Here is a 57,671-nt window from a genome sequence, read left to right as displayed (position 1 = left end):
ACGGCCTGGCGAAAGTCTTCTGGTCGGTGGCGCTGCCCGACCCAGGTGGCTCCCGAGTTCGACGGCGGCGCTTACGACGTCCGTCCCTTCGCGGGACCTTCCTTACGCCGGCGCCGTCGCGGCGGCAGTGGCGGCGGCCGGTTGCGGCTCGGTCGCTACTGCCTCGCGGTCGGGCGCGAGCGGGTCGGTCACCGTGCCGGTCTCTTCATCGAGCAGCCCCTGCGCCAGCCTGGTCACCGCTGCGGGGACCGGCGGCGCCAGGTCGGCCACGGCGCGGAGACCGGACAGGACGTCGTCGGGTCGCACGGCAGGCGTCACGTGCCGAACAACCAGCCGCAGTATCGCACAGGGCTGGTCACTCGGCCTATCAGCCTGCGAAGCGTGCGTCTCGTCGCTTGCCGGAGACGTCTCCAGGTGCACGACGGCGGAGCGGGCGTCGAAGGTGCGGACGCCGTTCTTCGTCCGGCGCTGGACCTCCACGGTCCCGGCCCCGTCGAAGGCCTCGACCGCGCGGCGCGCGTCGGCCGGCTCCACGCCGTCCAGCCGCAGCTCCCACACGGAAGCCGTGAGCCGATCGGCGAGCCCGGAGGTACGGGCCTCGACCGCCTCGACGATGTCGAGCCCGGTGGGCAGCGACGCGTCGAGGAGGATTCTCAGCTGCTCCGGGTCGCGCGTCGCGGTGAGCGCGATCTCCAGGTACTCCGCCTCACTGCCCGTGCCGGTGGGTGCGGCATTGGCGTACGACACCTTCGGGTGCGGGGTGAACCCCGCCGAGTACGCCATGGGCACCTCGGCGCGGCGCAGCGCACGCTCGAAGGCGCGCTGGAAATCACGGTGGCTGGTGAACCGGAGGCGGCCGCGCTTGGTGTAGCGCAGTCGGATGCGCTGCACCGCGGGTACCGGCGGCGGGCCTTCGGGCTGTCGCTTGCCCAGTGTCGTTCAGTCCTTCGTGAGAGCGGTCGTACTGCTACCAAGAGTACGTGCCCCGTCGCCGGAAGGTTCCCGCCGGTCCACCGGTACCGCCGGCCGCGGTGCGCCGAACAGGGCCCGCCGCACGTCCGCCCTGGCCTGCCGCACCGACGCGCGGGCGGCGGCGAACGCCTGCCGCACGGCCTGTCCGGCACCGCGGGCGGTCTCGGCGACGGGCCGCAGGACGTGGTCCCGCAGCACGTGCCCCACCGGCGTCAGCAGGGTCCGGTACACCCACCGCACCGGGTCGACGAAGAGCCACCGGAAGAGCGTGGCGAGGAACCGGCCGACCGCCAGGGAGACACGTCCCGCGATCCGCCAGGCGTGGCCGACGGCGTCCGCGATCTCCCGGCCGAGCACGGCGAGGAAGCGGCCGACGGGGGCCAGGACCCAGCGCCACAGGGCGAGGGCGGGCAGCACCAGCAGCACCCGGCCGGTCCGGTACAGGGCGGTCCCGATGCCGACGACGACCGTCCGCACGCACCACGCCACTCCCCCGGCGCACCAGGCAAGGCCGCGGCCGCACCGGGCGAGCACGTGTCCGACGGGGGTGAGGACCCACCGGTAGAACCACCCCGCCGGGAGGGCGACCAGTACGCGCGCGAGCCAGGCCACGGCCGCCCCGACCGCGGCGCCGGCCGGCAGCACCAGCCGCGTGCACACCCACAGCAGGGCGTGCCCGGCAGGGGTCAGCACCCATCGGTACAGCCACCGCGCCGGCCGGACGAGCAGGACCGTCCCGAGCCACCCGACGGCCCTGGCCAGGGGGACGACGACGTACCGCCACAGCCCCACCAGGGGCAGGACGAACAGGGCCCGCGCCAGCCACCCGACGGCCCGCCCGAGCGGCCGGAACACCGTGCGCCCGAGGAACCTCCCGGTGACCACCAGCGCGTCCCACACCATCCGTACCGGCACGACCAGGACGAGCATCACGATCCGCAGCGGTACGCGGATCGCGACAGTGAGACATCCTTCGGCCGCCGCCGGTGACGGCTCCGCCACGGACACCGGACGGGCGTCCCCCGGCGGTTTCTCCAGTTCCATACCGGGACAGACGCCCGGACCGGCCGTACGGATGCGGCGTACGGGCGGGTTTCCGCTCTCTCACGGGATCGCCGGTCCCGCACGGACGATCTCCACGGCCGGGGAGAGCAGGTCGGCGCCGACCGTCCGTGCCCCCTCCGGCAGCCGGAGCGTACGCAGCGACGGCACCGCGCGCAGCGAACCGACGTCGATCTCGGGGAGAGCGGTCTCCAGGGTGAGTTCGGTGAGGCGGGAGAACCCGGCGAGCCAGGACCACGACCACCCCGGGTCCACCGCGACGCAGAGTCCCGTCAGGCGTTCCTTGACGCAGTGGGCCTTCATCTCCTCGACGGTGAGCGGGGCGGTGATCTTAAGCAGCGACCGGCCTCCCAAACGTCTGAGGGCCATGAGTTCCCGGCCGCTGGACACCGCGAAGTACAGCTCGTCCTGGCCGAGGTGGGCGATGACCTCCTCCGCGTAGCGGTCGGTGTCGAACCGGCTCCAGGCCAGGGCCAGCTCGGTCCGTATCCGCAGGTCGTCCACGGTCCGGAACCGGGACAGGACCGGGATCGCCGCGTCGGTCCCGATCCGGACGGCGGTGAGCACGGTGTGGTACGCCTCGTCGGGGGTGAGGTGCGCCGGGCCGCGCAGCAGTTCCAGGACGACCGGGCCGACGTCGGCGAGCGCGCGGGCCTCGGCGACCGAGTGCGGCGGGATCAGTGTCGCGGCGCGCCGCTGCACCTCGGCGCGTGCCGCCGGGCTGAGTTCGGTGGCGTCCTCCAGACACGCAGCGGCCAGCAGGTGGAGCCGGTGACGGGTGTCCTCGCAGGCGTCGCCGCGTTCGATGAGGCCGGTGAGCAGCCGGGTGCGCTCGGCCGGGCGGGCGTGGGCGACGGCCATGCGCAGTACGTCCTCCCACTGGTCGAGGTGGGCGTTGTCGCCGAGGAAGTCGAAGTCGAGGCTCTCCACCGCCGCCCGCGCGCCGAGATAGTCCTGGAAGGTGCGGTGGATGAACTGCATGCTGCCCTCGACCGGTTCCAGCAGCAGTCCGCTGCGCACCAGCAGGTGGCGGTAGATCTGCTCGACCGAGCCCAGCGCGGCGACGCGCGGCATCGCCGTCAGCGCCTGGGCCAGCAGGCCCAGCACGTCGGTGGTGGCCATCTCCGAGCGGCCGTTGCGGATCAGCCAGTACGCCAGTTTCTGGATCAGCTGCACCTGGTGGGTCTCGCCGATCCGCAGGTCGCCCGTCCGGTACACGCCGCGTTCGCGGTCCCGGCGGGAGAGCAGCATGGACAGGGCCGCGTCGTACAGCTCCTTGCGGCCGTCGGGGAGGTAGCCCCTGCGGTCGCGGTGCAGGGCGCAGATCAGCGCGCACATCAGCGGGTTGGTGGCGAGCCGGGCGAGTTCCTGTTTGGCCCGGATCGCGTAGAGCAGTTCCTTGCGGTAGCTGTCGGCGCTGCCGGCCGCCTTGTGCCAGCGCCGGATGAAGGAGGCGACGTCGTCGCGGCTCATGGGGGCCAGGTCCAGTTCCCGGAACCGTTCGGCCGCCAGCCAGTGTTCGCGCACCGCCGACGGCCGTGACGTGACGAGCCAGTGGTTCCTCGGGTACGCGTCGACGAGGTCGCGCAGCCAGGTACGGGCCTCCTCGCGCTCCGCCTCCGGCATCTCGTCGATCCCGTCGACCAGCAGCAGTCCGCGCCCCGCGGTCAGGACGCGGTCGTACCAGCCGGTGGGCTGGGCGTGGGCGATGGGGCAGCCGACCGCCGAGAGGAACTCGTCGGGGCCGGGCAGGCGGGCCCCGGCGCGGGTCAGGGACCGCATGGGCAGGACGAACGGTACGAGGCCGTGCAGGTAGAGCAGCCGTTCGTCCAAGCCGTCGGGGCCGGCGCTCACCGCGAGCCACTGCACGAGCGTGGTCTTGCCTGACCCCGCCACGCCGCGCAGCAGCACCCGGTCGTGCCGGGCGAGGACCTGCTCGGCCGGGAGCATCGACGTGAGGTCACCGGTGCTGCTCTCGGTGGCCTCCAGGCTCAGGTAGGCGGCGTCGAGGGACCAGGTGCCGGAGGACTCGGACAGGTCCAGTCCGAAGATGGTCAGCCGTCCGTACTTGCCCGAGATGTAGCCGGCGTAGCGCTGCTCGAAGCCTCCGTCGGCCGGGGAGGGCGTCCGCAGGAGCAGTACGTCGATCTTCGAGGACAGTTCCTCGATCCGGCGGCTCTGCTCGGCCAGCGTACGCGGGACGAAGGTGGACCTGGTCGTGAAGAAGTGCAGGATGTGCAGGCAGGCGGTGTCCATCACGCGCGCGTGCAGCAGTACCGCGTCGCTCGACAGTCCGCGGGTGGCGGCCTGGTTGGCCGCCCGCAGGTTCCGGGACAGCTCCAGGTGGCCGAGCCGGACGACCTGGACGTCGTCCATGTCGATGTGGCCCAGGGAGCCCAGGGAGTGGGCGACGGCGTTGACCACCGCGCGCTGTTCGAAGCCCGGCAGACGCTCCGTCATGCCGGTCGACTGCGTCGCGCGGTCCACCAGCTCCTCGGCGATCTTGTGCAGATCGGCGTCGGACAGGGTGCGCTTCTCCCCGCGGAACGACACCAGGGAGGAGACCCGCACGGGCCGGTCCACCAGTCCCGCGCCCGGTCCGTCCACCACGAAGAGTCGCTTCACCAACGGGACGACGATGCTCGACGCGAGCCGGGCCCCGATGCTGACGGGTTCCATGACATTCCAGCGTAGGCGCCCGAACCGGGCCGTGAGGGGCGAACCGGAGCAATCGACGCACCGGGCCCGGCCTCCGCGGGCTCCCGCCGGCTCTCGCGGGTTCTCACGGGCGTCAGCCGGACCCGGAGGGTCCCGTCCCCCCTGACGGTCCCGTCCCGGAGGGTCCCGTCCCGGAGGGTCCCGTCGGCCGCAGCGCCAGCAGGGCGATGTCGTCCGCCGAGTCGGCGCCGAAGCGGATCAGCAGTTCGTCGCAGAACGCGTCGAGCGGGTCGCGCGCGTGGGCCGCGGTGTACCGGCGCAGCCGGCCCATGGCGACGTCGAGGTCCTCGCCGCGGCGCTCGATCAGGCCGTCGGTGAAGAGGAGCAGCGTGGCGCGGGGCGGCAGCGCGTCGCAGGCGGTGGGGCGGGGCAGGTCGGGGTCCATACCGATCAGCAGGCCGCGGCCGGTCTCCAGGTAGCGGGTGTCGCCGTCCTCGGTGGTCAGCAGGGGCGGCAGGTGCCCGGCCGAGGAGTGGTGCAGGACGCCCGCGCCGCCGTCGTCCTTGAGCAGGCCGTAGGCGCAGGTGGCGGTGGTCTGCGAGGAGAGGGTGCGGCAGGCCAGGTCGAGGCGGCGCAGCACCTCCCCCGGTGGTTCCCGCCGGTCGACGGCGATGCCCCGCAGCATGTTGCGCAGGGTGCCCATGGCGACGGCGGCCTGGAGGTCGTGGCCCGACACGTCCCCGATGACCAGCGCGGTGTCGCCGTCGGGCAGCACGAAGGCGTCGTACCAGTCCCCGCCCACCTCGGCGGTGGTGCTGGAGGGGATGTAACGGGCCGTCAGCTCCAGGTGCGGGACGCGGGGCAGCTCGGGCAGCAGGGCACGCTGGAGCTGCTCGGCGTTGGAGTGGGTGTGCTGGTGCAGGCGGGCGTTGTCCACTCCGAGGGCGATGCCGTGCACCAGCTCCGCGATGAGCAGGATGTCGTTCCTGGTGAACGGGTGCTCCTTGCCCACCCGGACCAGGGTCAGCGCGCCGATGACGCCCCGCGCGGCCCTGAGCGGCGCGACGACCGCGCTGTCCCCGCCGAACTGTTCGACCAGCTCCAGCTGCCGCGCGTCCAGCGGACTGCGCGCCTGCGCGAACTGGGCCATGTCGGTGACCAGCAGCGGACCGGCGCCGCGCAGCACCCGGGGCAGCAGCCCGCGGGTGCCCTCGGAGACCGGCGGGAGCGAGCCGAGCCGCTCCTCGGAGAGGGGGGTCGGGCGGTCCCGGTGGACGACACAGACCCGTTTCACCCGGCCCTCCTCGTCGACGATGTCCGCCGCGCACCAGTCGGCCAGGTGCCGGGTCAGGATCTGGCAGACCCGGCGCAGCCGTTCGTCCAGGGGGAGGGTGCCGGTCAGCGCCCGGCCGGTGTCGGCGAACAGCGGCAGCCACGCCGCCGCCCGCTCCGGACCCACCGTCCGCGCGGTCGCCGCGGTGGTGGGCAGGCGCACCGGTCCGGGCACCGGCCGCGTCGTGTACGGGCTCTCGTCCCGCGGCGCGACCGGCGGGGCGGGCGGCGCCGCCGTCGCGGTCAGCTGGGCGACGAACACAGTCCTCCCGTCGACCGCCTCCTGCGTCTCGATGGCCAGGCGTACGGGGATCACCCGGCCGTCCCGGTGCAGCGCGGGCACCGGGACGGAGCGCCCCAGGATGTGGGACTCGCCGGTGAGCAGCAGCTCCCTGAACGCCTTGATGTGGCGGCCGCGCAGGTGCTCGGGCATCAGGACGGTCAGGGGCTGTCCGACGAGTTCGTACGTCTCCCGGCCCAGCAGGGCCGCCGCGGACTGGTTGACCGCGATGATCCGGTTGCCGTCGTCGGCGGCGACGGTCGGGACGTCGGCGGCCGCCACCTCGCTCGCGTCCCAGGGGGCGGTGTTGGCGGGGGTGGCGCCCGGCTCGCCCGGGACCTGCGTCCAGGCGGTACCGGGCCCGCCGGAGAGCTGCCCGGCGATCTGGTCGAGCAGCCAGTGCCGGAAGGCACGGATCTGCGGCAGGGCGGGCAGGGCGAGCAGGTCACCGCGGAGCGCCGCCGCGTCGGCCCGGTCGAGGACCCGGCGCAGGGTCGCCACACCGGGTGCGGCGTCCGCCGGGAACCCCACCAGCAGGGAGAACGTCGAGCTGTCCGGGGTCTCCTGCTCCACCTCCGCCGTCATGCTCGCGGAGACCGTGTGAATCATGTCCCGCGCGACGAGCAGTTCCTCGTCGCTCACCCCGGTCCGGCCGCCGGTCTCGCAGCCGGCCAGCAGCAGTTCGCGCAGCAGCCCCTCACTGTGCTGCCGGGCCGCTCCGTACAGGGCGTACGGGATGTCGCTCAGCGTCACGGTCAGGGACGGGCCGGGCGGCACCACCGTCTCCCGCACGGACGGCGGCGGTGTGGGCGCCTCGGGCCACACCTCGAAGCAGACGGTCTTGCGGCCGGCCTCGGTGTGCACACCGAGGCCGGTGGCCAGTTCCTCGACCAGCCCCAGCCCCCAGCCGGTGCAGGCGTAGGGGCGCGGTGCGTGCGGGAGGAGACCGCGCTCCGGGCAGGCGTCGCTGACCCGCACGTGCGCCTGCCCGTCGACGGCCCACGCCCGTACCTCGATCTCGGTACGGGCGTGGATCACCGCGTTGGTCACCAGCTCACCGGTCAGCAGCTCGGCCGTGTCGGCCGTCCCCGCGGCGACGTCACCGAGGACCGACCGCACGAAACGCCTGGCCAGCGCGGCACTCACCGGCTCTGGAGCCAGCAGCCGCGACGGCACACCGGGCGGAACGGGACGGACCATAGGAGCAGGGTGCCCCGACTCACCGCCCCGAAAAGACCCCTACGCCCGCTTTGTCACCACGCACCGCCACACCCGGCTCGCCGACTCACCAGCTCACCGGCCCACCGGCTCACCGGCTCAGTGCGTGTGCCCGCCGCCCACCGCCGCGGCCCCCGCGTTCTTCACGGTCAGCGGCAGCAGCTTCTTGCCGGTGGGGCCGATCTGGATGGAGGTGTCCATCTGCGGGCACACCCCGCAGTCGAAGCAGGGCGTCCACCGGCAGTCGTCCACCTCCGTCTCGTCGAGGGCGTCCTGCCAGTCCTCCCAGAGCCAGTCCTTGTCCAGGCCGGAGTCCAGGTGGTCCCAGGGCAGGACCTCCTCGTAGGAGCGCTCGCGGGTGGTGTACCAGTCGACGTCCACGCCGAAGGGGGCCAGGGCCTTGTCGGCGCAGGCCATCCAGCGGTCGTAGGAGAAGTGCTCGCGCCAGCCGTCGAAGCGGCCGCCGTCCTCGTAGACGGCGCGGATGATCGCGCCGGTGCGGCGGTCGCCGCGGGAGAGCAGGCCCTCGACGATGCCGGGCTTGCCGTCGTGGTAGCGGAAGCCGATGGAGCGGCCGTACTTCTTGTCGCCGCGGATCTTGTCGCGCAGCTTCTGCAGCCGGGCGTCGGTCTCCTCGGCGGAGAGCTGGGGCGCCCACTGGAAGGGGGTGTGCGGCTTGGGGACGAAACCGCCGATGGAGACCGTGCAACGGATGTCGTTCGCGCCGGAGACCTCGCGGCCCTTGGCGATGACGCGGGTGGCCATGTCGGCGATCTGGAGGACGTCGTCGTCGGTCTCGGTCGGCAGGCCGCACATGAAGTAGAGCTTCACCTGGCGCCAGCCGTTGCCGTAGGCGGTCGCGACGGTCCGGATCAGGTCGTCCTCGGAGACCATCTTGTTGATGACCTTGCGGATGCGCTCCGAGCCGCCCTCGGGGGCGAAGGTGAGGCCGGAGCGGCGGCCGTTGCGGGTCAGCTCGTTGGCGAGGTCGATGTTGAAGGCGTCGACCCGGGTGGAGGGGAGGGAGAGGCCGATCTTGTCCTCGGTGTAGCGGTCGGCCAGGCCCTTGGCGATGTCGCCGATCTCGGAGTGGTCCGCCGAGGACAGCGACAGGAGGCCGACCTCCTCGAAGCCCGTCGCCTTGAGGCCCTTCTCCACCATCTCGCCGATGCCGGTGATGGAGCGCTCGCGGACCGGGCGGGTGATCATGCCGGCCTGGCAGAAGCGGCAGCCGCGGGTGCAGCCGCGGAAGATCTCGACCGACATGCGCTCGTGGACGGTCTCGGCGAGCGGGACGAGGGGCTGCTTGGGGTAGGGCCACTCGTCGAGGTCCATCACCGTGTGCTTGGAGACGCGCCACGGGACGCCGGAGCGGTTGGGGACGACTCGGGCGATACGGCCGTCCGCGAGGTACTCGACGTCGTAGAAGCCGGGGACGTAGACGCCACCCGTGCGGGCCAGGCGGAAGAGGAGTTCCTCGCGGCCGCCGGGGCGGCCCTCCGCCTTCCAGGCGCGGACGATCGCGGTGATCTCCAGGACCGCCTGCTCGCCGTCGCCGATCACGGCGCAGTCGATGAAGTCCGCGATCGGCTCGGGGTTGAACGCGGCGTGGCCGCCGGCCAGGACGACCGGGTCGTCGATACCGCGGTCCTTGGCCTCCAGCGGGATGCCCGCGAGGTCGAGGGCGGCGAGCATGTTGGTGTAGCCCAGCTCGGTGGAGAAGGACAGACCGAAGACGTCGAAGGCCTTCACCGGGCGGTGGCTGTCCACGGTGAACTGCGGGACCCGGTGCTCCCGCATCAGTGCCTCCAGGTCCGGCCACACGCTGTAGGTGCGCTCGGCGAGGACGCCCTGCTGTTCGTTGAGCACCTCGTAGAGGATCATGACGCCCTGGTTGGGCAGGCCGACCTCGTAGGCGTCCGGGTACATCAGCGCCCAGTGGACGTCGCACTCGTCCCAGTTCTTGACCGTGGAGTTGAGTTCTCCGCCGACGTACTGGATCGGCTTCTGCACGTGCGGGAGCAGAGCTTCGAGCTGCGGGAACACGGATTCCGCGGCCGCGGCGACTTCGGCAGACATGTCGCGCACCTTCGTGAGCTGGACGGAACTGACAAGAACCGGACCGTCGGCACCGCGCCGCCAGAGCTGGTCTGGCGGAGCCGGGCCGACAGGGGTGACCATCTAGCCTAACGCGCCCGGGACGGGCCGCCCGCACGCGGTGACGTCCCGGGCCGGCTCAGAGGTCCGCCGCCGCGTCCTTGACCTCGTCCCAGTGGCCGGGCAGCCGGGCCTCCACATCGGCCGCCCGGCCGTCCTCGCGGCCGAACAGCACACCGTAGGTGAAGGCGCTCTCCCCCGCCGCGTGGGCGACCGCGGCCAGCTCGCGCAGGGTCTCGCGCGCCATCACGCTGTCCTGGTGTTCGCCGAGCAGGTTCTGCAGCGCCTTCATGGTCTTGACCATGCTCTTGGCGGGCTTGCCGAGCGCCGGTTCGGCGGCCTCCGCCGCGTACCGGGTGCGCTTGGTCTTCTTGCGCGCGTCGTGCAGGGCGAGGTCGCGCTCCGCACCGGGGTCCGTGCCGAGTGCCTGCTCGACCAGGGCGGTGACCTTGGCGAAGTCCTTCTCGACGGCCCCGGCGACGACCGGGCCCGGGTCCTTCCCGGCGGCTTTGAGCAGCGGCGGGTCGGCGATCAGCGCGTCCAGGGTGTCGAGCAGGTCGAGGTAGCGGCGGGAGTCCAGGACGCCGGTGAGCCGGCCGCGGGCGCCGCCGTGCTCGGCGCCGGACCAGTTCCGCAGGCGTTCGCCGACCGGGCCGTGGACGAGGCCGGGGTCCACCGCGTCGAGCCCGGCCGTCAGCCGCTCGGTCAGCACCTCGCGGTCCCGGTCCTCGCCGAGGACGCCGGCGAGCCACTTCAGCTCGTCGCCGACCGGGTCGGTGACGGACCGGTCGAGGACCGCGCGGAACGACTTGAAGGTGGAGCGGAGCCTGCGCGTCGCGACCCGCATGCTGTGCACCGAGTCCTCGGCGTCCCGGCGGACGGCCGGGTCGAGCTCGACGATCGCGTCCCGCTGGGCGCGCGCGTACGCCAGGACGTGGTCGCCGGCGGTGACCGGCTTCCCGGCCGGAGCGGGCCCGCGGGTCCGGTCGGGGGCGGTCTCCGCCAGGGCGCGGCCCAGTTTGGAGGAGGCGGCGGACGGGCGGACGCCCGCCTTGCGCAGTCGTTTCTCCACCTTGTCGAGGAAGGCCGGGTCGCCGTCGTCGGCCAGCTCCACCTCGATCTCGGTCCAGCGGACGTCGCCGACGCCGCCGCTGAGCCGCTCGGCGTGCACGGCGTCCACGCTGGCCTCGGCGAGCATCCGCCCCTCCGCGTCGAGGAGGTGGTGTACGTCGCGGTCGGAGCGCAGCCGGATCACGGGGAGCAGCTCGTGGCCGCGGACTCGGGAGCGGACCAGTGCGAGGAGTTCCTCGGGGACGGTGTCGGACAGGGGTGCCCGGATCTCGTCGCGGGTCCCGGGGGCGACGGGCAGTTTCAGGTGCCAGCCGGCGTCGGAGCCCCCGGTGCGGCGCCGCAGGGTGACGCCGCGGGCCGCGAGGCGCTCGTCGGCGGTGTCGTAGTAGGTGGCGTCGAGGTGGGTCACGCCCTTGTCGTGGACCGCCGCGACGCCGGCCGCGCCGGTCAGGTCGGGGAGTCCGTCGTCAGCCTCGTACTTCCGCTCGATCTCACGCTTGATGTCCGCCATGGGGCCTACGTACCCGGCGGGGGGCGCCGGTCACCCCCTCGTGGGGATGACCGCCGCCCTCACGCCGACATGGGCCGTTGGACGGTGATCGACTGCAGCAGTCCCACCGCCATCCATACGGAGAACATCGACGAGCCGCCGTAGGAGACGAACGGGAGCGGCAGGCCGGTCACCGGCATGATGCCCAAGGTCATCCCGATGTTCTCGAACGCCTGGAACGCGAACCAGGCGACGATCCCCGCGGCGACGACCGTGCCGTAGAGGTCGGGGGTGTCGCGGGCGATGCGGCAGGCCCGCCACAGGACCACGCCGAGGAGCAGGATGATCAGTCCGGCGCCGACGAAGCCCAGTTCCTCGCCGGCGACGGTGAAGACGAAGTCGGTCTGCTGCTCGGGCACGAACTGGCCGGTGGTCTGCGAGCCGTGGAAGAGACCGGAGCCGGTGAGGCCGCCGGAGCCGATGGCGATGCGGGCCTGGTTGGTGTTGTAGCCGACACCCGCGGGGTCCAGCTCGGGGTTGGCGAAGGCGGCGAACCGGTTGATCTGGTAGTCGTCCAGGATGCCGAGCTGCCAGACCGCGAGGGCGCCGATGGTGCCCGCGCCGAGCAGTCCGAAGATCCAGCGGTTGGAGGCGCCGGAGGCGAGCAGCACGCCGAGCACGATGACCACCATGACCATGACCGAGCCGAGGTCGGGCATGAGCATCACGATGAGCATGGGCACGACGGCGAGGCCGAGCGCCTGGAGGACCGTGCGGTGGTCGGGGTGCTGTTTGTCGCCCGCGTCGACGCGGGTGGCCAGCAGCATCGCCATGCCGAGGATGATGGTGAGCTTGACGAACTCCGACGGCTGGAGGGAGAAGCCGCCGGGGAGCTTGATCCAGGAGTGGGCACCGTTGATGGTCGAGCCGAGCGGCGTGAGGACCAGCAGGATCAGGAAGAGGGACGCGCCGTAGAGGATCGGCACGGCCGTGCGCAGCGCGCGGTGGCCGACCCACACTATGGCGATCATCAGCGTCAGGCCGATGCCGGTGTTGAGCAGGTGGCGCAGGAGGAAGTAGTACTGGTCGCCCTGGTTCAGCTCGGTGCGGTTGCGGGTGGCCGAGTAGACGAGCAGGGTGCCCATCAAGGACAGGGCGCCCGCGGCCAGCAGTATCGGCCAGTCGAGCCTGCGGGCCACCGAGTCGCGGGCGAAGACGCGGGTCCAGCCCGCGCGCTCGGGGCCGTAGCCGGAGACCTGGAAGCCGTTCGCCCCGGTCATGTGCGCACCCTTCGACGGTTGCGGTCCCGGCAGCCGCCGCGCCGTCGGCGGCGGGTCTCGCGGCCCGCGTTCTGCTGGTTGCCGACGGTCGCGCCCTGGTCCTGGCCGTCGATCGGGGCGTACTCGTCCTTCTCGGTGGCCTGCTGGTCCTTGACCGGGTCCTCGGAGACCTTCGGCGAGGCGATGGTCCCGTCGGTCTTGACCTTCGGCAGGCTCTTCTGCGGGGTGGAGAGCAGCGCCTTCTTCTTGTCGACGGCGCCGTCGTCGGAGACGCCGTACAGCGCGTCGTAGATGTTGCGGACGGCCGGACCGGAGGCGCCGGAGCCGGTGCCGCCCTGGGAGATCGTCATGACGATCGCGTAGTCCTCGGTGTACGTGGCGAACCAGGACGTCGTCTGCTTGCCGTGGACCTCCGCGGTACCGGTCTTGGCGTGCATCGGGATCTCGTCCTGCGGCCAGCCCTGGAACCGCCAGGCGGCCGTTCCGTTGGTGGCGACGCCCGCGAGGGCGGCGTCCATCTTGCCCAGCGTGGTCTTGTCTATCGGCAGCTTGCCGTGCGACTCGGGCTCGATCTCCTCGGTGTTCTTGCCGTCGGCGCTGATGACGGCCTTGCCGATGGAGGGGGTGTAGAGGGTGCCGCCGTTGGAGATGGCGGAGTAGATCGTCGCCATCTGTATCGGCGTCACGAGGGTGTCGCCCTGGCCGATGGAGTAGTTGATGGCGTCACCGGCGCGCATCTTGTTGCCTTCGAGGCAGTTCTCGTACGCGATCTTCTCCACGTACGAGCCGTCCTTCTTGCCGGTCTTGCACCAGGCGTCCTTGTTGGCCTTCCAGTAGTCCTGCTTCCACTGGCGGTCGGGGACGCGGCCGGTGACCTCGTTGGGGAGGTCGATGCCGGTCTCCTCGCCGAGGCCGAACTGGTGAGCGGCCTTGTAGAAGTAGTCGTTGGCCTTCTTGCCGTCCATGCCGCCGTCCTTCTTCCACTCCTCGTGCGCGAGGCGGTAGAAGACGGTGTCGCAGGAGACCTCCAGGGCGCGGCCGAGGCTGATGGAGCCGTAGTTCGCGGACTCGAAGTTCTTGAAGACCTGGCCGCCGACGCTGTAGGAGCTGGAGCAGTCGTAGCCGCCGTCGAAGTCGTAGCCGGCTTCCACGGCGGCGGAGGTGGAGACCACCTTGAAGATCGAGCCGGGGGCGGCCTGGCCCTGGATGGCGCGGTTGAGCAGCGGGTAGTTGCTGCTCTTGCCGGTGAGCTTCTTGTAGTCGGCGGCGGAGATGCCGCCCACCCACGCGTTGGGGTCGTAGCTGGGGTTGGACGCCATGGCGACGACGCGGCCGGTCTTGGCCTCCATCACGACGACCGCGCCGGAGTCGGCCTTGTAGTTCTCGTTGGTGTTGCGGTCGAACTCCTTGCGGGCGGCCTTCATCGCCTCGTTCAGCTCGTACTCGGCGATGCGCTGGACTCGGGAGTCGATGCTGGTGACGAGGTTGTCGCCGGGCTGGGCGGCGTCGGACTCGGCCTCGCCGATGACGCGGCCGAGGTTGTCGACCTCGTAGCGGGTGACGCCGGCCTTGCCGCGCAGCGCCTTGTCGTACTGGCGCTCCAGGCCGCTGCGGCCGACCTGGTCGGAGCGGAGGTAGGGCGAGTCGGTGTCCTGGGCCTGCTGGATCTCGTCGTCGGTGACCGGGGAGAGGTAGCCGAGGACCTGGGCGGTGTTGGCCTGGCCGGGGGCGGCGTAGCGGCGGACGGCCTCGGGTTCGGCGGTGATGCCGGGGAAGTCCTCGGCGCGCTCGCGGATCTGCAGGGCCTGCTTGGCGGTGGCCTCGTCGGTGATGGGGATGGGCTGGTAAGGCGAGCCGTTCCAGCAGGGCTGGGGGGTCTCGGCGTCGCAGAGGCGGACCTTCTCCTTGACTTCCTGCGGCTTCATGCCGAGGACCCCGGCGAGCTTGGTGAGGACGGCGTCGCCGTCGTCCTTCATCTTCAGCAGGTCGGTGCGGGAGGCGGAGACGACGAGACGGGTCTCGTTGTCCGCGAGGGCCACGCCGCGGGCGTCCAGGATGGAGCCGCGGACGGCGGGCTGGACGACCTGCTGGACGTGGTTCCCGGAGGCTTTTGCCGCGTACTCGTCGCCCTGGCGGATCTGGAGGTACCAGAGGCGGCCGCCGAGGGTGCCGAGGAGGGAGAGCACGAGAACCTGGATGACGACGAGGCGGATCTGGACGCGGGTGCTCCGCCCGGTCTCGGGAATGTTGGTCACTGCGGCTGCCTCCCCCTCTCGGAAACCGAAAACGTGTGCGTGTGCGGGTGCGTGAGATGCGTGTGCGTGTGACGCGTGTGCGTGTGCGTGTGGCCCGTGAGCGGGTGACGCGCGAGCGTGTACGAGTGCCTCGTGAGCCTGTACGAGTGTTGAACGCCCGGCCGCCGAGGAGGGGTTCCTCTCCGGCCCTCCCCCGTCCGGGTGAATCCTCCTGCCGTCACAGCCGCTTGACCCCCTTGATCCGTCCGGCCCGTGCGGTGCGGGCGCGGATCGTCTTCATCCGCAGGCCGCCGCGGAGTCCGTCGCGCTGGCCGCCGATGCGCAGCCCGGTGCCGCCGGAGAGCCAGCCGGAGGAGATGTCGGTGGTCTGGGCGGCGGAGCTGGTCTCGGCGAGCGGGTCGTTCTCCGCGCGGCGGGCCAGGGCCATGATCCCGGGGACCACGAAGGGGGCGAGCAGCAGGTCGTAGAGGGCGGCGGTGAACAGCAGGCCGCCGAGGCCGACGTGGCGGGCGGCGGTGTCGCCGACCAGGGCGCCGACGCCCGCGTAGAGCAGGGTGGAGCCGAGGGCGGCGCCGACCACGACGACCATGGGGCCGGTCGCGGACTTCAGCCGGCCGTTGTCGGGCTTGGCGAGACCGGCCAGGTAGCCGATGACGCACAGCACCAGGGCGTAGCGGCCGGCGGCGTGGTCGGCGGGTGGCGCGAGGTCGGCGAGGAGGCCGGCGCCGAAGCCGACGAGGGCGCCGCCGGTGTGGCCGTAGACCAGGGCGAGGCCGAGGACGACGAGGAGCATCAGATCGGGGACGGCGCCGGGCAGGTGGAGCCGGGCCAGCACACTGACCTGGAGCACCAGGGCGACGACGACCAGGGCGGCGGACAGCAGGATCCGGTTGACGCGCATGGGGTTCAGGCTCCTACTGCTCGGGCTCGGGCTGGAACTGGCCGTCCCCGGCCGCCTCGCCGGGCGGCGTCGCGGTCACCGTCACGGTGGGCACGGGGGTCGGCTTCGGCTTGTCCGGGAGCACCGTGTCGCGCGGGTCCTTCTCGGGTGCCTGGACGACGACGCCGACGATGTCGAGCTTGGTGAAGCCGACGTACGGCGTGACGTAGAGGGTGCGGGTGAGGTCGCCGCCGGAGGGGTCGACGCGGGAGACGACACCGACCGGGACGCCGGGCACGAACGGCTTGTCGGCCTGGGAGCCGAAGGTGACGAGCCGGTCTCCCTTCTTCACCTCGGCCTTGCCGTTGAGCAGTTCGACGCGGAGCGGGCGGTCGCCCTGCCCGGAGGCGAAGCCGAGTTCGTCGCCGGACTCCATACGGGTGCCGACGGTGAAGTCGGGGTCGCTGGCGAGCAGCACGGTGGAGGAGTCGGGGCCGACGGTGGTGACGCGGCCGACGAGCCCGTCGCCGTTGAGGACGGTCATGTCGCGCTTGATGCCGTCGTTGCTGCCGATGTCCACGGTGACGGTCCAGGAGAAGCCCTGGGCCGCTCCTATACCGATGACCTGGGCGCCCTTGATGCCGTACTGGCCCTCGCCGGCGAGCTTGAGCATCTTGTCGAGCTGGGCGAGGCGGCTGCGGCCGCGTTCGTCGCTGCCGAGCTTCGCCTTCAGGGCCGCGTTCTCCTCCTCCAGCCGCGCGAGCCGGTCGTGGCGGTCACCGGAGGCCCGGATCGCGGAGATCGCGTTGCCGACGGGGTCGACGGCGGACGACACCCCGTTCTCGATCGGACCGAACACGGTGGCCGCTGCCTGCCGGGCACCGTCGACCGGGGAGTCCTCCCCGCCACGGATGTCCACCGTGATCAGCGCGAACGCCACGGCGATCAGCAGCACCAGGAGCAGCCGGCTCTCTTTCGTGTCCCTCACGTGCGGCGGCCGTGCCTTCCTCGTCGGAATTCGGGAAACATGTGAAATTCGGGGAACTGGGAGAAATCAGGGAGGCGGAGGCGTCGGAAAGACTTCCGGACCCTGACGTTCGGACCCTGACGTTCCTCTGGTGTCTCTATATCAACGATCCGCCGCACGAGAGGAGATCGTCTCGTACGGCGGAACCGAAGCGTTACGTCATCTGCGCGGCTGGGCGTCCAGCACCTGCTGGAGCGCCTCGAACTCCTCGACGCACTTGCCGGAGCCGAGCGCGACGCTGTCCAGCGGGTCCTCGGCGATGTGGATCGGCATTCCGGTCTCCCGGCGCAGCCGCTCGTCGAGGCCGCGCAGCAGCGCTCCGCCGCCGGTCAGAACGATTCCTCGGTCCATGATGTCGCCGGACAGCTCCGGCGGACACTTGTCGAGGGTCGTCTTGACGGCGTCGACGATGGCGTTGACCGGTTCCTCGATCGCCTTGCGCACTTCGCCGGCGGAGATGACGACGGTCTTGGGCAGCCCGGACACCAGGTCCCGGCCGCGGATTTCGGTGTGCTCGTCAGAGTCGAGGTCGTACGCCGAACCGATCGTGATCTTGATCTGTTCGGCCGTCCGCTCACCCAGGAGGAGGGAGTACTCCTTCTTGATGTGCTGGATGATCGCGTTGTCCAGTTCGTCGCCCGCGACGCGGATGGACTGGGCGGTGACGATGCCGCCGAGGGAGATGACCGCGACCTCCGTGGTGCCGCCGCCGATGTCGACCACCATGTTGCCCGTGGCCTCGTGGACCGGCAGGCCGGAGCCGATGGCCGCGGCCATGGGCTCCTCGATGATGTGCACCTGGCGGGCGCCGGCCTGGGACGACGCCTCGATGACGGCACGGCGCTCGACACCGGTGATGCCGGAGGGCACACAGACGACGACGCGCGGACGGGCCAGATACCTCCGCTTGTGGATCTTCAGGATGAAGTAGCGGAGCATCCGCTCGGTGATCTCGAAGTCGGCGATGACACCGTCCTTCAGCGGCCGCACGGCAACGATGTTGCCGGGCGTGCGCCCGATCATCTTCTTCGCTTCGGCACCGACCGCGAGGATGCCACCGGTGTTGGTGTTGATCGCGACGACGGACGGCTCGTTGAGTACGATCCCACGACCCCTGACGTACACCAGCGTGTTGGCGGTCCCGAGGTCGACAGCCATGTCACGGCCGATGAACGACATTGAGTTCCCCATCAGGATTCGACTGGCCTTCCCGCGAGCTTTTGAGGGCTTTTCAGGTCGGCGAGGTGGGTGCAGTGACGTGAAGGCTTCCATCGTAGACGCGCTTTCGCGAACACTGCGCGAGGGTCTTCGCCATTGTCAGCAGATGACGTCCCGCCTCGCTTGTGGAGACGGGCCGATGGAGGCAAACGTTCCCCCGATCGGCACGCATATGCCGCAGGGCGGCCGTTATGACACGGCCGCCCTGGTCAGAGGGTACGTCCGACTGACGTGCCGTCAGAAAAAATTTACTGGGCCTTTCGCCGGGCCCGGCCGTCAGACCCGGCCCGGGAAGAAGATCTTCAGCTCGCGCTCGGCGGACTCCTCGGAGTCGGAGGCGTGGATCAGGTTCTCCCGGACGATGACGCCGTAGTCGCCGCGGATGGAGCCGGGCGCGGCGGCGATCGGGTCGGTGGGACCGGCGAGCGCGCGCACTCCCTCGATGACCCGCTCACCTTCGACGACCAGGGCCACGACCGGGCCGGAGAGCATGAACTCCACCAGTGGCTCGTAGAAGGGGCGTCCGACGTGCTCGGCGTAATGCTGTTCGAGCGTGGCGCGGTCCAGGTGCCGCAGTTCGAGCGCCTTAATCTTCCAATCGGCCTTGCGTTCGATACGCCCGATGACTTCACCCACCAGCGAACGACGGACAGTGTCCGGCTTCAGAAGGATGAGAGTGCGCTGGGTGGTCATGGAATACGGCTCCTTGCAGGCCAGAGGGACGCTTGGCCCGAGGCTACCGGGTCACGGAAGAGGGGTGGCGCCCGGACCGGTCGAACGGAGCCCCGCGACCGCGGGGAGCACGATCAGCAATACGCTGAGCACAAGGGAAAGCCGGGACCATCTCCGCGGACGCGGAGTCGACCGGGCGCCGCAAGCGTCAACGCGCGACCCAGGCCACAGGTCACACCTCCGCCTGTGCCGCGAACCTCGCCTTCGCCTCGTCGATCTTGCCGCCGTAGTGCACCGACGCCCACCACAGGCCGCCGAAGACGACACCGAGGACGAACATCGTCGGGACGACGAAGCCGGACGCGACCAGGGCGATCTGCAGGGCCCAGCCCAGCGCGACCCCGGCCGGACGGGTGACCATCCCGCACAGCGCCACGCACAGGAACATCGCGATGCCGCAGACCGTCCACACCGTCCCCATGGAGAGGTCCGACTGTTTCATCGCGACCAGACCGGCGAAGCCGATGACGAAGAACTCGCCGATCAGGGTCGAGGAACAGAGCGTACGCACGGGCTGGTCAACCCCTTCCCAGCAGCAGTCGGGCCTCGCCGACCGTGATGACGGAACCGGTGACGAGGACACCGCCGCCGGTGAACTCGCCCTCTTCCTCGGCCAGCGTGATGGCCGCCTCCAGCGCGTCCGGGAGCCGTGGCTCCACCTGGACGCGCTCGTCGCCGAAGATTTCGACGGCGATCGCCGCCAGCGCGTCGGCGTCCATCGCGCGGTGGCTGGAGTTCTGGGTGACGACGACCTCGGCGAAGACCGGCTCGAAGGCTTCGAGGAGCCCCCGTACGTTCTTGTCGGCGCTCGCCCCGACGACACCGATGAGGCGGCTGAACTGGAACGCCTCCCCCACCGCCGCCGCTGTCGCCCGCGCGCCGGCCGGGTTGTGCGCGGCGTCCAGCACGACCGTCGGGGAGCGCCGTACGACCTCGAGGCGGCCCGGCGAGGCGACCGCGGCGAACGCCTTGCGCACGGCGTCGGCGTCCAGCGGGTCGGGCCGCTGGGAGCCGACGCCGAAGAACGCCTCGACGGCGGCGAGCGCCACGGCCGCGTTGTGCGCCTGGTACGCGCCGTGCAGCGGCAGGTACACGTCGGTGTACTCGCCGCCCAGGCCGCGCAGGGTGAGAAGCTGTCCGCCGACGGCGACCTCCCGGGCGACGACGCCGAACTCCAGGCCCTCGCGGGCGACGGTGGCGTCCACGTCGACGGCCCTTTTCAGCAGCACCTGGGCGGCGTCCACCGGCTGCTGCGCCAGGATCACCGTGGCGTCCTGCTTGACGATGCCGGCCTTCTCCGCGGCGATCTCGGCCGTGGTGTCGCCGAGCCGGTCGGTGTGGTCCAGGTCGATGGGGGTGACGACGGCGACATCCCCGTCGATGACGTTGGTGGCGTCCCAGCTGCCGCCCATGCCGACCTCGACGACGGCGACGTCCACGGGCGCGTCCGCGAAGGCGGCGTACGCCATGCCGGTGAGCACCTCGAAGAAGGAGAGCCGGTACTCCTGCTGTCCGTCGACCATCTCGACGTACGGCTGGATGTCCCGGTAGGTCTCGATGAACCGCTCGGCGGCGATCGGCGCGCCGTCCAGGCTGATCCGCTCGGTGATCGACTGCACGTGCGGCGAGGTGTACCGGCCGGTGCGCAGATCGAAGGCGCCGAGCAGCGCCTCGATCATGCGGGCCGTGGAGGTCTTGCCGTTGGTGCCGGTGATGTGGATCGACGGGTACGAGCGCTGGGGCTCGCCGAGGACGTCCATCAGGGCGGCGATGCGGGCGACGCTGGGCTCCAGCTTGGTCTCGCCCCAGCGGGTGGCGAGGTCCGCCTCGACCTCGCGCAGGGCCGCGTCGACCTCGGGGTCCTCGGGGCGGGCCGGGATGTCGGACTGCGGCGGGCCGCCCTGGGTACGGAGGGTGCGGCTGCCGGCCTCGATGACCGCGAGGTCGGGGTCGCGGGTGGTCTCCGCGTCGATGATCTCGTCGAAGGAGTCGAGGGGGTCGGCGGGGTCTGGCTGGTCGTTCTCGCCCGGGATGTCGCTCACGCGCCCAGTCTACGGAGTGCGGCTCCCGGGGAGGGGGCTGGCCTCCGCGGGCGGGTACGGGTCGTGCGGGTGGCTGCTGTCGCGCCGACGCGGCGCAGCCGCAGACCGGCACGGCCCCGCGCCCGTTCCTCAGGGACGCGGGGCCGTGCCGGTCTACGGCTCCGCGCCCGTTTCTCAGGGTCGCGGGGAACCGCGCGGAACGCCTACGCCTGCGGCAGGCGCTCCAGCTGGCCCTGGATGCGGGTGATGTCCTCCTTCGCCTTGGCCAGCCGGCCGCGGATCTTGTCGACCACCTGGTCGGGGGCCTTCGCCAGGAACGCCTCGTTGCCCAGCTTGGCCGTGGCCTGGGCCTTCTCCTTCTCCGCGGCGGCGAGGTCCTTCGCCAGCCGCTTGCGCTCGGCGGTGACGTCGATGGTGCCGGAGAGGTCCAGCGCCACCTCCACGCCGGCGATCGGCAGCGTCGCCGTGGCAGTGAACTCCTCGCCCTCCGGCTGGAGCCGCAGGAGCTGGCGGATCGCCGCCTCGTGCGTGGCGAGGGCCGTGCCGTCCAGCGACAGCCGGGCCGGGACCCGCTGGCCGGGCTGGAGGCCCTGGTCGTGGCGGAAGCGGCGGACCTCGGTGATGCAGGACTGGAGCGACTCGATCTCCCGCTCGGCGCCGGCGTCACGGAAGCCGCCCGGGGCGTCAGCCCCAGGAACGGACACAGCGGCCGGCCAGTCGGCGATGACGACCGACTCGCCGCCGGTCAGCGTGGTCCACAGGACCTCGGTGACGAACGGCACGACCGGGTGCAGCAGCCGCAGCGTGACGTCGAGGACCTCGCCGAGGACGCGCTTGCTGACCTCGGCCGGCTCGCCGCCCGCCTGGAACGTGGTCTTGGACAGCTCCACGTACCAGTCGAAGACCTCGTCCCACGCGAAGTGGTAGAGGGCGTCGGACAACTTCGCGAACTGGTAGTCCTCGTAGTAGGCGTCCACCTCGGCGACCGTGGTGTTCAGCCGGGAGAGGATCCAGCGGTCCGTGGGGGACATCGCGGAGACGTCCGGCAGCGGGCCCTCGACCGTGGCGCCGTTCATCATCGCGAAGCGCGTCGCGTTCCAGATCTTGTTGGCGAACTTGCCGGACGCGTCGACCCAGCTCTCGCCGATCGGCACGTCGGTACCCGGGTTCGCGCCGCGGGCCAGGGTGAAGCGGACGGCGTCGGAGCCGAACTTGTCCATCCAGTCCAGCGGGTCGACGACGTTGCCGAAGGACTTCGACATCTTCTTGCCGCGCTCGTCGCGGACCAGGCCGGTCAGGGCGATGGTCTTGAAGGGGACCTCGCCGTCCATGGCGTACAGGCCGAACATCATCATCCGGGCGACCCAGAAGAAAATGATGTCGTGACCGGTCAGGAGGACGTCGGTCGGGTAGAACTTCGCGAGGTCGGGGGTCTCCTCGGGCCAGCCCAGGGTGGAGAACGGCCACAGGCCCGACGAGAACCAGGTGTCGAGGACGTCGGTCTCCTGGTGCCAGCCCTCGCCCGTCGGCGGCTCCTCGTCGGGGCCGACGCAGACGATCTCGCCGTCCGGGCCGTACCAGACGGGGATGCGGTGGCCCCACCACAGCTGGCGCGAGATGCACCAGTCGTGCATGTTGTCGACCCAGTCGAAGTAGCGCTTCGACATGTCCTCGGGGTGGATCGTGACCCGGCCGTCGCGGACGGCGTCGCCGGCCGCCTTGGCGAGCGGGCCGACCTTGACCCACCACTGCATGGACAGCCGCGGCTCGACGGTGGTGCCGCAGCGCGAGCAGTGGCCGACGGAGTGGACGTAGGGGCGCTTCTCGGCGACGATCCGGCCCTGCTCGCGCAGGGCGGCGACGATGGTGGAGCGCGCCTCGAAGCGGTCCAGGCCCTCGAAGGGGCCGTGCGCGGTGATGACGCCGCGCTCGTCCATGACGGTGAGCGACTCCAGCGAGTGGCGCTGGCCGATCGCGAAGTCGTTCGGGTCGTGGGCCGGGGTGACCTTGACCGCGCCGGTGCCGAACTCGGGGTCGACGTGGGTGTCGGCGACGACCGGGATGGTGCGGTCGGTCAGCGGGAGCTTGACGCGCTTGCCGACCAGGTGCCTGTACCGCTCGTCGTCGGGGTGGACGGCGACGGCGGTGTCGCCGAGCATCGTCTCCGCGCGGGTGGTGGCGACGACCAGCGTCTCCTCGCCCTCGCCGTAGCGGATGGAGACCAGCTCGCCGTCGTCCTCCTGGTAGTCCACCTCGATGTCGGAGATGGCGGTGAGACAGCGCGGGCACCAGTTGATGATGCGCTCGGCGCGGTAGATCAGCTCGTCCTCGTAGAGCCGCTTGAAGATGGTGCCGACGGCCTTGGAGAGGCCCTCGTCCATGGTGAAGCGCTCACGGGACCAGTCGACGCCGTCGCCGAGGCGGCGCATCTGCCCGAGGATCCGGCCGCCGTACTCCTCCTTCCACTGCCACACGCGCCGGACGAACTCGTCGCGGCCGAGGTCGTGGCGGGACTTGCCCTCCTCGGCGAGCTGCTGCTCGACCTTGTTCTGGGTGGCGATGCCCGCGTGGTCCATGCCGGGCAGCCACAGCGCCTCGTAGCCCTGCATCCGCTTGCGGCGGGTGAGGGCGTCCATCAGCGTGTGCTGGAAGGCGTGGCCCAGGTGGAGGGAGCCGGTGACGTTGGGCGGCGGGATGACGATGGTGTACGGGGGCTTCTCGCTCTTCGCGTCGGCGGCGAAGTAACCCCGTTCTACCCAGCGCTCGTACAGCTGCCCCTCTACGTCGGCCGGCGTGTACTGGGTCGGCAGATCGGTCGTGGGCGCTGCGTGCGGCTGCTGAGTGTTCTCGGTCACCGGGCCAGTTTAGAGGTGTCACGACCCAGTCCCGAAACGCGATTCTTTGTAACGGTGCGACCCCCGCCACCCTGCGCCCGCCGGGGCTGGGTGAGGATGTCAGGAACACATAAGCATCTGGAGGGGAACCCAGAGAATGAGTCACCACCAGCCGGGCCCGTACGGCGGGCAGCCCCAGCAGCCCGGCCCCTACGGCCAGCCGGGCCCGTACGGTCAGCCGCCGCAGGCGCCCCAGCCCGGTTACGGTTACCCCCAGCAGCCCCCGCAGACGCCGCCCGGCCCGCCGCAGCCCGGCTACGGCCCGCCGCAGACGCCGCCGGGCCAGCCCCAGCCCGGCTACGGCTACCCGCAGCAGCCCCCGCAGGGCGTCCCGCCGCAGGGCCAGCCGCAGCAGCCGTACGGCCAGCAGGCGCCCTACGGCCAGCAGGCGCCGTACGGACAGCAGCCCCCGTACGGGCAGCAGCCGCCCTACGGCCAGGCACCCTTCGGCGCTCCCCAGCCCCCGCCCCCCGGTGGCGGCGGCAAGAAGAAGGCCGGGATCATCATCGGCGCGGTCGCGGTGGTCGCGGCGATCGGCGTGGGCGCGTACTTCGTGCTCGGCACGGGCGGCGGCTCGGGCGCCGTGGAGGACGACGGCGCGCACAAGCTGACGACGCCGAAGACGGTGCTGGGCGGCGAGTACAACCTGATGTCCGACTCCAGCGGCGGCAACAGCGACTCGGTCGAGGAGCTGGAGGAGAGCGGCGTCAAGAACGGCAAGTCCGCGCTCGGCGTCTACACGACGTTCGACATGGACAGCTACGACCCGTCCGATCCCAGCTCGGTGCCGGACGACTTCTCGACGATCACGTTCGCCGGTGCCTATGGGGAGATCGACGACCCGGAGGCCGCCCTGGACTCGTTCTTCACGTCGATGAAGAAGTCCGCGGCGAAGGGTTCCACCGCCGGCACCTCCGGCAGCACTGACACCGCGGCGACGCTCGTCGGCGACCCGGTCGCCGTCGACCTCGACGGCGCGCTGATGAAGTGCCAGGAGGCCACAGGCACCAACCCGCTCTCCAAGAAGGAGAAGTCGGACTGGTTCTGCGCCTGGGCGGACCACAGCACCATCGCCATGGTGTCGCCCGGCGAGGTCAACGGGGACACCAGCAAGGAGACCGCGGTGGACCTCACCAAGAAGCTCCGCGAAGAGGTCCGCGTCAAGGCGTGACCAGCCGTACGCGCGGCAGAAGGGCCCCGGTCGTCGTGACCGGGGCCCTTCTGGTGTGCGTTACGCCGTCTTCTGCTCGCCGGAGCCGCGCCCGCGCGAGTCCCGCGGGATCAGCGTCGGGTTGACGTTGGAGAGGACCACGTCGGCCGTGATGACGACGCGGGCGACGTCCTTGCGGGACGGCACCTCGTACATCACGCCCTGGAGAACTTCCTCCATGATGGCGCGCAGGCCGCGGGCGCCGGTCTGGCGCAGGATCGCCTGGTCGGCGATGGCCTCCAGCGCCTCGCGCTCGAAGTCCAGCTCCACGCCGTCGAGTTCGAAGAGCCGCTGGTACTGCTTGACCAGCGCGTTGCGCGGCTCGACGAGGATCTGGAGCAGCGCCTCACGGTCGAGGTTGTGGACGGAGGTGAGCACCGGCAGGCGGCCGATGAACTCGGGGATCATGCCGAACTTGACCAGGTCCTCCGGCATGACCTGCTGGAAGTGGTCCTGGGAGTCGCGCTCGCGCTTGGAGCGGATCTGCGCGCCGAAGCCGATGCCCTTGGCGCCGGCCCGGGACTCGATGATCTTCTCCAGGCCCGCGAAGGCACCGCCCACGATGAACAGCACGTTCGTCGTGTCGATCTGGATGAACTCCTGGTGGGGGTGTTTCCGCCCGCCCTGCGGCGGCACCGAGGCGGTGGTGCCCTCCAGGATCTTCAGCAGGGCCTGCTGGACGCCCTCGCCTGAGACGTCCCGGGTGATCGAGGGGTTCTCGCTCTTGCGGGCGACCTTGTCGATCTCGTCGATGTAGATGATCCCGGTCTCGGCCTTCTTGACGTCGTAGTCGGCCGCCTGGATCAGCTTCAGCAGGATGTTCTCGACGTCCTCGCCGACGTAGCCCGCCTCGGTGAGCGCCGTGGCGTCGGCGATCGCGAACGGGACGTTCAGCATGCGGGCGAGGGTCTGGGCCAGCAGGGTCTTGCCGGAGCCCGTCGGGCCCAGCAGCAGGATGTTGGACTTCGCCAACTCGATGGCGTCGTCGCGTCCTTGGGCGCCGCCGTTCTCCCCGGCCTGGACCCGCTTGTAGTGGTTGTACACCGCGACGGAGAGGGCCTTCTTGGCGGCCTCCTGGCCGACCACGTAGCCCTCCAGGAACTCGTAGATCTCGCGGGGCTTGGGAAGCTCCTCCCAGCGGACCTCGCTCGTCTCGGCGAGCTCTTCCTCGATGATCTCGTTGCAGAGGTCGATGCACTCGTCGCAGATGTACACACCGGGCCCTGCGATGAGCTTCTTGACCTGCTTCTGGCTCTTGCCGCAGAACGAGCACTTGAGCAGATCGCCGCCGTCACCGATGCGTGCCACGGTGTGCTTCCCCTTCGCCTGGGAGACTCCTGGACGTGGACGTCCAGTGGACTCCTGGTGCTGCCTTATGTCCGACGGTACCTTGCCGGGCCCCCCGTCCGGGCCCCCCTTGGCACGGTTCGCTTTGACGTGAACCCCGCCAAATCATGCCAAGGGGCGGCAGACGATACTCCCCCGAGCTCTCGAACCGCATTCGAGCAGGGGACCCCCACCTCGCCTTTAGCGGAGGGAGGAGTTGTCCATCTTGCGGGTGGTGATGATCTGGTCGATCAGCCCGTAGCTCAGCGCGTCCTCGGCCGTGAGGATCTTGTCGCGCTCGATGTCCTCGCGGATCTTGTCGATCTCCGTGGTGGAGTGCTTGGCCAGCATCTCCTCCAGCTGCGAACGCATCCGCAGGATCTCGTTGGCGGCGATCTCCAGGTCGGAGACCTGACCGCGGCCGGTCTCGCTGTAGGGCTGGTGGATCAGCACGCGGGCGTTGGGCAGCGCCATCCGCTTGCCGGGGGTGCCGGCGGCGAGCAGGACGGCCGCGGCGGAGGCCGCCTGGCCCATGCAGACCGTCTGGATGTCCGGCTTCACGTACTGCATCGTGTCGTAGATGGCCGTCAGCGCCGTGAAGGAGCCGCCGGGGCTGTTGATGTAGACCGAGATGTCCCGGTCGGGGTCCATCGACTCCAGGCAGAGCAGCTGCGCCATGACGTCGTTGGCGGAGGCGTCGTCGATCTGCACGCCGAGGAAGATCACGCGCTCCTCGAAGAGCTTCGCGTACGGGTCGTACTCGCGCACGCCCTGCGAGGTGCGCTCGACGAAGCGCGGGATGACATAGCGGGACTCGGCCGTGGGGCCGGTGTACTGGCCCTGGGCGGCGCGCATGTCCTGCATGCGGTCGTAGAGGCCGCTGCCGGGGAAGTCGTTCACAGTGTCTCCTGTAAAGGGGCTGGGGCGGTCGGCCGGTGGCGGTGGGGGGTGATCCTCAGGCCCCGGTGCCGCCGCCGCCCGGCATGCCCGCAGCCGTGGGGATGACGTCGTCGATGAGGCCGTACTCCTTGGCCTCGAAGGCGTCGAACCAGCGGTCGCGGTCCGAGTCGCGGGTGATCTGCTCGACCGACTGGCCGGTGTGCTGGGACGTCAGCTCGGCCATGCGCTTCTTGGTGTGCAGCAGCCGCTCGGCGTGGATCTTGATGTCCGAGGCCGAACCGGCGAGGCCGGCGGAGGGCTGGTGGATCAGGATCTCGGCGTTCGGCAGGGCGAAGCGCTTGCCGGGGGTGCCGGCGCTGAGCAGGAACTGGCCCATCGAGGCGGCGAGGCCCATGGCGATGGTCACCACGTCGTTCTTGATGAACTGCATGGTGTCGTAGATCGCCATGCCGGCCGTGATCGAGCCGCCGGGGCTGTTGATGTACAGGAAGATGTCCTTGTCCGGGTCGGCGGCAAGGAGCAGCAGCTGTGCGGTGATCTTGTTCGCGATGTCGTCGTCGACCGGCTGGCCGAGGAAGATGATCCGCTCGCCGAGCAGCCGGTTGTAGACCTGGTCGCCGAGGCCACCACCGATGGAGGGCTCGCCGGCGGCTGAGGGCATCAGATTCGTCACGTATCCACCTGCTCGTCTTACGACGGCGCCGGGCCGTCTCACGTTTCCCTGCGGGGCTGCTGGAGCCGTATCGGAGACTCCACTGCCCTGGTATTCATGGACCCTAACGCGCGGGTCCCTCCGGGGAATCCCTGATACGAGGCTGTTCGCCGGGGGCGTAGCCGCCGCGGACGCGGGGGGAAGACATCAGGGCCCCGGGGCGTACCCCGGGGCCCTGACTGCGTCTGCGAGGCGCCGCGGGCCGATCAGCCCTCGGTCTTCTCCCCGGCCTTGTCGTCGGCCTTGTCGTCGGCCTTCTCCTCGGCCTCGTCGTCGACGGCGGTCTCGGCGGCGGCCTCCGCGGCCTCCGCCTCCTCCTCGTCGTCGCTCAGGTCGACGATCTCGCCGTTGGTGTCCTTGACCGTGGCCTTCTCGACCACGACGGCCAGGGCCTTGCCGCGGGCGACCTCACCGACGAGGAGCGGGACCTGGCCCTGCTCGACGACGGCCTGGGCGAACTGGTCGGGGGACATGCCGGAGGAGGCCGCGCGCCGCATGAGGTGCTCGGTGAGCTCCTCCTGGTTGACGTTGAGCTTCTCCTGCTTGACCAGCTCGTCGAGGACGAACTGGGTCTTGATGCCCTTGACCGCGGCCTCACGGGTCTCGGTCTCGAACTCCTCCTCGGTCTTGCCCTGGATCTCCAGGTACTTCGCGAGGTCGAGGCCCATCTGGCCGAGCTGGTGGTGCTCCAGGTTGTGCTTGCGGGTGTTGACCTCGTCCGCGAGGAGCTTCTCGGGGACGGGGACCTCGACCAGTTCGAGCAGCTTGTCGAGCACGCGCTCCTGGGCCTGGGTGGCCTGGTCGTACTGCTTGCTGTCGGCGAGGCGCTTGCGGCTGTCGGCCTTCAGCTCGTCCAGCGTGTCGAACTCGGACGCGAGCTGGGCGAAGTCGTCGTCCAGCTCGGGCAGCTCGCGCTGGGCGACCTGGGTGACCTTGACGGTGACCTCGGCCTCCTGGCCGGCCGCCGAGCCGCCCTTCAGCTCGGAGGTGAAGGTGGCCTCGCCACCGGCCTCGACGCCCTTCACGGCGTCGTCGATGCCGTCGAGCAGCTCGCCGGAGCCGATGGTGTAGGAGACGCCGCTGGCGACTCCGTCCTCCAGCACCTCGCCGCCGACCTTGGCCTCCAGGTCGATGGTGACGACGTCGCCGTCCGCGGCGGCGCGCTCGACCGGGGAGGTGGAGGCGAAGCGCTCACGGAGCTGCTCGACCGCCTTGTCCACGTCCTCGTCGCTGACCTCGACCGGGTCCACCTCGACCTCGATGCCGGAGAAGTCCGGGATCTCGATCGACGGGCGGATGTCGACCTCGGCGGTGAAGTTCAGCGTCTCGCCGTCCTTCAGCTCCGTGATGTCGACCTCGGGCTGGCCCAGCGGGTCCACCTCGGCCTCGTTGACGGCGTCGGTGTAGAACTTCGGGAGGGCGTCGTTGACGGCCTCCTCCAGCACCGCACCACGGCCGAAGCGCTGGTCGATGACCCGGGCCGGGATCTTGCCCTTGCGGAAGCCCTTCACCGTGACCTGCTGGTTGATCTTCTTGTACGCCGCGTCGAGGCTGTCCTTGAGCTCCTCGAAGGGCACCTCGACAGTGAGCCGAACCCGAGTCGGGTTCAGGGTCTCCACGGCGCTCTTCACGGTTCGGTCTCCTTGTGGCTGACTTCTTGGGGTTGGCCGGTACCAGAGCGGACCGGCCGGTTACGCCGCCCGAAGGACTGCACAGGATGAGACACACGGGCGTGCAGCTTGCATAGTAACGGCAGGGCCTGCACACCCCAAAAGGCGATCATGCGAGGTGATCGGCCGGATGGCCGGTGGGTGGTCGGGGTGGCGGGATTTGAACCCACGGCCTTCCGCTCCCAAAGCGGACGCGCTACCAAGCTGCGCCACACCCCGTCTGGTGCGACACGTAGGGTACATGCCGCGGGCCCCGCGGACCTCCGTATTCACCGGGCGCCCGTGAAGGTCCGGTGGGGACGCCGGCGGGGTGTGCGGCGAACCGTGCCGACCCGCTACGATGCCTCCAGTGCCGCGGTCACCGACTCGCGGCGCGCTCTGTGCGGGCGTAGCTCAATGGTAGAGCCCTAGTCTTCCAAACTAGCTACGCGGGTTCGATTCCCGTCGCCCGCTCCACGCACGGCCCAGGGCCCGGTTCCACGGAACCGGGCCCTGGCGCGTTCGGTCAGAAGCCGGCCCTGACGCGTTCGGTCAGAAGCTGATCGAGTTGATCGTTTCGGCTATCGAGTTCATGAAGCGGTTGATCGACGGGGCCATGCCGGTGGAGGCGAGGAAGAAGCCGAAGAGCACCGCCACGATCGCGGGCCCTGCCTTGAGGGATCCCCCTCGCATGAGCACCACCAGGATGATCGCCAACAGCAGCACCACTGACAGTGAAATGGCCACAACTGATCACACCCTAGATCGGTCCGCTCTCCCGGCCCGGAGGTGCGGCTTCGCGCACCCCCGCCAGAGACCATCGTGCCACCAACCCGGCCGCCTCATGCGGCGGCTGACACATCGTCTGGTCGGTGTCCCACGCGTCCGCCCCGCACCAGCGGGCCCCGCACACCTCAACCGCCGTGGTCCGCACAGTAATTCGAAGGGCCGGCCGGGCACGTAATTCGACCGGTTCCTTTCCAGGTCCACACAACGCGTTCGCAGGCATTTCGAATTGTTGCCACCGGCACATCAACACCTGCGGACACGGCGGCCTTACGCCCTCTTTAATCCTGATGAATCCTGACAAAGTGGGTGCGGAATAGGGGAGAACCGACACTCCCGGCCGTTCGGATCGTTGATACGCACGGCCTTATACCGGCCCATATCCAGGAATGACGACAAGGGTTTTACTGATTCCCGCGGACAACGCTAGGGTGCCTCAGATGTTCCACGCTGCCTCGTCCCCGCCGCACCGCCAGCAGAACGGCAAACAGCGCGACGCGTTCTTCGACAACGCCAAGTACCTGGCGATCGCGCTGGTGGCCATGGGCCACTCCTGGGAGCCGCTCAAGGGCGACAGCCGTGTCCTGGAGGGCCTGTACTCGGTGGTGTACGCCTTCCACATGCCGGCGTTCATCATCATCTCCGGCTTCTTCTCGCGCAGCTTCGACATGCGCCCGGACCGGCTGCGGCGGCTGATCACCGGGGTCGTCGTCCCCTACGTCGTCTTCGAGACGGCGTACTCGCTCTTCAACCGCTACGTCGGCGACAGCCCCGACCAGGAGATCAGCCTGCTCGACCCCTGGTACCTGACGTGGTTCCTGGTCGCGCTGTTCGTCTGGCGGCTGACCACGCCGGTCTGGAAGCTGGTCCGCCACCCGCTGCCCGTCGCGCTGGCCGTCGCCGTGCTGGCGTCCGTCTCCCCGGAGATCGGCGACGACCTGGACCTCCAGCGGGTACTGCAGTTCCTGCCGTTCTTCGTGCTGGGCCTGAACATGAAGGCCGAGCACTTCCAGTGGGTGCGGCGCCGGTCGGTGCGGATCGCCTCGGTCCCGGTGTTCGCCGCGGCGGTCGCCGTCGGCTGGTGGTCGGTGCCGCGCATGAACACCGGCTGGTTCTACCACCGCGACTCCGCGCAGGAGCTGGGCGCGCCCTGGTGGACCGGGCCGGTCATGACGCTGGGCCTCTTCGCCTGCTCGCTGCTGCTGACGGCCTGCTTCTTCGCCTGGGTGCCGGGCCGCCAGCGCTGGTACACGGCGCTCGGCGCGGGCACGCTCTACGGCTACCTGCTGCACGGCTTCCTGATCAAGGGCGGCGACTACCTGGGCTGGTTCGACCACTCCTGGCTGCGCACGCCGCCCGGGGAGGTTCTCGTGACCGCCCTGGCCGCCGCGGCCGTCACGCTGCTGTGCACGCCGCCCGTGCGCCGCGTGTTCCGGTTCGCGATGGAGCCCCGGATGGAGTGGGCGTTCAAGCGGGACGCCGCCGAACTGGCCCGCGAGCGGGAGCGCGCCGAGGCCGGTACGGAGGCCCGGACCGGTGCCGAGGCCGGTGCTGAGGCCGGTGGTAAGGCCGGTGCTGAGTCCGGCGGGGACGGCAAGCGGGACAGCCGGGAGAAGATCCACGCCTAGGGGCCGTCCACGGGGCACCCGGGAACGCCTAGGAGGCGGTTCCGGGCGGCAGGCCGAGGAGGGCGCGCATCCGGGCGTACTTCGCGGTCAGCCGGGTCCGGACCGCCGCGTCCAGGACCGCGAGGCGGGCCGGGTCGGCGTTGTGCGCCAGGTCGGCCTCCTTCACCAGCAGCGCGCCGGGTACGGCGAGGACGCGGGCGGCGTACGCCTCGGGTCCCTCCCCCGGCCGTTTGGTCACGGCGTCCACGATGTCCTTGGTACGGGGGCTCAGCGCGGCCCGCGCGAGCCAGTCGCGGCTGAGGGCGTCGTCCTCCACGGCGTCGTGCAGCCAGGCCGCCGCGATCTGGTCGGCGTCGCCGCCCCGGCGCCGGACGCCCTCGGCGACGGCCGCCAGGTGCTCGGCGTAGGGCCGCCCCGCCTTGTCCGTCCGGCCCTCGTGGGCGGCGCGGGCGGTGGCCTCGACCGCGGCGAGGGAGAGCGGCGGGGAGGGTTCGGTCCCGGTCACGGCGCTCAGCCTCCCGCCGCCTGGGCCTGGGCCTGGGCCGTGGTGGGGCCCTCCCGGCAGATCAGCAGCAGCGCCCGGTCGTCGTTGACGTCCTTGGCGACGGCCTCGATCAGGTGCCAGGCGGCGCCGTGGAAGCCGCCCGCGACATAGCGGTCGGCCTCGCCGGTGAGGCGGTCCAGGCCCTCGGAGATGTCCCGGTCGGAGGTCTCCACCAGGCCGTCCGTGAACAGCATCAGCACGTCGCCGGAGCGCAGCGACCCCTTGACCGGGTCGAACTGCGCGCCGTCGTACACGCCGAGCAGTGGCCCCTCGGCGGCCTTCTCCTCCCAGCGGCCGGTGCCCGCGCTGAGCTGGAGGCCCGGCGGGTGGCCGGCGGTGTACAGCTCGTAGTCGCCGGAGTCGAGGTCCAGGACGAGGTGGATGGAGGTGGCGAACCCCTCGTCCCAGTCCTGGCGGAGCAGGTAGCCGTTGGCGGCCGGGAGGAAGGCGTGCGGGGGCAGGCTGCCGAGGAGGCCGCCGAAGGCACCGGAGAGCAGCAGGGCGCGGGAGCCCGCGTCCATGCCCTTGCCGGAGACGTCGGTGAGGACGACCTCCAGGGTCCGGCCGCCGTTGGTGCGCGCGGCGACCACGAAGTCGCCGGAGAAGGACTGGCCGCCGGCCGGGCGCAGCGCCATCTCGCGGTGCCAGCCCGGCGGGAGCTTGGGCAGCTTGCTCTGGACGCGGATGCGTTCGCGCAGGTCGAAGAGCATGGTGCCGCCGCGCCGCCAGGGCACGCCGACGCGGCTGCGGAACTGGGCGATCAGCAGGCCGAAGAAGCCGCAGGCGGCGACGACCAGGACGACGCCCGGGGTGACTCGGGAGGGCCCCTCGGTGTACGGGCCGAGCTGCACGGACTCCACGATGAGGGCGGTGGCCGCGGCGGCGTACAGGCCGAGCAGGCTCGCCGGGCGCAGCAGCAGGCCGCCGGCGACGATGGGCAGGACCAGCGCGGCCGGGGAGCACCAGACGGAGTTGACCATGGTGATCGCCGCGATGACGGGGACCGTCAGCAGCAGCCCGGCCAGGGCGATCCAGTCCGAGCCGTCGCCGCGGAAGTAGTCGACGGCCGATTTGCGCAGCGCGACGCGGGCCCGGTGCCACTGCTTCTTCAACCGGGCCGTGAACGTGTCGGCTTCCGCACGCCGCTGTCGTCCTGCTGCCATCAGTTCGGGACCCTATCCATCGGAGCAGGCGCTTGGCACGGGAGGTACCACTTGTCCCCCGTCCGAGGCCAGAGTTCACAGTGAATCCCACGCGGGGCCGTTGTGCGGGCCGCCGAGGGAAATTCCCTGGCTCGTCCCTCATTGCCCGGGTAATCATGGCTCCATGAGCACTGACGGGACCGACCGTACGACGGAGCTGCGCATACTGCGGCAGGACGAGTGGCCGACGTGGTACGACGCCCTGATCCGCGCCTTCGGCGGGGTGCCGGAGGCTCCCGAGGAACGTGAGCTGTACAACTCCCTCACGGAGACCGACCGTTCGCTCGGTGTCTGGGAGGGCGACGCGTGTGTGGGGACGGCGGGGGCGTTCGGTTTCCGGATGACCGTGCCGGGTGGGGCGGAGGTACCGACGGCGGGCGTCACGATGGTCTCGGTCGCCGCCACGCACCGGCGGCGGGGTGTGCTGACGTCGATGATGCGGCGCCAGCTCGACGACGTGCGCTCCTGGGGGGAGCCGCTGGCCGCGCTGACGGCGTCGGAGCCCGCGATCTACGGCCGGTTCGGCTACGACGCCGCGACCGTCCAGCTCAACGCGGAGATCGACACCGCGCGGGTACGGCTGTCCGGGCCGGCCGGGACGGATGACGTACGGGTGCGGTACGCGGTGCCCGGCGACGTCCTCGACGCGTGCGAGGCGGTGTACGCGCGGCTGGTGCCGGGGCGGCCGGGGATGCTGGCCCGGCGGCCCGGCTGGGAGCGGCTGGGGCTGCTGGACCCGGAGAGCCGCCGGGAGGGGGCGTCGCCGCTGCAGTGCGTGGTGGCCTCGCGGGGCGCGGAGATCATCGGCTACGCGCGGTTCCGGGTGCGGCCCGGGTGGGGCGAGGGCGGGCCCGAGGGCACGGTGGTGCTGGAGGATCTGGAGGGGCTCGATCCGGCGGTGCGGGCGGCGCTGTGGCGGTTCCTGTTCGGCATCGACCTGACGACGAAGCTGTCCGTGCGCGGGCGGCCGGCCGACGAGGCGTGGCAGTACCAGGTGTCGGACATCCGGCGGTGCCGGACGCAGTCGCGGGACGTGCTGTACGTCCGTCTGGTCGACGTGGGGGCCGCGCTGGAGGCGCGGACCTACCGGACGCCGGTGGACGTCGTGCTCGACGTCGAGGACGCCTTCTGTCCGTGGAACACCGGGCGCTGGCGGCTGGCGGGCGACGAGAAGGGCGCGACGTGCACGCCGACGTCCGACCCGGCGGACCTCGCGCTGTCCGCGCGGGAGCTGGGCGCGGCCTATCTCGGCGGGGTGTCGCTGGGGGCGCTGGGCGCGGCCGGACGGGTGCGGGAGCTGCGCCCCGGGGCGCTGGCGGAGGCGTCGCTGGCCTTCGGCTCCGACGTGGCCCCGTGGCTGCCCCACGGGTTCTGACGGGCCACTGGCCGGCCTCTGACGGGCCTCTGGCCCACCTCTGACCGGCCTGCTGCGCTCCCGCGGCCCCGGGGCCCACGACGGTCACGGGGTGGGGTGCCGGCAGGCCGGGCGGCCGCTCAAGCCGACCGACGGGCCGGGCGGTCGCTCAGGTCGGCTGGCAGGCCGGGCACCAGAAGAGGTTGCGGGCCGCCAGTTCGGCGGTGCGGACGTCGGTGCCGCAGAGGTGGCAGGGGAGGTTCGCGCGCCGGTAGACGTAGACCTCGCCGCCGTGGTCGTCGACGCGGGGCGGGCGGCCCATCGCCTCGGGGGTGTGTTCGGGGCGGACGGTGTCGATGCGGTTGTTGCGGACGCCCTCGCGCATCAGCGCGACCAGGTCGTGCCAGATCGCGTCCCACTCGGCGGGCGTGATGTCGCGGCCCGCGCGGTAGGGGTCGATGCCGTGCCGGAAGAGCACCTCGGCGCGGTAGACGTTGCCGACACCGGCGATGATCTTCTGGTCCATGAGCAGCGCGGCGATCGTCGTGCGGCTGCGGGAGATCCGGGCGTACGCGACGGCCGGGTCGGCGTCGTCGCGGAGCGGGTCGGGGCCGAGGCGCTCGTGTATCGCCCGCTTCTCGTCGGGGGTGATCAGCGCGCAGGCCGTGGGGCCGCGCAGATCGACGTACGCGGTGTCGCCCACCAGCCGCAGCCGCACGGTGTCGGTGGGCGGCGGCGCGGGGGCGGGGCCGAAGCGGACCTTGCCGAAGAGGCCCAGGTGGATGTGGACCCAGTCGTCGGCGCGGAAGCGCAGGAAGAGGTGCTTGCCGTGCGCCTCGGTGGCCGTCAGCTCGGCGCCGTCGAGCAGGGCCGCGGCGTCGGAGAACTTGCCCTGGGGGCTGGTCACCCGGACGGCCCGGCCGGTGAAGGCGGCGTCGTAGTCCTGGGCGAGCCGGTGGATGGTGTGCCCTTCTGGCACCGTGCGGCGTCCTTTCGGTCCCGCCCGGCGGGGTTCTCCGGCGGGCGGGGTCCTCCGGCGGGCGGGTGCGGGCGTTCGGCCCTACTGCTGCGGGTGGTGGGCGGGGATCGGCGGCAGGTCGCCGGTCGTCTCGTACGCGGCGAGCATGTCGATCCGGCGGATGTGGCGCTCGTCGTCCGAGAACGGGGTGTTGAGGAAGACCTCGACGAACTTTGTCGCCTCCTCCTCGGTGTGCATGCGGGCGCCGACCGCGACGACGTTGGCGTCGTTGTGCTGCCGGCCGAGCCCGGCGGTCTCCTCGCTCCAGGCCAGCGCGGCGCGTACGCCCTTCACCTTGTTCGCCGCGATCTGCTCGCCGTTGCCGCTGCCGCCGATGACGACGCCGAGGGTGCCGGGGTCCGCGGCGGTCCGCTCCGCGGCGCGGAGGCAGAACGGCGGGTAGTCGTCCTGGGCGTCGAAGATGTGCGGGCCGCAGTCGACGGGCTCGTGGCCCGCCGCCTTGAGCCACTCGACGAGGTGGTTCTTGAGTTCGTAGCCCGCATGGTCGGAGCCGAGATACACGCGCATGGTTCGAGTGTGACACGCGGGCCCGGGGGAAGCAGCGTCGGGTGGAAGGCCTCCGTTTCACTGGACCGACTCGTGCCCCTTCCGTACGGGACGCGGGTCGAACGGCACAAAGGAAATCCACTCCATGACCTCGCAGCCGACCCTCACCGAAGCCGGAGGTCCCGGGGAGCCCGGGAAACCCGGGAAGCCCGGAGAGCCCGGCACCGGTCTCCAGGCCGGTCTCAAGGACCGCCACCTCACGATGATCGCCATCGGCGGTGTCATCGGCGCCGGTCTCTTCGTGGGCTCCGGCACGGGCATCGCCGCCGCCGGCCCCGGCATCCTCCTGTCGTACGCGCTCGTCGGCACGCTGGTGGTGCTGGTGATGCGGATGCTGGGCGAGATGTCGGCGGCCGATCCGACGTCGGGTTCGTTCTCCGCGCACGCCGACCGGGCGCTCGGCCGCTGGGCCGGGTTCACCATCGGCTGGCTGTACTGGTTCTTCTGGGTCGTGGTGCTGGCGGTGGAGGCGACCGCGGGGGCGACGATCCTCGAAGGGTGGGTGCCGGCCGTACCGCAGTGGGGGTGGGCGCTGATCGTGATGCTGGTGCTGACCGCCACCAACCTGATCTCCGTGGGCTCCTACGGCGAGTTCGAGTTCTGGTTCGCCGGGATCAAGGTCGTCGCCATCGGGGCGTTCATCGTCATCGGCGGGCTGGCCGTGTTCGGCGTGCTGCCGGGCGCCGACACCGACGCGGCGGGCCTGTCCAACCTGACCGGCCACGGGGGCTTCCTGCCCAACGGCCCCGGCGCCGTCCTCACCGGCGTGCTGCTGGTCGTCTTCTCCTTCATGGGCAGCGAGATCCCGACGCTGGCCGCCGGCGAGTCCGCCGATCCCCGGCAGGCCGTCGCCAAGGCGACCAACAGCGTCATCTGGCGCATCGCCGTGTTCTATCTGGGCTCGATCCTCGTCGTGGTGTGCCTGCTGCCGTGGGACAGCGAGTCGATCACCAAGGACGGGTCCTACGTCGCCGCCCTCGACTCCCTCGGCATCCCGCACGCCGGTCAGATCATGAACGTCATCGTGCTGTCGGCGGTGCTGTCCTGTCTCAACTCCGGTCTGTACACCGCCTCCCGCATGGCCTTCTCGCTCGGCGAGCGCGGGGACGCGCCGCGGTCGTTCGCGCGGACCACCTCGCGCGGGGTGCCGCGGACGGCGATCCTGACGTCGGTGGCGTTCGGCTTCGTCGCCGTCTTCTTCAACTACGAGTGGCCCGACTCCGTCTTCCTCTTCCTGGTCAACTCCTCCGGCGCGGTGGCCCTGTTCGTCTGGCTGGTGATCTGCTTCTCGCAGCTGCGGATGCGGAAGATCGTCGCCGCGGAGGCACCGGAGAGGCTGGTGGTGCGGATGTGGCTGTACCCGTACCTCACCTGGGCGACGGCGGCGCTGATCGTGTTCGTGCTCGGCTACATGCTGACCGACACCGAGCACGACGGGCGTACGACGATGCTGCTGTCGCTGCTGGTGGCGGCGGCCGTGCTGGCCGTGGCGCTGGTGCGGGAGCGGGTCGGGCGCGGGAAGCGGGCGGGCGCCGGCGCGGGCACCGGCTCGGGCTCGGGCTCGGGCGTCATAGGAGAGTGAAGCTCTCCTTGACCTTCTCGTAGGTCTTGAGGGCCTCTTTCTCGATCTCCGGCTGGTACCAGGTGTTGATCTGGTACGACTTCTCCTCCTCGGTGAAGCCGAGGAGCTGGGCGTGCCAGGGCTCGCCCTTGAGCGTGAAGGTGTACTCCCAGACCACCGCCGGGTGGTCGCGGAACGTGGTCTCCTCCAGGCGGACCTTCTGGTAGTCCTCGCCCTGGTGGGCGTTGCGCTCCGAGGTCCGCCAGGTCTCCAGCAGGTTGCCGCGGGCGAGGGAGGACTTGGCGACGAGTTCCTGACGTCCGTCCGGCGACGTGTAGTGCACCTCGGCACCCGTCTTGACGTCCCGGCGCCAGCCCTCGGGGGGCGTCCAGGCAAAACCGCCGGCCTCCCGGCGGGCACCGGGCGGGAGCGTGGGCGGGCGGGAGGTGCCCTCGACCGTGGGGGCGGAGGTCGTGGCACCGGCGCCCTCCTCCCCGCCCGGGGAGCCCGAGCCGGTCGCGAGGACGGCCGCGATGACGGCACCCGCGACGACCAGCGCTCCGACGGCGGTGAGGAGGGCGGTGCGGCGGCGCCGCGAGGGGCGGTCCGGGGACCGCTGGGGAGTGGTGGGCGATTCGGGCGGGCCGAGGGGTTCGGCGGTGAGTGCGGCGTCGGGCTCGGCGGGCCCGTTCACCTCCGTGACCGGGCCGCTCCCCCTCGGGGTGCGGGAGGTGGGGGTGTCCGGGGTCAGGGGGGCGAGCGGTGCGGCGGGGGTGGGTGATTCGGTGGCTTCCGTGGGGGTGGGACGGGGAGCGGCCTCCGGGGTGGAGACCTGGGTGGGAGTGGGAGTGGGGGCGGGAGTGGGGGCGGGTGTGGGTGTGGGTGTGGGTGTGGGTGTGGGTGTGGGTGTGGGTGTGGGTGTGGGGCTGGGGACCGGGCTGGGGGTGGGCAGGGCCTGGGGGTAGGCGTCGGGGGGCGTGGTCGGTGCCTGCGGGGTCTCCGGGGGCGCGTCCGGTATCCCCGGTGGTGCGGTCGGTATTTCGAGCGATGCGGCCGGTACTTCGGGCGACGCGCCCGGTACTTCGGTCAGGGCGGCCGGGGTGTCCGTGCCCGGCGTCGGCGTCGGCGTCGGCGTCGCCGCCTGCGGTGTCTGCGAAGACACCCCCGACACCCCCGACACCCCCGACTTCTCCGACACCCCCGACTTCTCCGACTCCCCCTGCTTCCCCGACTCCCCCTGCTTCCCCGACACCCCCTGCTTCCCCGACTCCCCCGGCGGGCGCGGTTCCGGGAACCCGGTCGTCGCCGGCGGAGGTTCCGTCACCCGTAGCGTCGGGGTCGGGGGCGGCGCCGCCACCTCCTGGAGCGCGGCCTCGATGTCCTGCAGCTCCGGGCGGGCCGACGGTTCCTTCTCCAGCAGGGCCGCCAGGATCTCGCTCAGGGGGCCCGCGGCCGGCGGCAGTGCGGGTTCCTCGTAGAGCACGGCGTGCAGCGTCGCGAGGGTCGTCTCGCGGGTGAACGGGGAGCGTCCGGCGAGGGCCGCGCAGAGGGTCGCGCCGAGCGACCAGATGTCGGAGGGCGGGCCCTGCGGGCGCCCGGAGACCCGCTCGGGTGCCATGTAGTCGGGCGAGCCGACCAGCATCCCGACCATGGTCAGCGCCTTGGTGTCCTGGATCGCGGCGATCCCGAAGTCGGTCAGGACGACGCGCCGGCCGGCCGACTCCACCAGGACGTTGCCCGGTTTGATGTCGCGGTGCAGCACCCCCCGCGCGTGCACCTGCCCGAGCGCCGCGACCAGGCCCAGCCCGATTCTGGCCGTCTCAGCCGGTCCCAGCGGCCCCTCCTCGGCCATGGCCTGTTCCAGGGAGCGGCCGACGACCAGCTCCATGACGATCCACAGGCGGTCGCTCTCCTCCACGACGTCGTAGACCCGGACGACGTTCGGATGATCGATCCGCGCGGTGGCCCGCGCCTCGCGCAGGACGCGTTCCCGGCGCGTCCGGGCGTCCTCCGCGTCGATGCCGTCCATCCGCATCTCCTTGACGGCGACCGGGCGGTCCAGAATTTCGTCGGCGGCCCGCCACACCCGCCCCATTCCACCCTGACCGATACTCTCGGCCAACCGGTAGCGTCCCGTCACCAACAGACCTGGAACACCGCCGCTGCGCGTATTTCCCGGCAATCCGCCGCACCCCCTGGTTTGAAACACAACGGTCACACTTGGAGGCATACCAGCATAGTGCGCGCATATCTTGTGGTACCTCTTCGAGTACTGCGAATTCAGGCGCAGCCAAGGGGGGCGAACATGATTTTTCTTCGTACGACGACCGTTACGGGATCGCTGGTCGTGGCATCTTTTTCGGCGGCGATGATCCTCTCCTCCCCCGCCGTCGCCGATGACGACGGGCCCGGGAGCAGCCAGGGAGGGAAGGCGGTCGACGCCGCGCCGGCGGGCGTGAAACTGACCACGACGCTACCGTCCGAGATCTCCGTCGACAATGGCTCGGAAAAGACCGGGTTCGATGCGACGGTGAAGAACGGGGGAAGCGAGGACAGCGGGAAGATCAAGCTGTGGGTGGTCGGTTTCGACGGAATGACCGTGAACAGCGTGGAAGGCTGCACACCCATAGCGGAGAACAATCTTCCGGAAGGGTCGAACAGCGGCTACAACTGCGAACTCGACAATCTCCCGGCGGGCGAGACGAAGTCGTACGCGGTCGATGCGACCTACGATCTGTCGAAGAAGGGCGAGGTCTGTCTGCCGGTGCTGAGCACCGACGGGAAGAAGACCTTCTGGCAGCAGGGCCCGGTGCCGTTCGGGACGACCAACCCGTCACCGGACGCTCCGGCGACCCCGTTGCTCCTCGGCACCGACAACCAGCCGGTGGCGCCGGGCGGGGACCAGGGCGACGAGGAGCCGGGCAGCGGTCAGGGCAAGGACGACGAGCTGCCTCGGACCGGCGCGGGACGCGACGACGTGGTGCCGCTGGGGGCGGCCGGCGCGGCGCTGGTCACCGCGGGGGCGGCCGGTCTGTGGTGGACGCGCAGGCGGCCGTCGCACGAGCGCGGCTGACCGCGTCGGGACCGCGGCTCGCTACGTACGGAGGCCCGCCGAACCCCTGGGGTCCGGCGGGCCTCGTGTACGTCGGGTACCGCGTCAGCGGCGGTCGGCCAGCTTCCACGCGGTGGGCAGCACGCCCATCGCCAGCGCCGCCTTCACGGCGTCGCCGATCAGGAACGGCGTGAGGCCCGCGGCGATCGCGGCACCGGCCGACATGCCGGTGGACAGGGCCAGGTAGGGCACGCCGACGGCGTAGATGATCGCCTCGCCGAGCAGCATCGCGCCGGCCGTGCGCCAGGCGGAGCGGTCGGCGCCGCGGCGGGCCAGCGCGCCCATGACCGAGGCGGCGATGATCATGCCGAAGACGTAGCCGAGCGACGGCATGGACATACCGGAGCCGCCCTGAGCGAACCACGGCACGCCCGCCATGCCCGCCAGCGCGTACAGCACGAGGGAGAGCACGCCGCGGCCGGCGCCGAGGGCCGTGCCGACGAGCAGCGCGGCGAAGGTCTGGCCGGTCACGGGCACCGGGGAGCCGGGCACGGGCACGGCGATCTGCGCGGCCACGCCGGTCAGCGCGGCGCCGCCGACGACGAGCGCGGCGTCGCGGACGCGGGAGGCCGGGAGCAGGTCGGCGAGTACCCGGCCGGGGCGGGCGAGGACGGTGGCGGTGCTCATGGGGCCTCCGTGGACGGGGTGGGCAGTTCAGGACACCGTGACGCTATACCGCCGCACTGACACGGATCACCGTCGGTGCCCGACAAAGGCGGTGACGGGGACTTGGTCGGCTTCGGACAACGACGCCCCGCCACACCCGCGCGGACGTGACTCCGCTCACTCGGCACCCGTGACGTGGCTCGCGCGGCGACGGCACGGACGCGGCTCGCGGCGCGGACGCGGCTCGCGGCGGGCGGCGCGGACGCGGCTCGCCGGGGCGTCTCGCCCGTCGGTCGCCGTCTGGGCAGGGCCGGGCCGCTTTGCTAGCTTCGGGCGCATGGTCGCCCAGGCCCGGAACTTCTCCTCGCGTCGCCATGTCGATCTGCGGCGCGTGGGCACGGCCGTCTGTCGCCGCGGCTGAGCGGGGCCCGGCGGAGCGGTTCTCCGACGGGCCCCGGTCCGTCGAGCCGGCGCGGCGCGCGCCCGAGCGCCCGGTGCCGGACTCGTTGCCCTGCGAGGACCCGAGGCCCCGAGGAAGTCCCCATGCCCCGTACCGCGGCAGCACGTCCACTGACCTCTCCCGTTCCCCGTGTCGCCGACAGCGGCCGGCTGCGTACCAGTGCCGGTGTCGTCCTGCGGTCCGTGCTGGAGCACGGGCCGGTGGCGCGCAGCACCGTCGCCCGGCTGACGGGTCTGTCGCCGGCCTCGGTGACCGACCACTGCGGGCGGCTCACGCGGCTCGGGCTGATCCGGGAGGCGCCGGCGCCGCTGCGGTCGGGCGGGGTGGGCCGGCCGCACCTGCCGGTGGACGTGGACACCGGGCGGCTGGTGGTGGGCGGGGTGCATGTGGCGGTGCCGTACACGACGGTAGCGCTGCTGGACCTGCGCGGGCGGGTGCTGGCCGAGCGGCGGCTGGAGCACGGGACAGGCGACGGGACGGAGCCGCGCCGGGTGCTGGCGCGGGCCGCCGACGGGCTGCGCGGGCTGCTGGAGGAGGCCGAGGGGCGGGTGCCGCTGGGGGTGGGGTTCGCGGCCGGCGGCTGGGTGGACCGGGCGGCGGGGACCGTCGTGGAGCATCCGCTGCTGGGCTGGCGGGAGGTGGCGGTGCGGGAGGCGCTCGGCGCGGCGACCGGGCTGCCGGCGCAGGTGGACGGGCACGCGCGGGCGCTGGTGAACGCGGAGCGGCTGTTCGGGCGGGAGCGGGGCAGCCGCAGCGTGCTGCACCTGTTCGTGGGCAACGTGGTCGACGCGGCGTTCGCCACCAACGACGAGGTGCACCACGGGCCGCGTTCGCAGGCGGGGGCCATCGCCCATCTGCCGGTGCCGGGCGGTACGGAACCCTGCGGGTGCGGACGTACCGGCTGCCTCCAGGTGGAGCTGAGCGAGCGGACGCTCTGCCGGCGGGCCCGGGAGGCGGGGGTGATCTCCGGGGTCAATCCGATGCACGTGCTCGCTGCGGCGGCGGACGGCGACCGGGTGGCCACCGCGCTGCTGGTGGACCGGGCGCGGCGGGTGGGCCGGGCGGTGGGGCTGCTCCTCGACGTCCTCAATCCGGAGCGGGTCGTCGTGACGGAGATCGGGGCGATGCACCGGAAGGACTGCCTGGCCGCGCTGCGCGCCGAGGTCGGGGCGGAGCGGGCGGAGGCGGTGGCGCCGGGCAGTTTCCGCACCTCGCCGCTGGCCGTGGCGGGCGGCGCGGTGGTCCTGGACGACCTCTACCGGGACCCGTTGGGCGTCTCACCTGTGGCCATTTAATTCAGAAACTCGGAATGTTGACACGGGTCACGCCCCGCTTGGAGCATCGTCGTCATGAGCCCGCTTCTGAACTGTCGCACCTTCTGTTGCTGACACACCGACGCCTCTGACGCGTCCGGAGCGCCCTCTTCTCCCCTCTGTTCCTCCCTTTCCTCACCGGCTTTCCGCTGCCCGGGAGTTCCGCCATGCCTTCCCCACCCCTGTCCGTGTCCGGGGGCGTCGACCGACGCCTCTTCCTGACGTCCCTGCTCGGTGTCACCGCCGCGGCCGCCGGTCTGAGCGGCTGTGCGGACAGCAGCGCCGCGACCGACACCTCCGCCACCCGCGCCCCGCTCGCCTCGAAGGTCCCGGCGGGGACCAGCCTGAAGATCGCCTCGTACCAGAACGCGCAGGAGGTGCGGCTGAAGCTCGCGGGCCTCGGCGAGCTGCCGTTCGAGGTGGCCGACTGGCTGAACATCGGCGCCGGTCCCGACGTCATCAACGCCTTCCGCGCCAACTCCCTGGACGTCGCCAACAACGCGGGCATCCCGCCGATCCAGGCCCACTACCAGGGCTACGACGCGAAGATCGTGGCGATCAACATCACCCGCAAGCCGATCTACCTGTTCGCCACCCGGCCCGGCAGCGACATCCGCGACGTGTCCGGGTTCAAGGGCAGGCGGCTCGCCTTCTCGCAGGGCCAGGCCCAGGGCGTGGTGCTGCTGCGCGCGTTGAAGGAGGCGGGGCTCGCCTACGACGACGCGGAGCTGGTGCCGCTGACCAGCAACCAGTTCCTCACCGCCCTCCAGTCCGGCCAGGTCGACATCGCCCCGCTCGGCACGTCGCAGGTCCCCTCGTACCTGAAGCAGTACGGGGCGAGAGGCGCCCGGGTCATCGAGACCGACGTGGTGGACCTGCTGAACCTGCTGTGGGCGCCGGCCTCGGTGCTGGCCGACCGGGCGAAGGCCGCCGCGGTCGCCGCGTACATCCCGTTCTGGGCGAAGAGCGCGGTGTGGGAGTACGAGCATCCCGACGAATGGAACCGGGAGTTCTACGTGGAGACGCAGAACCTGACCCTCGCCCAGGCCGAGTCGATCACCGAGCTGGCCAACAAGCCGCTCTTCCCGCCGAGCTGGGACGAGGCGGTGCGCTGGGAGCAGGAGACCGCGGACCTGCTGGCGGAGGGCGGCTACGTGGACGAGTTCGACGTGGAACCGCTCTTCGACCGGCGTTTCGAGGCCGTCGCGGCGAAGGCCGTGCCGGCGGAGTACCGGAGGTGAGCGCCGTGACCACGACCACCGCGGCGCCCGCGACGACCGCGGCGGACGGCCCCCGGGTCCGGCGCCGCAAGCGGCTGGCGCCCGGCCGCCGGGTGCCAGCCGTCCGGCTGCTCGGCCCCCTCGTGCTGCTGGCCGTCTGGGCCGCCGCGTCCGCCGCGGAGCTGCTCGACCCGGGCGCGATCCCGGCGCCGTGGACGGTGCTGGAGAGCGGCGCCCACCTGTGGACCGACGGCACCCTGCCGAACGACGTCCTGACCTCCCTGCGGCGCGCCGGTACCGGCTTCGTGATCGGGCTGGCCGCGGGCGTGGTGCTGGCGCTGGTCTCCGGGCTGAGCCGGGCCGGTGAGGCGCTGATCGACGGGACCGTGCAGCTCAACCGGGCCGTCCCGACGCTGGGTCTGATCCCGCTGTTCATCCTCTGGCTGGGCATCGGCGAGACGTTCAAGATCGCGATCATCGCCATCGTCGTGTACATCCCGATCTACCTCAACACGCACGCCGCGCTCTCCGGCATCGACCACCGGTTCGTGGAACTGGCCGAGGTGCAGGGCCTGTCCCGGCTCGCGTTCGTCCGGCAGGTCGTCGTCCCCGGCGCGCTGCCCGGCTTCTTCGTCGGGCTGCGGCTCGGGGTGACCGGCTCCTGGCTGGGCCTGGTCGTCCTGGAGCAGATCAACGCCACCAGCGGGCTGGGCTACATGATGTTCCAGGCGCAGAACTACGGCCAGACGGACGTGATCCTCGTCGGCCTGGTCGTCTACGGCATCTTCGGCCTGGTCTCCGACACGGTGGTCCGGACTCTGGAACGGAGGGTGCTGGCATGGCGCCGCACACTGAGCAGCTGACCCGTCCGGCGGTCCGGCTGAAGGGCCTGACCCGGTCCTTCGGCGACCGCACGGTGCTGGACTCCATCGACCTCGACCTGCCGGCCGGGCAGTTCACGGCGCTGCTCGGGCACAGCGGCTCCGGCAAGAGCACCCTGCTGCGGGCGGTCGCGGGCCTCGACCACGGGGTGGCGGGCGACGGCACGCTCATCGCGCCCGAGCGGGTGTCGGTGGTCTTCCAGGACTCCCGGCTGCTGCCCTGGCGCCGGGTGCTGCCCAACGTACTGCTGGGACTGGCCGACAAGGACGCCGGGGAGCGCGGCCGGGCGGCCCTGGCCGAGGTGGGTCTGGCGGGGCGGGAGCGGGCCTGGCCGAGCGAGCTGTCGGGCGGCGAGGCGCAGCGCGCGGCACTCGCCCGGTCGCTGGTCCGCGAGCCGGAGCTGCTGCTGGCCGACGAGCCCTTCGGCGCGCTGGACGCGCTGACCCGGATCCGGATGCACGGGCTGCTGCGGGAGCTGTGGGAGCGGCACCGGCCCTCGGTGCTGCTGGTCACCCACGACGTGGACGAGGCGATCGTGCTGGCCGACCGGGTGCTGGTGCTCCAGGAGGGCCGCATCGGCGTGGACCTGACCATCGACCGGCCGCATCCGCGTTCGTACCGCGACCCCCTGCTCGGCGAGTACCGGGAGCGGCTGCTGGCCGCGCTCGGCGTCACGGAGGACCACCGATGAGCGCACGTCAGCTGCACCTCAACGCGTTCCTGATGAACACCGGGCACCACGAGGCGTCGTGGCGGCTGCCGGAGAGCGACCCGCACGCGCACGTCGACCTCGCGCACTACGCGCGGCTGGCGCGGACCGCCGAGCGCGGCACCTTCGACTCGCTCTTCCTGGCCGACGGCCCGGTCCTCTTCAACGACGTCGGGCAGCGGCCGTCCGGTTCGCTGGAGCCGGTCACCCTGCTCACCGCGCTGGCCGTCGCCACCGAGCACATCGGGCTGATCGCCACGGCGTCCACCTCGTACAACTCGCCGTACAACCTGGCCCGGCGGTTCGCCTCCCTGGACCACATCAGCGGCGGCCGGGCCGGCTGGAACATCGTCACCACCGCGGGCGCGGAGGCGGCCCGCAACTTCGGCCTGGACGGCGAGCCGGCGCACGCCGAGCGGTACGCGCGGGCCGAGGAGTTCGTGGACGTGGCGCTGAAGCTCTGGGACAGCTGGGAGGACGACCTGGTCGTCGCGGACAAGGCGGCCGGGGTGTGGGGCGACGGCACGCGGCTGCACCCGCCGCGCCACGCGGGGAGGTTCTTCCGGGTCGAGGGCGCGCTGAACGTGCCGCGCTCGCCGCAGGGCTATCCGCTGCTGGTGCAGGCCGGGTCGTCGCAGGACGGCAAGCGGTTCGCGGCGCGGTACGCGGAGGCGGTGTTCACCGCGCAGCAGACCCTCGACGGGGCGCGGTCCTTCTACGCCGACCTCAAGGCGCGCGCGGAGGCGGCGGGCCGGAACCCGGACCACCTGAAGGTGCTGCCGGGGATCGTCCCGGTCGTCGGGTCGACCGAGGCCGAGGCCCGGCACCACGAGCGGGTCCTTGAGGAGCACATCGTGCACGAGCACGGGGTGCGCCGCCTGGAGCACCTGCTGCACCGGCCGCCGGGCACGCTGCGGCTGGACGGGCCGCTCCCCGACGACCTGCCGCCGGAGGACGCCGTGGAGGGCGCCAAGAGCCGGTACACGCTGGTGGTGGAGCTGGCCCGGCGCGAGCGGCTCACCGTCAGGCAGCTGATCGGGCGGCTCGGCGGCGGGCGCGGGCACCTCACCTTCGCGGGGACACCCGAGCAGGTCGCCGACACGGTCGAGGAGTGGTTCCGCTCCGGCGCCGCCGACGGCTTCAACATCATGCCCGCCGTCCTGCCCTCGGGCCTGGACGCCTTCGTCGACCACGTCGTGCCGCTGCTGCGTGCCCGCGGTCTGCTGCGCGCCGAGTACGGCGGGCGCCGCACCCTGCGGGAGCGCTACGGCCTGCCGCGCCCCGCCAACCAGCACGTCACCGTTCCCGCCCTGGTGTGAAAGGACCCGCACATGTCCGGCATCGAACTGAGCAAGGTCACCGCGCACATCGGCGCCCGCGTCACCGGCGTCGAGATCGCCAAGCCCCTGGACGACGCCGTCGTCGCCGCCCTGCGGGAGGCGCTGAGCGCCCACAAGGCGCTGGTCTTCGACGACGTGGACCTCGACGACGAGAGCCAGGAGACGTTCGCCCGGCACTTCGGGGAGGTCACCTCCGCGCATCCGACGGTGGGCGCGGTCGACGGCTCCCCGAACGTGCTGCCCGTCGACACCGAGCTGGGCGTCGCCAACCACTGGCACACCGACGTCACGTTCGTCCTGAATCCGCCGCAGGCCAGCACCCTGCGCAGCATCACCGTCCCGCCGTACGGCGGGGAGACCCTGATCGCCGACTCCGCCGCCGCCTACCGGGCGCTGCCCGAGCCGCTGCGGCGGCTGGCGGACACCCTGTGGGCGGAGCACACCAACGACTACGACTACGCGGTGCCGCCGGAGACGGTCGACGAGGAGCAGGCCGCCCGGCGCGCCACGTTCACCTCGATCAAGTACCGCACCGCCCACCCGGTGGTCCGCGTCCATCCCCTGACCGGTGAGCGGGGCCTGTTCATCGGCGGGTTCGCGCAGCGGATCGTCGGCCTGTCCACCGGCGAGTCCCGGACGCTCCTCGACCTGCTCCAGGGATACGTCACCCGTCCCGAGCACCTACTGCGCTGGCGCTGGTCGCCGAACCAGCTGGTGCTCTTCGACAACCGCATCACCCAGCACTACGCCGTCGACAACTTCGACCGGCTGCCGCGCCGGCTGCACCGGGTGACGGTCGCCGGGGACGTCCCCGTCTCCGTCGACGGCAAGCGGTCGTACGTCATCGAGGGCGACGCCTCGCACTACACGTCCGTCGCCACGTCCGTCGCCACGCCCGTCGCCGGGTAACCGGAACATCACCCTCCGGAATACGATCGTCCGCATACTGGGCGGTCACCTCGTCCCCGCTGTGAGTCCGCCCAGACTGTTGTCGTTTTTGCCCCCTCGCAGCAAGGGACGGGCCGCGCCCATGCCCAGCACCACCACCGGGACGCCGTCCCGGGAACTGTCCCACGGCCTCAAGCAGCGCCACCTGTCGATGATCGCCCTGGGCGGCGTGATCGGGGCGGGGCTGTTCGTCGGGTCCGGCGCCGGCATCGCCGCCGCCGGGCCCTCGATCGTCATCGCGTACACGCTCTCCGGGCTGCTCGTCATGCTGGTGATGCGGATGCTCGGCGAGATGTCGGCCGCCTATCCGTCGTCGGGGTCGTTCTCCGCGCACGCCGAGCGGGCGATCGGGCCCTGGGCCGGGTTCACGGCGGGCTGGGCGTTCTGGGTGCTGCTCTGCACGGCGGTCGGCCTGGAGGGCATCGGGGCCGCGCAGATCGTCAGCGGCTGGCTGCCGGGCACGCCCGAGTGGCTGTGGGTCGCCCTGTTCATGGTGGTGTTCTGCGGCACCAACCTGGCGGCGGTGAAGAACTTCGGCGAGTTCGAGTTCTGGTTCGCGGCGCTGAAGGTCGGCGCGATCACCCTCTTCCTGGTGCTGGGCGTGCTGGCGATCACCGGGGTGCTGCCGGGCACCGAGGCCCCGGGCACCGGCCACCTCACCCCCTTCCTGCCCAACGGCGGCGACGGCCTGATCATCGGTCTGCTCGCCTCCGTCTTCGCCTACGGCGGCCTGGAGACGGTGACGATCGCCGCCGCCGAGTCGGAGAACCCGGTCAAGGGCGTGGCGAGCGCGGTGCGCACCGCGATGTGGCGGATCGCGCTGTTCTACATCGGCTCGATGGCGGTCATCGTCACCCTCGTCCCGTGGGACTCCGCCGAGGTCGTCGAGAAGGGCCCCTACGTCGCCGCCCTGGACGAGCTGGGCATCCCCGGCGCCGGGCAGCTGATGAACGTGGTCGTCTTCGTCGCCCTGCTCAGCGCGATGAACGCCAACATCTACGGCTCCTCGCGGATCGCCTTCTCGCTGGTGGAGCGCGGGCAGGGCCCGAAGGCGCTGGGCCGGGTGTCGGGCGGGGTGCCGCGCACGGCCGTGCTGGTCTCCTCCCTGTTCGGGTTCGGCTGCGTGCTGCTCAGCTACTGGCGGCCGGACGACGTCTTCGCCTGGCTGCTGAACATGATCGGCGCGGTGATCCTGGTCGTCTGGATCTTCATCGCCGCGGCCCAGCTGCGGCTGCGGCGGCAGCTGGAGCGGGAGGCGCCGGAGCGGCTCGTGGTGCGGATGTGGGCGTACCCGTGGCTGACCTGGTTGGCGCTGGCGGGCATGGCGGCGGTCTTCGTGCTGATGGCCCGGGAGCCGGACACGCGGGTGCAGCTGTACTCGACGGGCGCGATGACGGCGGTGCTGGCGGCGGCCGGCTACGCGTGGCAGCGGCGGTCGCGTGGCTGACCGTCGGTCGCGCGGCTGACCGACACCCTTCCTCTTCTGCCCCCGGGGACCCTCCCCGGGGGCATTCTGCTGCTAGCGTGCAGTTGCAAGCCTTTTGCAATAAGAGGTCGGAGGGGATCCGCCATGCCCGTCTACACGCTTCCTGAACTGCCGTACGACTACTCCGCGCTGGCCCCCGTGATCAGCCCCGAGATCATCGAGCTGCACCACGACAAGCACCACGCCGCCTATGTGAAGGGCGCCAACGACACCCTGGAACAGCTCGCCGAGGCGCGCGACAAGGAGCAGTGGGGGGCGATCAACGGCCTGGAGAAGAACCTGGGCTTCCACCTGTCCGGGCACATCCTGCACTCGATCTACTGGCACAACATGACCGGTGACGGCGGCGGCGAGCCGCTGGCCGCCGACGGCGTGGGCGGGCTCGCGGACGCCGTCGCCGAGTCCTTCGGCTCCTTCGCCGGGTTCAAGGCGCAGCTCACCAAGGCCGCGGCGACCACCCAGGGCTCCGGCTGGGGCGTCCTCGCCTACGAGCCGCTGAGCGGCCGCCTGATCGTCGAGCAGGTCTACGACCACCAGGGCAACGTCGGCCAGGGCTCGGTGCCGATCCTGGTCTTCGACGCCTGGGAGCACGCCTTCTACCTCCAGTACAAGAACCAGAAGGTCGACTTCATCGAGGCCATGTGGCAGGTCGTGAACTGGCAGGACGTGGCCCGCCGGTACGAGGCCGCCGCCGCCCGTACGAACGTGCTGCTGCCGGCGCCCTGAGGCGCACCGAACGTCCTGCCTCGTGATCGTCTTCTCACCCTTCACGACGGCGGGCGGAAGAGAGGGAGCCCCCGCGAGGACCTGACTCGCGGGGGTTTCCCGCGTTCCCGTCCGGACCGGTCCGACCGGGCCATTGACGTCCCGGCCGTACCGCACCCAAGGTCACTGGCAGCACAGCCGTACGAGCACAGCCGCGTGAGCACAGCCGTACGGGCACAGCGCGACCGAGGAGCGACGGACAGACGGGAGAACCCCCCGATGATGGACCCCTTACGCGTCGTCGCCGCCGGCGACGACTTCCTCCGGCCCTCGCTGATCGCCCGAGCGGTCGGTGACGCACTGCGCGAACACCCTCCCGAGGTGCGCGAACTGACCGACGGCACCACCGAGGAGCGGCTGATCGAGGCGCTGGCGGGAGCGCGGGTGCTGGTCACCCGGGAGGGGCCGGTCACCGCTCGGGTCCTGGACGCCCGCCCGGAGCTGCGGCTCGTCGTGATCTGCCCCGGCGGCTCGGCCGAGGCCGACCTGGACGCGGCCAAGGCCCGCGGCGTCACCGTCTGCCGCATCCCCCGCCCGGAGGCCGCCGCCACCGCCGAGTACGCGCTCGGCCTGATGCTGGCCGCGCTGCGCCGCATCCCGCAGACCCACGAACTGCTCGCCGGGCGCGGCGACTGGGCGGGCGCGGTCCGCACCGGCTACGAGGGCACCGGACTGGAACTGGAGGACCTGCCCGTCGGACTGGTCGGCCACGGCGTGATCGGCGGCCGGGTCGCGCGGGTGCTGTGCGCGTTCGGCGCCCAGGTGATGGTCCACGACCCGTACGTCCGCGGCGAGATCCACGGCCTGCGGGTGGCCTCCCTCGACGAACTCCTCACCCGGTCCCGGGTGCTGACCCTGCACGCCCGGCTCGCCCCCGGCACCGGCGGGCTGATCGGCGCCCGGGAGCTGGCGCTGCTGCCGCCCGGGGCCGTGGTCGTCAACGCGGCCCAGGGGGACCTGCTGGACGAGGACGCGCTGTGCGACGCGCTGGAGAGCGGCCGGGTCTCGGCGGCGGCGCTGGACACCTACGCGCGGGAGCCGGTGCCGGACGGCTCCCGGCTGTTCGGCTTCGCCGACCGGGTGGTGCTCACCCCGCACCTGGCCGGGTCCACCCGGGCGGTCGCCGAGAAGGCGGCACGGTCGGCGGCGGAGGAGGTGGCGCGCTGGGCGCGCGGCCGGTCGACGGCGCACTGTCTGGTCTGAGACCGGGCGGCCCGCTGCCCGGACGGATCGTGGAGCGGGCCGCCGTCCTGAGTGAGCGTGGTGGCTACAGGTTGCTGAAGTCCGGGCCCTTGGTGCGGGTGCGCTTGATCTCGTAGAAGCCGGGGACCGAGGCGACCGCGAGGGTGCCGTCCCAGAGGCGGGCGGCCTCCTCGCCCTTCGGGGCGGGGGTGACGACCGGGCCGAAGAAGGCGACCTGCTCGCCGTCGGCGCCGGGGACGGCGATGACGGGGGTGCCGACCTCCTGGCCGACCTTGTCGATGCCCTCCTGGTGGGAGGCGCGCAGCTGCGGCTCGTAGGGGGTGGCGTCCCAGTGGTCGAGGAGGGACTCGGGCAGGCCCGCGTCCTTCACCGCGGCGGCGGTCGCCTCCTTGGTCGGGCCCTCGCCCTGGTTGTGGAAGCGGGTGCCGAGCGCGGTGTAGAGGTCACCGAGGACCTCCGGGCCGTGCTCCTCCTGGGCCGCGACGACGACGCGGACCGGGCCCCACGCCTTGGTCTCCAGCATCTCCCGGTACTCCTCGGGCAGCTCGTCGAGCTTGTCCTCGTTGAGCACGGCGAGGCTCATCACGTGCCAGCGGACCTGGATGTCGCGGACCTTCTCCACCTCCAGCACCCAGCGGGAGGTCATCCAGGCCCAGGGGCACAGCGGGTCGAACCAGAAGTCGACCGGTGTCTTCTCCGACATGTCTCTCCTCGTGAGCGGGTGCTGAGGGCAGGTGATCCCCTGCGGCAACATCCTCGCGCGCCCGGCCATTCCCCCGCTGTCCGCCGTCAGGGGCACATGGGAGGATCGGTCCTGTCCGCATACTGAACACGACCGAGGGAGTGCCGTCCGTGCCCGGTGAGAATCTGTCCCGTGACGAGGCCCGGGAGCGGGCCGCCCTGCTGTCCGTCGACGGGTACGAGGTGTCCCTCGACGTGCGGTCGGCGGTCGGCGAGGCGCCCGGCACGGGGCCGCGCACCTTCCGGTCCGTGACCACGGTCCGCTTCCGCTGCAACGAGCCGGGGGCGAGCAGCTTCGCCGACCTGATCGCGCCGAGCGTCACCGCCGTCTCCCTCAACGGCCGCGACCTCGACCCCAGCGAGGTCTTCGACGGCTCCCGGATCGTCCTTGAGGACCTCGCCGCCGACAACGAGCTGGTGGTGGACGCCCGGTGCGCCTACTCCCGCACCGGTGAGGGCCTGCACCGCTTCGTCGACCCGCAGGACGGCGAGGTGTACCTGTACACGCAGTACGAGCCGGCCGACTCCCGCCGGGTCTTCGCCAACTTCGAGCAGCCGGACCTGAAGGCGCCGTACCGCTTCGAGGTGCGGGCGCCCGAGGAGTGGACGGTGTGGAGCAACGGCGCCGGTGAACGGGCCGACGGGGTGTGGCGGTTCGCGGAGACGAAGCCGATCTCGACGTACATCACCTGCGTGGTGGCCGGGCCCTACCACTACGTCACCGACTCCTACGAGCGGACCCTCGCGGACGGCACCCGGCTGGAGATCCCGCTCGGCGCGATGTGCCGCAAGGGCCTCGCGCCGCATTTCGACGCCGACGACGTCTTCCTCATCACCAAGCAGGGCCTGGACTTCTTCCACGACCACTTCGACTTCCCGTACCCGTTCGGCAAGTACGACCAGGCGTTCGTGCCCGAGTACAACCTCGGCGCGATGGAGAACCCGGGGCTCGTGACCTTCCGCGAGGAGTACATCTTCCGCGGGAAGGTGACGCGGGCGTCGTACGAGGGCCGCGCCAACACGATCCTGCACGAGATGGCGCACATGTGGTTCGGCGACCTCGTGACCATGGAGTGGTGGGACGACCTGTGGCTCAAGGAGTCCTTCGCCGACTTCATGGGCGCGTTCGCCAACGTCGGCGCGACCCGGTTCAAGGACGCCTGGATCACCTTCGCCAACCGCCGCAAGGCGTGGGCGTACCGCGCCGACCAGCTGCCCTCCACGCACCCGATCACGGCCGACATCCGTGACCTGGAGGACGCCAAGCTCAACTTCGACGGCATCACCTACGCCAAGGGCGCGAGCGTGCTCAAGCAGCTCGTGGCGTACGTCGGACAGGAAGCGTTCCTGGAGGGCGCGCGGCGCTACTTCAAGCGGCACGCCTACGGCAACACCCGCCTCGGCGACCTGCTGTCGGTCCTTGAGGAGACCAGCGGACGCGACATGGCGTCCTGGGCCCGGTCCTGGCTCCAGACCGCCGGGGTCAACTCCCTCACCCCGCAGGTGCTGCTCACCACCGACGGCCGGATCGACGAGCTGGCGGTGGTGCAGGAGGCCGCGGAGTCGCACCCCGAGCTGCGCCCGCACCGGGTCGCGGTGGGCCTGTACCGGCGTACGGAGAACGGCGCGCTGGAGCGGTACGCGCGGGCGGAGGCGGATGTCGACGGCGCGCGGACGGTGGTGGGTGAACTGGCCGGGGAGCAGGCGCCGGAGCTGGTCCTCGTCAACGACGACGACCTGACGTACTGCAAGGCCCGCTTCGATGCGACCTCGCTGGCCACGCTGCGGGCCCGGCTCGGCGACATCACCGACCCGCTGGCCCGCGCGCTGTGCTGGTCGGCGCTGTGGAACATGACGCGGGACGCGCTGCTGCCGGCCCGGGACTTCATCGAGCTGGTGCTGACCCACGGCGAGCGGGAGTCCGACATCGGCGTGCTGCAGATGCTGCACGCCTGGGCGGAGTCCGCGGCGACCCACTACACCGCGCCCGAGCGGCGGCGGGAGACCGGCCGCCGGCTGGCCGAGGGCGCCTCGGCCCGGCTGTCCGCCGCCGCGCCCGGCAGCGAGCACCAGCTCGCCTGGGCCCGGTTCTTCGCGCACGTCGCGGCCGTCCCGGCCGACTTCGAGACGCTGACCTCGCTGCTGGACGGCGCGGACGGCCTGCTGCCGGGGCTCGACGTCGACCAGGAGCTGCGCTGGACGTTCCTGGAGACGCTCGCCGTGCACGGCGTGATCGGTGAGAAGGAGCTGGCCGCCGAACTGGCCCGGGACGACACCGCCTCCGGCAAGCGCCATCAGGTCCGCTGCCTGGCCGCCCGGCCGTCGGCGGCGGTCAAGGCGCAGGCCTGGGCGCAGGTCGTGGAGTCCGACGCGCTGTCCAACGCCCTGGTCGAGGCGACCATCGCGGGGTTCCAGCAGCCCACGCAGCGGGAGCTGACCGCGCCGTACGCCGAGAAGTACTTCGCGGCGATCGAGCGGGTGTGGGCGGACCGGTCGATCCAGATCGGCATGGACGTGGTCCGGGGGCTGTTCCCGGCCTTCCAGGACTCCCCCGGGACGCTGGCGGCGACCGACGCGTGGCTCGCGGCGCACGAGGGGGCCGCGCCCGCCCTGCGGCGGCTGGTGCTGGAGGCGCGGGACGACCTGGCGCGGGCGCTGCGCGGACAGGCGTGCGACACGGGTTCCGTCGACTGACACGGCCTGAACCGGCCTGACGCGACCCGACCCAGCTTTGGCCAAGGCTCGGGCGCCGCGTCATCGTTACAGCGGGTGCCGTAACCCCTGGCCCCCACCCCGGGGGACCAGGGGTTTTCGGCATCCGGACACCTGCCCTTTAGGCCGTGCCTGTCCTCGTATGTCGACAGCCGTGTAACAGGGGTTAAAGGACGTATCGGACGCGGGAATCGCCCCCGCATGACCCACAACACCCCGCTCTCCCCCCGCCCCCTGCACCACCTGGCCGCCGGCCCCGGCCGCGTCCTGACCACGGCCCAGCTCCGCTCGCACGGCGTCACGGCCGCCGAGACCGACGAGCAGTGCCGGCCCGGCGGGCCCTGGCAGCGGATCCTCCCCGGTGTGGTGCTGCTCCGGCCGACTCCGCCGACCAGCGAGGAGCGGTTGCGGGCGGTGCTGCTGTACACCGTCCGGGAGCGGACCGGGGCGGCGCCGGGCGGGGAGCCGGCCCCGGGCGTCCCGGCCCAGCCCGGTCCCGGCGGCGCCGGTACGGAACCGGCCGAGGCGATGATCACCGGGCTGGCGGCGCTGACCCTGCACGGCGTGGCCGGCGCTCCGCCGCTGCCGTCCCTGGCCGTCCTCGACGTCCTGGTCCCCCGGCTGCGGCGGCTGCGGTCGACGGGGTGCGCGCGGGTCATCCGCACGGCCGCGCTGCCCGAAGCCGAGACCGTCACCGGGATTCCCGTGGCGCCGGTCGCCCGCGCCCTGGCGGACGCCGTCGCGGGGCTGACCGACGCGGCGTCGGTACGGCGGCTGCTGACCGAGGCGGTCCGCGGCGGCCACTGCGAACCGACGGCGGTCGTACGGGAGTTGCGGCGGGCCCGGGTGCTGAGCCGGCCGCACGTCGTGGACGCGGTGGACTCCCTCGTCGCCGAGGGGCGGGCCCTCGCGGAGGAACGGCTGTACCGGATGGTCGCCGAGTACGGCCTGCCGGACCCGGTCTGGAACGTCGACCTGCGGCTGCCCGGCGGTCCCCACCTGGGCGGCCTCGACGCCTACTGGCCGGAGCAGGCCGTCGCCGTCGAACTGGACACCCGGGCCCACCGCCAGGACGACGACGCGCTGTGGGCGCGGTACGCCCGCAAGCGGGAGCACCTGGAGCGGCTGGGCATCACCGTCGTCCACCTCACGCCGAGGAAGCTCCGGGACTGCCCGGAGCACCAGGCGGCGGTGGTCCGTACGGCCCTGATGGCGGCGGCGGACCGGGAGCCCGCCGCGTACGTCGTCGTGCTCCCCCGGTAGCCCCGCGACCGTCAGCCCGCCGCCGGGCCGTCCTCCGTCCCCTCCTCGCCGGCGGCGGCCCGCTCGACGGTCTGGTTGCCGTTCATGACGGCGTAGAGGGTGGCCCCGTTGTCGGCGGTGACGTTCTGCACGGGGCCGGCGGGGTGGTCCGCCGGGGCGGCGGCACGGACCTCGACACGGTTGCGGTCACCGGCGACGACGGGGCCGTGGGCGTCTCCGCCGACGCGGATGGAGTTGGACATGGGGACGTCCTTTCAGGAGAGTCGGGTGAGGGTGAAGGAGCCGCAGGTCAGGCACTCCAGCCCCGGGGCCGCGTCCGCCGGGAGACCGACGGTGAGGTCCGCGCTGTCCTGGTCGGAGCCGAGCGTGACGGTGTAGAGGACCTGTCCGATGGGGGCGCCGCACTCGTCGTCGACGTCGTAGGCCGACTGCAGGGCGCTGTAGGTGCTGCCGTCGCCGGTGAACTCCGACGTCTCGGTCTCGCCGCACTGGTTCTGTCCGGTGAGGGTGAAGCTGCCCGAGCCGGTGTCGACGAACTCGTAGACGCCCCCGTCGCTCCGCTGCCAGGTGCCGCCGAGACCGGTCGGTTCCGGTTCCGGTTCTGGTTCCGGGGTGTCCTCCGCGTAGGGGTCCTCCGTGCCGGGGTCGTAGACGTTCGTGTCCGGCGTCTGCGGCGTGTAGGCGGAGGAGTAGCTCGGAACCGCCGACGTGCCGGCGGCGCTGGTGCGCGACTCCTTGTACTGATCGACGGCGACGCCCCCGATGACTACGGCGACGACGGCCGCGGCCACCTTGAGCGCGGCGGCGGCGCCCGCGCCCATGGGCGCGGCGCCGGCCCCCGTGGAGCCGGCCGCCGCGGCGTGCGCGGACACCGGGTCGGCGCCGG

General features: G+C 71.7%; 44 protein-coding genes, 2 tRNA genes and 1 pseudogene. 17 read left to right on the top strand and 30 right to left on the bottom strand.

Annotated elements, in window-relative coordinates:
* Nucleotides 1-102 precede the first annotated feature (102 nt).
* From UW392_RS01965 to UW392_RS01895, 15 genes are all read right to left on the bottom strand, one after another.
* Complete coding sequence (locus tag UW392_RS01965; RefSeq protein WP_320773067.1) at nucleotides 103-891, bottom strand: TIGR03936 family radical SAM-associated protein; 789 nt, start codon at nucleotides 889-891, stop codon at nucleotides 103-105.
* Nucleotides 892-939: 48 nt separating this feature from the next.
* On the bottom strand, nucleotides 940-2,016 hold the full coding sequence (locus UW392_RS01960) for a hypothetical protein (RefSeq protein WP_320773066.1): 1,077 nt from the start codon (nucleotides 2,014-2,016) through the stop codon (nucleotides 940-942).
* A 60-nt stretch (nucleotides 2,017-2,076) separates the two neighbouring features.
* Nucleotides 2,077-4,713 carry an NACHT domain-containing protein gene (locus UW392_RS01955; RefSeq protein ID WP_320773065.1) on the bottom strand — a complete coding sequence of 879 codons (2,637 nt, stop codon included), beginning with the start codon at nucleotides 4,711-4,713 and terminating at the stop codon, nucleotides 2,077-2,079.
* A gap of 112 nt (nucleotides 4,714-4,825) precedes the next feature.
* Nucleotides 4,826-7,504 carry a SpoIIE family protein phosphatase gene (locus UW392_RS01950; RefSeq protein WP_320773064.1) on the bottom strand — a complete coding sequence of 893 codons (2,679 nt, stop codon included), beginning with the start codon at nucleotides 7,502-7,504 and terminating at the stop codon, nucleotides 4,826-4,828.
* Between the two features lie 117 nt (nucleotides 7,505-7,621).
* Nucleotides 7,622-9,601 (bottom strand): TIGR03960 family B12-binding radical SAM protein, encoded by a 1,980-nt coding sequence (locus tag UW392_RS01945; RefSeq protein ID WP_320773063.1) that lies wholly within the window; start codon nucleotides 9,599-9,601, stop codon nucleotides 7,622-7,624.
* 157 nt (nucleotides 9,602-9,758) lie between these two features.
* Nucleotides 9,759-11,261, bottom strand: coding sequence for a CYTH and CHAD domain-containing protein (locus tag UW392_RS01940; protein ID WP_320773062.1), 1,503 nt, complete (start codon nucleotides 11,259-11,261; stop codon nucleotides 9,759-9,761).
* A 59-nt stretch (nucleotides 11,262-11,320) separates the two neighbouring features.
* Complete coding sequence (rodA, locus tag UW392_RS01935) at nucleotides 11,321-12,520, bottom strand: rod shape-determining protein RodA (RefSeq protein ID WP_320773061.1); 1,200 nt, start codon at nucleotides 12,518-12,520, stop codon at nucleotides 11,321-11,323.
* Nucleotides 12,517-14,775 (bottom strand): penicillin-binding protein 2, encoded by a 2,259-nt coding sequence (mrdA, locus tag UW392_RS01930; RefSeq protein ID WP_320773060.1) that lies wholly within the window; start codon nucleotides 14,773-14,775, stop codon nucleotides 12,517-12,519. The genes rodA and mrdA overlap by 4 nt, the downstream gene beginning before the upstream one ends.
* Before the next feature lie 217 nt (nucleotides 14,776-14,992).
* On the bottom strand, nucleotides 14,993-15,676 hold the full coding sequence (mreD, locus tag UW392_RS01925) for a rod shape-determining protein MreD (protein ID WP_320773059.1): 684 nt from the start codon (nucleotides 15,674-15,676) through the stop codon (nucleotides 14,993-14,995).
* Between the two features lie 13 nt (nucleotides 15,677-15,689).
* A complete protein-coding gene (mreC, locus tag UW392_RS01920) occupies nucleotides 15,690-16,643 on the bottom strand; it encodes a rod shape-determining protein MreC (protein WP_320773058.1) in 954 nt (317 codons plus the stop codon).
* 198 nt (nucleotides 16,644-16,841) lie between these two features.
* Nucleotides 16,842-17,861 carry a rod shape-determining protein gene (locus tag UW392_RS01915; RefSeq protein WP_121888712.1) on the bottom strand — a complete coding sequence of 340 codons (1,020 nt, stop codon included), beginning with the start codon at nucleotides 17,859-17,861 and terminating at the stop codon, nucleotides 16,842-16,844.
* A 315-nt stretch (nucleotides 17,862-18,176) separates the two neighbouring features.
* Nucleotides 18,177-18,593, bottom strand: coding sequence for a nucleoside-diphosphate kinase (gene ndk / locus UW392_RS01910; protein ID WP_320773057.1), 417 nt, complete (start codon nucleotides 18,591-18,593; stop codon nucleotides 18,177-18,179).
* Between the two features lie 211 nt (nucleotides 18,594-18,804).
* Complete coding sequence (locus UW392_RS01905) at nucleotides 18,805-19,143, bottom strand: DUF4233 domain-containing protein (RefSeq protein ID WP_320773056.1); 339 nt, start codon at nucleotides 19,141-19,143, stop codon at nucleotides 18,805-18,807.
* Between the two features lie 7 nt (nucleotides 19,144-19,150).
* Nucleotides 19,151-20,674, bottom strand: coding sequence for a bifunctional tetrahydrofolate synthase/dihydrofolate synthase (folC, locus tag UW392_RS01900; protein ID WP_320773055.1), 1,524 nt, complete (start codon nucleotides 20,672-20,674; stop codon nucleotides 19,151-19,153).
* A gap of 203 nt (nucleotides 20,675-20,877) precedes the next feature.
* Complete coding sequence (locus UW392_RS01895; RefSeq protein WP_320773054.1) at nucleotides 20,878-23,529, bottom strand: valine--tRNA ligase; 2,652 nt, start codon at nucleotides 23,527-23,529, stop codon at nucleotides 20,878-20,880.
* 136 nt (nucleotides 23,530-23,665) lie between these two features.
* On the opposite strand from UW392_RS01895, the gene UW392_RS01890 reads away from it, so the two are divergent.
* The gene (locus tag UW392_RS01890; RefSeq protein WP_320773053.1) at nucleotides 23,666-24,739 is read left to right on the top strand and encodes a hypothetical protein; all 1,074 of its coding nucleotides are present in this window, start codon (nucleotides 23,666-23,668) and stop codon (nucleotides 24,737-24,739) included.
* Nucleotides 24,740-24,799: 60 nt separating this feature from the next.
* Here UW392_RS01890 and clpX read toward each other — a convergent pair whose 3' ends face one another.
* The 5 genes from clpX to UW392_RS01865 form a co-directional block, all read right to left on the bottom strand.
* On the bottom strand, nucleotides 24,800-26,086 hold the full coding sequence (gene clpX / locus UW392_RS01885; protein ID WP_320773052.1) for an ATP-dependent Clp protease ATP-binding subunit ClpX: 1,287 nt from the start codon (nucleotides 26,084-26,086) through the stop codon (nucleotides 24,800-24,802).
* A 219-nt stretch (nucleotides 26,087-26,305) separates the two neighbouring features.
* The gene (locus UW392_RS01880) at nucleotides 26,306-27,004 is read right to left on the bottom strand and encodes an ATP-dependent Clp protease proteolytic subunit (protein ID WP_320773051.1); all 699 of its coding nucleotides are present in this window, start codon (nucleotides 27,002-27,004) and stop codon (nucleotides 26,306-26,308) included.
* Between the two features lie 55 nt (nucleotides 27,005-27,059).
* Nucleotides 27,060-27,665 (bottom strand): ATP-dependent Clp protease proteolytic subunit, encoded by a 606-nt coding sequence (locus tag UW392_RS01875; RefSeq protein WP_064731751.1) that lies wholly within the window; start codon nucleotides 27,663-27,665, stop codon nucleotides 27,060-27,062.
* Nucleotides 27,666-27,922: 257 nt separating this feature from the next.
* A complete protein-coding gene (gene tig, locus UW392_RS01870) occupies nucleotides 27,923-29,347 on the bottom strand; it encodes a trigger factor (protein WP_320773050.1) in 1,425 nt (474 codons plus the stop codon).
* A 181-nt stretch (nucleotides 29,348-29,528) separates the two neighbouring features.
* Nucleotides 29,529-29,605, bottom strand: a tRNA-Pro gene (locus UW392_RS01865).
* Between the two features lie 163 nt (nucleotides 29,606-29,768).
* Here UW392_RS01865 and UW392_RS01860 point away from each other — a divergent pair.
* Nucleotides 29,769-29,842, top strand: a tRNA-Gly gene (locus UW392_RS01860).
* 75 nt (nucleotides 29,843-29,917) lie between these two features.
* On the opposite strand, the gene UW392_RS01855 is transcribed toward UW392_RS01860, so the two are convergent.
* Nucleotides 29,918-30,112, bottom strand: a complete 195-nt coding sequence (locus tag UW392_RS01855) for a hypothetical protein (protein ID WP_320773049.1) — start codon at nucleotides 30,110-30,112, stop codon at nucleotides 29,918-29,920.
* Between the two features lie 479 nt (nucleotides 30,113-30,591).
* Between UW392_RS01855 and UW392_RS01850 the strand changes: the two genes are divergently transcribed.
* Nucleotides 30,592-31,779 (top strand): acyltransferase family protein, encoded by a 1,188-nt coding sequence (locus tag UW392_RS01850; protein WP_320773048.1) that lies wholly within the window; start codon nucleotides 30,592-30,594, stop codon nucleotides 31,777-31,779.
* Nucleotides 31,780-31,807: 28 nt separating this feature from the next.
* Here UW392_RS01850 and UW392_RS01845 read toward each other — a convergent pair whose 3' ends face one another.
* Both UW392_RS01845 and UW392_RS01840 read right to left on the bottom strand, forming a co-directional pair.
* Complete coding sequence (locus tag UW392_RS01845) at nucleotides 31,808-32,284, bottom strand: HD domain-containing protein (protein WP_320773047.1); 477 nt, start codon at nucleotides 32,282-32,284, stop codon at nucleotides 31,808-31,810.
* 5 nt (nucleotides 32,285-32,289) lie between these two features.
* A complete protein-coding gene (locus UW392_RS01840; RefSeq protein WP_320773046.1) occupies nucleotides 32,290-33,486 on the bottom strand; it encodes a PP2C family protein-serine/threonine phosphatase in 1,197 nt (398 codons plus the stop codon).
* A 163-nt stretch (nucleotides 33,487-33,649) separates the two neighbouring features.
* Between UW392_RS01840 and UW392_RS01835 the strand changes: the two genes are divergently transcribed.
* The gene (locus tag UW392_RS01835) at nucleotides 33,650-34,900 is read left to right on the top strand and encodes a GNAT family N-acetyltransferase (protein WP_320773045.1); all 1,251 of its coding nucleotides are present in this window, start codon (nucleotides 33,650-33,652) and stop codon (nucleotides 34,898-34,900) included.
* A gap of 148 nt (nucleotides 34,901-35,048) precedes the next feature.
* Here the strand turns inward: UW392_RS01835 and UW392_RS01830 are convergent, their stop codons facing one another.
* Nucleotides 35,049-35,858 (bottom strand): Fpg/Nei family DNA glycosylase, encoded by an 810-nt coding sequence (locus UW392_RS01830; protein ID WP_320773044.1) that lies wholly within the window; start codon nucleotides 35,856-35,858, stop codon nucleotides 35,049-35,051.
* Between the two features lie 81 nt (nucleotides 35,859-35,939).
* Nucleotides 35,940-36,425, bottom strand: coding sequence for a ribose-5-phosphate isomerase (locus tag UW392_RS01825; protein ID WP_320773043.1), 486 nt, complete (start codon nucleotides 36,423-36,425; stop codon nucleotides 35,940-35,942).
* A 124-nt stretch (nucleotides 36,426-36,549) separates the two neighbouring features.
* Here UW392_RS01825 and UW392_RS01820 point away from each other — a divergent pair, with 124 nt between their 5' ends.
* Nucleotides 36,550-38,046: an amino acid permease gene (locus UW392_RS01820; protein ID WP_320773042.1), complete on the top strand. Its 1,497-nt coding sequence runs from the start codon at nucleotides 36,550-36,552 to the stop codon at nucleotides 38,044-38,046.
* Here UW392_RS01820 and UW392_RS01815 read toward each other — a convergent pair.
* Nucleotides 38,033-40,255 carry a serine/threonine-protein kinase gene (locus tag UW392_RS01815; RefSeq protein ID WP_320773041.1) on the bottom strand — a complete coding sequence of 741 codons (2,223 nt, stop codon included), beginning with the start codon at nucleotides 40,253-40,255 and terminating at the stop codon, nucleotides 38,033-38,035. The two genes, UW392_RS01820 and UW392_RS01815, sit on opposite strands and share 14 nt — an antisense overlap.
* Nucleotides 40,256-40,330: 75 nt before the next feature.
* On the opposite strand from UW392_RS01815, the gene UW392_RS01810 reads away from it, so the two are divergent.
* Nucleotides 40,331-41,098 carry a hypothetical protein gene (locus UW392_RS01810; protein WP_320773040.1) on the top strand — a complete coding sequence of 256 codons (768 nt, stop codon included), beginning with the start codon at nucleotides 40,331-40,333 and terminating at the stop codon, nucleotides 41,096-41,098.
* An 84-nt stretch (nucleotides 41,099-41,182) separates the two neighbouring features.
* Here the strand turns inward: UW392_RS01810 and UW392_RS01805 are convergent, their stop codons facing one another.
* On the bottom strand, nucleotides 41,183-41,764 hold the full coding sequence (locus UW392_RS01805) for a biotin transporter BioY (protein ID WP_320773039.1): 582 nt from the start codon (nucleotides 41,762-41,764) through the stop codon (nucleotides 41,183-41,185).
* A 522-nt stretch (nucleotides 41,765-42,286) separates the two neighbouring features.
* Here UW392_RS01805 and UW392_RS01800 point away from each other — a divergent pair.
* The 9 genes from UW392_RS01800 (at nucleotide 42,287) to UW392_RS01760 (ending at nucleotide 52,069) form a co-directional block, all read left to right on the top strand.
* Nucleotides 42,287-43,498: an ROK family protein gene (locus UW392_RS01800; RefSeq protein ID WP_320773038.1), complete on the top strand. Its 1,212-nt coding sequence runs from the start codon at nucleotides 42,287-42,289 to the stop codon at nucleotides 43,496-43,498.
* A 185-nt stretch (nucleotides 43,499-43,683) separates the two neighbouring features.
* On the top strand, nucleotides 43,684-44,757 hold the full coding sequence (locus UW392_RS01795; RefSeq protein WP_320773037.1) for an ABC transporter substrate-binding protein: 1,074 nt from the start codon (nucleotides 43,684-43,686) through the stop codon (nucleotides 44,755-44,757).
* Nucleotides 44,754-45,599, top strand: a complete 846-nt coding sequence (locus UW392_RS01790; protein ID WP_320773036.1) for an ABC transporter permease — start codon at nucleotides 44,754-44,756, stop codon at nucleotides 45,597-45,599. Before UW392_RS01795 ends, UW392_RS01790 begins: the two co-directional genes overlap by 4 nt.
* Nucleotides 45,575-46,309, top strand: coding sequence for an ABC transporter ATP-binding protein (locus UW392_RS01785; RefSeq protein WP_320773035.1), 735 nt, complete (start codon nucleotides 45,575-45,577; stop codon nucleotides 46,307-46,309). Before UW392_RS01790 ends, UW392_RS01785 begins: the two co-directional genes overlap by 25 nt.
* A complete protein-coding gene (locus UW392_RS01780; protein ID WP_320773034.1) occupies nucleotides 46,306-47,646 on the top strand; it encodes an LLM class flavin-dependent oxidoreductase in 1,341 nt (446 codons plus the stop codon). Before UW392_RS01785 ends, UW392_RS01780 begins: the two co-directional genes overlap by 4 nt.
* Nucleotides 47,647-47,658: 12 nt before the next feature.
* Nucleotides 47,659-48,576 carry a TauD/TfdA dioxygenase family protein gene (locus UW392_RS01775; RefSeq protein WP_320773033.1) on the top strand — a complete coding sequence of 306 codons (918 nt, stop codon included), beginning with the start codon at nucleotides 47,659-47,661 and terminating at the stop codon, nucleotides 48,574-48,576.
* Between the two features lie 121 nt (nucleotides 48,577-48,697).
* A complete protein-coding gene (locus tag UW392_RS01770) occupies nucleotides 48,698-50,062 on the top strand; it encodes an amino acid permease (protein ID WP_320773032.1) in 1,365 nt (454 codons plus the stop codon).
* A 123-nt stretch (nucleotides 50,063-50,185) separates the two neighbouring features.
* Nucleotides 50,186-50,827: a superoxide dismutase gene (locus UW392_RS01765; RefSeq protein ID WP_320773031.1), complete on the top strand. Its 642-nt coding sequence runs from the start codon at nucleotides 50,186-50,188 to the stop codon at nucleotides 50,825-50,827.
* Nucleotides 50,828-51,085: 258 nt separating this feature from the next.
* Nucleotides 51,086-52,069, top strand: coding sequence for an NAD(P)-dependent oxidoreductase (locus UW392_RS01760; RefSeq protein WP_320773030.1), 984 nt, complete (start codon nucleotides 51,086-51,088; stop codon nucleotides 52,067-52,069).
* 64 nt (nucleotides 52,070-52,133) lie between these two features.
* Here UW392_RS01760 and UW392_RS01755 read toward each other — a convergent pair whose 3' ends face one another.
* Nucleotides 52,134-52,772, bottom strand: a complete 639-nt coding sequence (locus tag UW392_RS01755) for a DsbA family protein (RefSeq protein WP_320773029.1) — start codon at nucleotides 52,770-52,772, stop codon at nucleotides 52,134-52,136.
* 149 nt (nucleotides 52,773-52,921) lie between these two features.
* Here UW392_RS01755 and pepN point away from each other — a divergent pair, with 149 nt between their 5' ends.
* Complete coding sequence (pepN, locus tag UW392_RS01750) at nucleotides 52,922-55,504, top strand: aminopeptidase N (protein WP_320773028.1); 2,583 nt, start codon at nucleotides 52,922-52,924, stop codon at nucleotides 55,502-55,504.
* 219 nt (nucleotides 55,505-55,723) lie between these two features.
* A complete protein-coding gene (locus UW392_RS01745; RefSeq protein WP_320773027.1) occupies nucleotides 55,724-56,785 on the top strand; it encodes a hypothetical protein in 1,062 nt (353 codons plus the stop codon).
* Nucleotides 56,786-56,796: 11 nt separating this feature from the next.
* On the opposite strand, the gene UW392_RS01740 is transcribed toward UW392_RS01745, so the two are convergent.
* On the bottom strand, nucleotides 56,797-57,027 hold the full coding sequence (locus UW392_RS01740; protein WP_320773026.1) for a hypothetical protein: 231 nt from the start codon (nucleotides 57,025-57,027) through the stop codon (nucleotides 56,797-56,799).
* Nucleotides 57,028-57,039: 12 nt separating this feature from the next.
* A pseudogene (locus tag UW392_RS01735) lies at nucleotides 57,040-57,671 on the bottom strand (hypothetical protein); the annotation flags it as partial.

Source organism: Streptomyces sp. CRN 30 (genome assembly GCF_034105845.1).
Note: the sequence above shows the minus strand (reverse complement) of the source record. Positions and strands in the feature narration are given on the sequence as shown.

What these genes read in the sequence shown, in the direction of transcription:
- UW392_RS01755 (WP_320773029.1), bottom strand. Translation starts at nt 52,772, where the DNA reads ATGTCGGAGAAGACACCGGTCGACTTCTGGTTCGACCCGCTGTGCCCC.
- UW392_RS01850 (WP_320773048.1), top strand. Translation starts at nt 30,592, where the DNA reads ATGTTCCACGCTGCCTCGTCCCCGCCGCACCGCCAGCAGAACGGCAAA.
- UW392_RS01795 (WP_320773037.1), top strand. Translation starts at nt 43,684, where the DNA reads ATGCCTTCCCCACCCCTGTCCGTGTCCGGGGGCGTCGACCGACGCCTC.
- UW392_RS01835 (WP_320773045.1), top strand. Translation starts at nt 33,650, where the DNA reads ATGAGCACTGACGGGACCGACCGTACGACGGAGCTGCGCATACTGCGG.
- UW392_RS01825 (WP_320773043.1), bottom strand. Translation starts at nt 36,425, where the DNA reads ATGCGCGTGTATCTCGGCTCCGACCATGCGGGCTACGAACTCAAGAAC.
- UW392_RS01810 (WP_320773040.1), top strand. Translation starts at nt 40,331, where the DNA reads ATGATTTTTCTTCGTACGACGACCGTTACGGGATCGCTGGTCGTGGCA.
- UW392_RS01840 (WP_320773046.1), bottom strand. Translation starts at nt 33,486, where the DNA reads ATGGCAGCAGGACGACAGCGGCGTGCGGAAGCCGACACGTTCACGGCC.
- UW392_RS01770 (WP_320773032.1), top strand. Translation starts at nt 48,698, where the DNA reads ATGCCCAGCACCACCACCGGGACGCCGTCCCGGGAACTGTCCCACGGC.
- UW392_RS01890 (WP_320773053.1), top strand. Translation starts at nt 23,666, where the DNA reads ATGAGTCACCACCAGCCGGGCCCGTACGGCGGGCAGCCCCAGCAGCCC.
- UW392_RS01800 (WP_320773038.1), top strand. Translation starts at nt 42,287, where the DNA reads ATGCCCCGTACCGCGGCAGCACGTCCACTGACCTCTCCCGTTCCCCGT.
- UW392_RS01960 (WP_320773066.1), bottom strand. Translation starts at nt 2,016, where the DNA reads ATGGAACTGGAGAAACCGCCGGGGGACGCCCGTCCGGTGTCCGTGGCG.
- UW392_RS01775 (WP_320773033.1), top strand. Translation starts at nt 47,659, where the DNA reads ATGTCCGGCATCGAACTGAGCAAGGTCACCGCGCACATCGGCGCCCGC.
- UW392_RS01760 (WP_320773030.1), top strand. Translation starts at nt 51,086, where the DNA reads ATGATGGACCCCTTACGCGTCGTCGCCGCCGGCGACGACTTCCTCCGG.
- rodA (WP_320773061.1), bottom strand. Translation starts at nt 12,520, where the DNA reads ATGACCGGGGCGAACGGCTTCCAGGTCTCCGGCTACGGCCCCGAGCGC.
- UW392_RS01820 (WP_320773042.1), top strand. Translation starts at nt 36,550, where the DNA reads ATGACCTCGCAGCCGACCCTCACCGAAGCCGGAGGTCCCGGGGAGCCC.
- UW392_RS01940 (WP_320773062.1), bottom strand. Translation starts at nt 11,261, where the DNA reads ATGGCGGACATCAAGCGTGAGATCGAGCGGAAGTACGAGGCTGACGAC.
- UW392_RS01875 (WP_064731751.1), bottom strand. Translation starts at nt 27,665, where the DNA reads ATGCCCTCAGCCGCCGGCGAGCCCTCCATCGGTGGTGGCCTCGGCGAC.
- ndk (WP_320773057.1), bottom strand. Translation starts at nt 18,593, where the DNA reads ATGACCACCCAGCGCACTCTCATCCTTCTGAAGCCGGACACTGTCCGT.
- UW392_RS01955 (WP_320773065.1), bottom strand. Translation starts at nt 4,713, where the DNA reads ATGGAACCCGTCAGCATCGGGGCCCGGCTCGCGTCGAGCATCGTCGTC.
- UW392_RS01945 (WP_320773063.1), bottom strand. Translation starts at nt 9,601, where the DNA reads ATGTCTGCCGAAGTCGCCGCGGCCGCGGAATCCGTGTTCCCGCAGCTC.
- UW392_RS01740 (WP_320773026.1), bottom strand. Translation starts at nt 57,027, where the DNA reads ATGTCCAACTCCATCCGCGTCGGCGGAGACGCCCACGGCCCCGTCGTC.
- UW392_RS01805 (WP_320773039.1), bottom strand. Translation starts at nt 41,764, where the DNA reads ATGAGCACCGCCACCGTCCTCGCCCGCCCCGGCCGGGTACTCGCCGAC.
- mreD (WP_320773059.1), bottom strand. Translation starts at nt 15,676, where the DNA reads ATGCGCGTCAACCGGATCCTGCTGTCCGCCGCCCTGGTCGTCGTCGCC.
- UW392_RS01780 (WP_320773034.1), top strand. Translation starts at nt 46,306, where the DNA reads ATGAGCGCACGTCAGCTGCACCTCAACGCGTTCCTGATGAACACCGGG.
- UW392_RS01745 (WP_320773027.1), top strand. Translation starts at nt 55,724, where the DNA reads ATGACCCACAACACCCCGCTCTCCCCCCGCCCCCTGCACCACCTGGCC.
- UW392_RS01785 (WP_320773035.1), top strand. Translation starts at nt 45,575, where the DNA reads ATGGCGCCGCACACTGAGCAGCTGACCCGTCCGGCGGTCCGGCTGAAG.
- UW392_RS01765 (WP_320773031.1), top strand. Translation starts at nt 50,186, where the DNA reads ATGCCCGTCTACACGCTTCCTGAACTGCCGTACGACTACTCCGCGCTG.
- UW392_RS01815 (WP_320773041.1), bottom strand. Translation starts at nt 40,255, where the DNA reads ATGCCTCCAAGTGTGACCGTTGTGTTTCAAACCAGGGGGTGCGGCGGA.
- UW392_RS01950 (WP_320773064.1), bottom strand. Translation starts at nt 7,504, where the DNA reads ATGGTCCGTCCCGTTCCGCCCGGTGTGCCGTCGCGGCTGCTGGCTCCA.
- UW392_RS01915 (WP_121888712.1), bottom strand. Translation starts at nt 17,861, where the DNA reads ATGTCGTTCATCGGCCGTGACATGGCTGTCGACCTCGGGACCGCCAAC.